Source organism: Pseudomonas sp. LBUM1661, assembly GCF_059695925.1.
Genome location: NZ_CP166794.1, coordinates 1,028,724 through 1,085,265, shown reverse-complemented (window position 1 = coordinate 1,085,265; position 56,542 = coordinate 1,028,724). Strand labels below are relative to the sequence as shown.

At 60.0% G+C, this 56,542-nt stretch carries 54 protein-coding genes and 1 pseudogene (2 of these 55 only partly in view); 18 read left to right on the top strand and 37 right to left on the bottom strand.

Annotated elements, in window-relative coordinates:
• The 3 genes in view from msrA to msrB are tightly spaced (at most 32 nt apart) and all read right to left on the bottom strand, a layout consistent with a single transcriptional unit that may run on beyond the window.
• Positions 1–110: the 5' portion of a peptide-methionine (S)-S-oxide reductase MsrA gene (gene msrA, locus ACA057_RS04920; protein ID WP_497346385.1), read on the bottom strand. The gene continues 595 nt to the left of window position 1, outside the view; only the first 110 of its 705 coding nucleotides appear in the window; the start codon lies at positions 108–110; the stop codon falls past the left edge of the window.
• 31 nt (positions 111–141) lie between these two features.
• Positions 142–1,917 (bottom strand): cytochrome c biogenesis protein DipZ, encoded by a 1,776-nt coding sequence (locus ACA057_RS04915; protein WP_497346383.1) that lies wholly within the window; start codon positions 1,915–1,917, stop codon positions 142–144.
• A gap of 32 nt (positions 1,918–1,949) precedes the next feature.
• Entirely contained in the window at positions 1,950–2,468 is a 519-nt protein-coding gene (gene msrB, locus ACA057_RS04910; RefSeq protein WP_497346381.1) for a peptide-methionine (R)-S-oxide reductase MsrB, read from the bottom strand.
• A gap of 151 nt (positions 2,469–2,619) precedes the next feature.
• Here msrB and ACA057_RS04905 point away from each other — a divergent pair, with 151 nt between their 5' ends.
• From ACA057_RS04905 to ACA057_RS04890, 4 genes are all read left to right on the top strand, one after another.
• Entirely contained in the window at positions 2,620–3,336 is a 717-nt protein-coding gene (locus ACA057_RS04905; RefSeq protein ID WP_497346379.1) for a response regulator transcription factor, read from the top strand.
• Positions 3,333–4,865: a sensor histidine kinase gene (locus ACA057_RS04900; protein WP_497346377.1), complete on the top strand. Its 1,533-nt coding sequence runs from the start codon at positions 3,333–3,335 to the stop codon at positions 4,863–4,865. The genes ACA057_RS04905 and ACA057_RS04900 overlap by 4 nt, the downstream gene beginning before the upstream one ends.
• A gap of 133 nt (positions 4,866–4,998) precedes the next feature.
• A complete protein-coding gene (locus ACA057_RS04895) occupies positions 4,999–5,703 on the top strand; it encodes a hypothetical protein (protein ID WP_497346375.1) in 705 nt (234 codons plus the stop codon).
• A gap of 220 nt (positions 5,704–5,923) precedes the next feature.
• A complete protein-coding gene (locus tag ACA057_RS04890; RefSeq protein WP_497346373.1) occupies positions 5,924–7,354 on the top strand; it encodes an aminotransferase-like domain-containing protein in 1,431 nt (476 codons plus the stop codon).
• A 114-nt stretch (positions 7,355–7,468) separates the two neighbouring features.
• On the opposite strand, the gene ACA057_RS04885 is transcribed toward ACA057_RS04890, so the two are convergent.
• The 10 genes from ACA057_RS04885 to ACA057_RS04840 form a co-directional block, all read right to left on the bottom strand.
• Positions 7,469–8,269, bottom strand: coding sequence for an N-acyl homoserine lactonase family protein (locus ACA057_RS04885; RefSeq protein ID WP_497346371.1), 801 nt, complete (start codon positions 8,267–8,269; stop codon positions 7,469–7,471).
• A gap of 14 nt (positions 8,270–8,283) precedes the next feature.
• On the bottom strand, positions 8,284–9,243 hold the full coding sequence (locus ACA057_RS04880; protein ID WP_497346369.1) for a diiron oxygenase: 960 nt from the start codon (positions 9,241–9,243) through the stop codon (positions 8,284–8,286).
• A 66-nt stretch (positions 9,244–9,309) separates the two neighbouring features.
• Positions 9,310–10,068 carry a TauD/TfdA family dioxygenase gene (locus ACA057_RS04875; protein ID WP_497346367.1) on the bottom strand — a complete coding sequence of 253 codons (759 nt, stop codon included), beginning with the start codon at positions 10,066–10,068 and terminating at the stop codon, positions 9,310–9,312.
• A gap of 21 nt (positions 10,069–10,089) precedes the next feature.
• Positions 10,090–10,962 (bottom strand): branched-chain amino acid aminotransferase, encoded by an 873-nt coding sequence (locus tag ACA057_RS04870; RefSeq protein ID WP_497346365.1) that lies wholly within the window; start codon positions 10,960–10,962, stop codon positions 10,090–10,092.
• Between the two features lie 24 nt (positions 10,963–10,986).
• Complete coding sequence (locus ACA057_RS04865) at positions 10,987–12,327, bottom strand: KamA family radical SAM protein (protein ID WP_497346363.1); 1,341 nt, start codon at positions 12,325–12,327, stop codon at positions 10,987–10,989.
• A gap of 30 nt (positions 12,328–12,357) precedes the next feature.
• Entirely contained in the window at positions 12,358–13,002 is a 645-nt protein-coding gene (gene yfcF / locus ACA057_RS04860; protein ID WP_497346361.1) for a glutathione transferase, read from the bottom strand.
• 216 nt (positions 13,003–13,218) lie between these two features.
• Positions 13,219–13,671 (bottom strand): cupin domain-containing protein, encoded by a 453-nt coding sequence (locus tag ACA057_RS04855; protein ID WP_497346359.1) that lies wholly within the window; start codon positions 13,669–13,671, stop codon positions 13,219–13,221.
• 84 nt (positions 13,672–13,755) lie between these two features.
• Entirely contained in the window at positions 13,756–14,250 is a 495-nt protein-coding gene (locus ACA057_RS04850; protein ID WP_059403340.1) for a RidA family protein, read from the bottom strand.
• A 50-nt stretch (positions 14,251–14,300) separates the two neighbouring features.
• Entirely contained in the window at positions 14,301–15,581 is a 1,281-nt protein-coding gene (locus ACA057_RS04845; RefSeq protein ID WP_497346356.1) for an ATP-grasp domain-containing protein, read from the bottom strand.
• A gap of 40 nt (positions 15,582–15,621) precedes the next feature.
• Positions 15,622–16,722 (bottom strand): MFS transporter, encoded by a 1,101-nt coding sequence (locus ACA057_RS04840; protein ID WP_497346354.1) that lies wholly within the window; start codon positions 16,720–16,722, stop codon positions 15,622–15,624.
• 148 nt (positions 16,723–16,870) lie between these two features.
• Here ACA057_RS04840 and ACA057_RS04835 point away from each other — a divergent pair, with 148 nt between their 5' ends.
• Complete coding sequence (locus ACA057_RS04835) at positions 16,871–18,280, top strand: aminotransferase-like domain-containing protein (RefSeq protein WP_497346352.1); 1,410 nt, start codon at positions 16,871–16,873, stop codon at positions 18,278–18,280.
• Between the two features lie 340 nt (positions 18,281–18,620).
• On the opposite strand, the gene cyoE is transcribed toward ACA057_RS04835, so the two are convergent.
• From cyoE to hmpA, 7 genes are all read right to left on the bottom strand, one after another.
• Positions 18,621–19,508, bottom strand: a complete 888-nt coding sequence (gene cyoE, locus ACA057_RS04830; RefSeq protein ID WP_123435052.1) for a heme o synthase — start codon at positions 19,506–19,508, stop codon at positions 18,621–18,623.
• A gap of 11 nt (positions 19,509–19,519) precedes the next feature.
• The gene (gene cyoD / locus ACA057_RS04825) at positions 19,520–19,867 is read right to left on the bottom strand and encodes a cytochrome o ubiquinol oxidase subunit IV (protein WP_497346350.1); all 348 of its coding nucleotides are present in this window, start codon (positions 19,865–19,867) and stop codon (positions 19,520–19,522) included.
• The gene (locus ACA057_RS04820; RefSeq protein ID WP_497346348.1) at positions 19,868–20,494 is read right to left on the bottom strand and encodes a cytochrome o ubiquinol oxidase subunit III; all 627 of its coding nucleotides are present in this window, start codon (positions 20,492–20,494) and stop codon (positions 19,868–19,870) included. It lies immediately after the preceding gene.
• 3 nt (positions 20,495–20,497) lie between these two features.
• Positions 20,498–22,528 carry a cytochrome o ubiquinol oxidase subunit I gene (gene cyoB / locus ACA057_RS04815; RefSeq protein ID WP_497346346.1) on the bottom strand — a complete coding sequence of 677 codons (2,031 nt, stop codon included), beginning with the start codon at positions 22,526–22,528 and terminating at the stop codon, positions 20,498–20,500.
• Between the two features lie 3 nt (positions 22,529–22,531).
• Positions 22,532–23,476, bottom strand: a complete 945-nt coding sequence (gene cyoA / locus ACA057_RS04810) for a ubiquinol oxidase subunit II (RefSeq protein WP_401356369.1) — start codon at positions 23,474–23,476, stop codon at positions 22,532–22,534.
• A gap of 829 nt (positions 23,477–24,305) precedes the next feature.
• The gene (locus ACA057_RS04805; protein ID WP_497346343.1) at positions 24,306–24,815 is read right to left on the bottom strand and encodes a disulfide bond formation protein B; all 510 of its coding nucleotides are present in this window, start codon (positions 24,813–24,815) and stop codon (positions 24,306–24,308) included.
• A gap of 289 nt (positions 24,816–25,104) precedes the next feature.
• Positions 25,105–26,286, bottom strand: a complete 1,182-nt coding sequence (gene hmpA / locus ACA057_RS04800; RefSeq protein ID WP_497346341.1) for an NO-inducible flavohemoprotein — start codon at positions 26,284–26,286, stop codon at positions 25,105–25,107.
• 156 nt (positions 26,287–26,442) lie between these two features.
• Here hmpA and norR point away from each other — a divergent pair, with 156 nt between their 5' ends.
• The 5 genes from norR (at position 26,443) to ACA057_RS04775 (ending at position 30,883) form a co-directional block, all read left to right on the top strand.
• Positions 26,443–27,993 carry a nitric oxide reductase transcriptional regulator NorR gene (gene norR / locus ACA057_RS04795; RefSeq protein WP_497346339.1) on the top strand — a complete coding sequence of 517 codons (1,551 nt, stop codon included), beginning with the start codon at positions 26,443–26,445 and terminating at the stop codon, positions 27,991–27,993.
• 189 nt (positions 27,994–28,182) lie between these two features.
• Entirely contained in the window at positions 28,183–29,085 is a 903-nt protein-coding gene (locus ACA057_RS04790; protein WP_401356360.1) for a chemotaxis protein CheV, read from the top strand.
• Between the two features lie 24 nt (positions 29,086–29,109).
• Positions 29,110–29,568 (top strand): GNAT family N-acetyltransferase, encoded by a 459-nt coding sequence (locus ACA057_RS04785; protein WP_497346336.1) that lies wholly within the window; start codon positions 29,110–29,112, stop codon positions 29,566–29,568.
• Positions 29,569–29,711: 143 nt separating this feature from the next.
• Positions 29,712–30,038, top strand: a complete 327-nt coding sequence (locus ACA057_RS04780; protein WP_497346334.1) for a hypothetical protein — start codon at positions 29,712–29,714, stop codon at positions 30,036–30,038.
• 95 nt (positions 30,039–30,133) lie between these two features.
• The gene (locus ACA057_RS04775; protein WP_497346332.1) at positions 30,134–30,883 is read left to right on the top strand and encodes a YkgJ family cysteine cluster protein; all 750 of its coding nucleotides are present in this window, start codon (positions 30,134–30,136) and stop codon (positions 30,881–30,883) included.
• A gap of 143 nt (positions 30,884–31,026) precedes the next feature.
• Here the strand turns inward: ACA057_RS04775 and ACA057_RS04770 are convergent, their stop codons facing one another.
• The gene (locus ACA057_RS04770) at positions 31,027–31,284 is read right to left on the bottom strand and encodes a hypothetical protein (RefSeq protein ID WP_123410172.1); all 258 of its coding nucleotides are present in this window, start codon (positions 31,282–31,284) and stop codon (positions 31,027–31,029) included.
• Positions 31,285–31,474: 190 nt separating this feature from the next.
• Between ACA057_RS04770 and ACA057_RS04765 the strand changes: the two genes are divergently transcribed.
• Positions 31,475–32,449, top strand: a complete 975-nt coding sequence (locus ACA057_RS04765) for a 2-hydroxyacid dehydrogenase (RefSeq protein ID WP_497346330.1) — start codon at positions 31,475–31,477, stop codon at positions 32,447–32,449.
• A gap of 46 nt (positions 32,450–32,495) precedes the next feature.
• On the opposite strand, the gene ACA057_RS04760 is transcribed toward ACA057_RS04765, so the two are convergent.
• Complete coding sequence (locus ACA057_RS04760; RefSeq protein ID WP_497346328.1) at positions 32,496–33,398, bottom strand: DMT family transporter; 903 nt, start codon at positions 33,396–33,398, stop codon at positions 32,496–32,498.
• 138 nt (positions 33,399–33,536) lie between these two features.
• Between ACA057_RS04760 and ACA057_RS04755 the strand changes: the two genes are divergently transcribed.
• Positions 33,537–34,412, top strand: a complete 876-nt coding sequence (locus tag ACA057_RS04755) for a helix-turn-helix domain-containing protein (RefSeq protein WP_497346325.1) — start codon at positions 33,537–33,539, stop codon at positions 34,410–34,412.
• 99 nt (positions 34,413–34,511) lie between these two features.
• Here ACA057_RS04755 and ACA057_RS04750 read toward each other — a convergent pair whose 3' ends face one another.
• The 8 genes from ACA057_RS04750 to ACA057_RS04715 form a co-directional block, all read right to left on the bottom strand.
• A complete protein-coding gene (locus ACA057_RS04750) occupies positions 34,512–36,941 on the bottom strand; it encodes a TonB-dependent siderophore receptor (RefSeq protein ID WP_497346323.1) in 2,430 nt (809 codons plus the stop codon).
• Positions 36,942–37,158: 217 nt separating this feature from the next.
• Positions 37,159–38,148, bottom strand: coding sequence for a FecR family protein (locus tag ACA057_RS04745; protein WP_497346321.1), 990 nt, complete (start codon positions 38,146–38,148; stop codon positions 37,159–37,161).
• A complete protein-coding gene (locus ACA057_RS04740; protein WP_497346319.1) occupies positions 38,145–38,708 on the bottom strand; it encodes an RNA polymerase sigma factor in 564 nt (187 codons plus the stop codon). Before ACA057_RS04740 ends, ACA057_RS04745 begins: the two co-directional genes overlap by 4 nt.
• A 4-nt stretch (positions 38,709–38,712) precedes the next feature.
• A complete protein-coding gene (locus ACA057_RS04735; protein WP_497346317.1) occupies positions 38,713–39,039 on the bottom strand; it encodes a DUF3325 domain-containing protein in 327 nt (108 codons plus the stop codon).
• A complete protein-coding gene (locus ACA057_RS04730) occupies positions 39,040–40,620 on the bottom strand; it encodes a PepSY-associated TM helix domain-containing protein (protein ID WP_497346315.1) in 1,581 nt (526 codons plus the stop codon).
• The gene (locus tag ACA057_RS04725) at positions 40,617–40,922 is read right to left on the bottom strand and encodes a DUF3649 domain-containing protein (protein WP_497346313.1); all 306 of its coding nucleotides are present in this window, start codon (positions 40,920–40,922) and stop codon (positions 40,617–40,619) included. Before ACA057_RS04725 ends, ACA057_RS04730 begins: the two co-directional genes overlap by 4 nt.
• Positions 40,923–41,286: 364 nt before the next feature.
• Positions 41,287–41,697, bottom strand: coding sequence for an HPF/RaiA family ribosome-associated protein (locus ACA057_RS04720; RefSeq protein WP_059403312.1), 411 nt, complete (start codon positions 41,695–41,697; stop codon positions 41,287–41,289).
• Positions 41,698–41,910: 213 nt separating this feature from the next.
• Positions 41,911–42,858, bottom strand: coding sequence for a LysR substrate-binding domain-containing protein (locus ACA057_RS04715; RefSeq protein ID WP_054049783.1), 948 nt, complete (start codon positions 42,856–42,858; stop codon positions 41,911–41,913).
• A gap of 136 nt (positions 42,859–42,994) precedes the next feature.
• Between ACA057_RS04715 and ACA057_RS04710 the strand changes: the two genes are divergently transcribed.
• From ACA057_RS04710 to ACA057_RS04700, 3 genes are all read left to right on the top strand, one after another.
• Positions 42,995–44,371, top strand: coding sequence for an L-serine ammonia-lyase (locus tag ACA057_RS04710; RefSeq protein ID WP_497346311.1), 1,377 nt, complete (start codon positions 42,995–42,997; stop codon positions 44,369–44,371).
• 65 nt (positions 44,372–44,436) lie between these two features.
• Positions 44,437–45,738, top strand: a complete 1,302-nt coding sequence (locus tag ACA057_RS04705; protein ID WP_497346309.1) for a serine/threonine transporter — start codon at positions 44,437–44,439, stop codon at positions 45,736–45,738.
• Positions 45,739–46,016: 278 nt separating this feature from the next.
• Positions 46,017–46,334 carry a DUF3509 domain-containing protein gene (locus ACA057_RS04700; protein ID WP_497346307.1) on the top strand — a complete coding sequence of 106 codons (318 nt, stop codon included), beginning with the start codon at positions 46,017–46,019 and terminating at the stop codon, positions 46,332–46,334.
• Here ACA057_RS04700 and ACA057_RS04695 read toward each other — a convergent pair.
• Complete coding sequence (locus ACA057_RS04695) at positions 46,331–46,831, bottom strand: phosphate-starvation-inducible protein PsiE (protein ID WP_497346305.1); 501 nt, start codon at positions 46,829–46,831, stop codon at positions 46,331–46,333. The genes ACA057_RS04700 and ACA057_RS04695 overlap by 4 nt on opposite strands.
• 358 nt (positions 46,832–47,189) lie before the next feature.
• Here ACA057_RS04695 and ACA057_RS04690 point away from each other — a divergent pair.
• Positions 47,190–47,444: pseudogene (locus ACA057_RS04690) on the top strand (YebG family protein); the annotation flags it as partial.
• Between the two features lie 216 nt (positions 47,445–47,660).
• On the opposite strand, the gene ACA057_RS04685 reads toward ACA057_RS04690, so the two are convergent.
• Positions 47,661–48,680 carry a Glu/Leu/Phe/Val dehydrogenase family protein gene (locus ACA057_RS04685; RefSeq protein ID WP_497346303.1) on the bottom strand — a complete coding sequence of 340 codons (1,020 nt, stop codon included), beginning with the start codon at positions 48,678–48,680 and terminating at the stop codon, positions 47,661–47,663.
• Positions 48,681–48,863: 183 nt separating this feature from the next.
• Here ACA057_RS04685 and ACA057_RS04680 point away from each other — a divergent pair, with 183 nt between their 5' ends.
• Positions 48,864–49,667 (top strand): SirB1 family protein, encoded by an 804-nt coding sequence (locus ACA057_RS04680; RefSeq protein ID WP_497346301.1) that lies wholly within the window; start codon positions 48,864–48,866, stop codon positions 49,665–49,667.
• 255 nt (positions 49,668–49,922) lie between these two features.
• Here the strand turns inward: ACA057_RS04680 and maiA are convergent, their stop codons facing one another.
• From maiA to hmgA, 3 genes are read right to left on the bottom strand one after another with little or no spacing between them, the layout of a single operon-like run.
• Positions 49,923–50,558, bottom strand: coding sequence for a maleylacetoacetate isomerase (gene maiA / locus ACA057_RS04675; protein ID WP_497346299.1), 636 nt, complete (start codon positions 50,556–50,558; stop codon positions 49,923–49,925).
• Between the two features lie 12 nt (positions 50,559–50,570).
• Positions 50,571–51,875 carry a fumarylacetoacetase gene (gene fahA, locus ACA057_RS04670; RefSeq protein ID WP_497346297.1) on the bottom strand — a complete coding sequence of 435 codons (1,305 nt, stop codon included), beginning with the start codon at positions 51,873–51,875 and terminating at the stop codon, positions 50,571–50,573.
• 3 nt (positions 51,876–51,878) lie between these two features.
• A complete protein-coding gene (gene hmgA, locus ACA057_RS04665; RefSeq protein WP_497346295.1) occupies positions 51,879–53,183 on the bottom strand; it encodes a homogentisate 1,2-dioxygenase in 1,305 nt (434 codons plus the stop codon).
• A 165-nt stretch (positions 53,184–53,348) separates the two neighbouring features.
• Between hmgA and ACA057_RS04660 the strand changes: the two genes are divergently transcribed.
• The gene (locus ACA057_RS04660) at positions 53,349–54,143 is read left to right on the top strand and encodes an IclR family transcriptional regulator (protein ID WP_497346293.1); all 795 of its coding nucleotides are present in this window, start codon (positions 53,349–53,351) and stop codon (positions 54,141–54,143) included.
• Positions 54,144–54,169: 26 nt separating this feature from the next.
• On the opposite strand, the gene ACA057_RS04655 is transcribed toward ACA057_RS04660, so the two are convergent.
• Together ACA057_RS04655 and ACA057_RS04650 are read right to left on the bottom strand one after the other, a co-directional pair.
• Complete coding sequence (locus ACA057_RS04655) at positions 54,170–54,496, bottom strand: hypothetical protein (protein WP_497346291.1); 327 nt, start codon at positions 54,494–54,496, stop codon at positions 54,170–54,172.
• Between the two features lie 152 nt (positions 54,497–54,648).
• Positions 54,649–56,542, bottom strand: the 3' portion of a protein-coding gene (locus tag ACA057_RS04650) for a LuxR C-terminal-related transcriptional regulator (protein ID WP_497346289.1). The gene runs 662 nt beyond the window's last position; 1,894 of the gene's 2,556 nt are visible here — the last part of the coding sequence; its start codon lies off the right edge, out of view; the stop codon is at positions 54,649–54,651.

Genomic DNA, 56,542 nt, shown 5'->3' with positions numbered 1-56,542 from the left:
GGGATGACGACCGCGTCTGCGGCACCGAAAGAGAACGCCGAGCATTGGCCGATGATCCCGGCAGCGGCCACGCCCAACAGGGTGCGGCGCCAGGTGAATAGGGATTTCATGGTGCTGACTCCTGAGTAGATGAAAGAGTGATCAACCGAACGTAAACGCATACGCCGACACACCTGGATCGAGAAACTCGATGCTGAAGGTCCGGTCCGTTACACCGCCGGTTTGGCGCACCAGTTGATACAGGCGTTGCTCGGTCACGCTGCCGCTGCCATCGGCCTTCACGTCCGTGCCGTGGGCATCGCCGGGGGCTTTGCCGTCAATCAGCACTTTGAAGCGCACGGGTTTACCGTCAGGTCCGGGGCCAAGCACCAGATGCAGGTCTCGAGCGTGAAAGCGGTAGACGATACGGCTGGCTGGCGCGCTTGAAATCGCCCGCTCCGAACCGACATTCCACTGACCGCCCAGGCTCCAGTCGTTGAGTGCCAAATCGGACGGTGGGGTGTAAGCCGACACCTTGTCCGGCACCAGGCTGGTTTCAGGCACGAAATGCTCCGCACGCTGGTAGCCGACATAGGTTTCTGGCGATAGCACTTCGCTCATGTCCGGTGCGAGTTGAACACCCTCGGCGCTGGCAGTGATCAGGCCGTCTGCAACCTTCGCCGAGCCTGCTTCACGCAGCAGTTGCTGGATTACCCGCTCCGATTCGGCGTAATCGCCCTCACCAAAGTGGTGATAACGAATGCGCCCCTGAGCGTCGGCAAAATAGTGGGCCGGCCAGTATTCGTTATTGAAAGCTCGCCAGATCTTGTAGTCGTTATCGATGGCCACCGGGTAGTTGATGCCCAGGTCCTTCATGGCTTTGGTGACGTTGCCTACATTGCGTTCGAAGGCAAATTCGGGCGCATGGACGCCGATCACCACCAGGCCCTGATCGCGGTATTTCTCGGCCCAGGCCTTCACATACGGCAATGTGCGCAGGCAGTTGATGCAGGAGTAAGTCCAGAAATCCACCAGCACGACTTTGCCTTTCAACGCCTGCGCGGTTAGCGGTGGCGAGTTGAGCCATTGCACTGCACCGTCCAGCGCTGGAAGGTTGCCTTCAATCGGCAGTGTGCCCGGTGTTTTGTCCGCCGCTTTCATCGCATTACCGGGGGCCGCGTTCTGCGCCATCATCGCCCCGCCACCGCTCGGTGACTTACCGGACAACCGGTTGACCAAGGCCTGTTCGATACCGCCCGTGGACGCCGTCGACACCTGCGCCAGAATGCCGGTATCCAGCCCAAGGACGATCGCGGCCACACCGGCCAGCATCGCCGCGCCCAAACCTCGACGCACCCACTCGCCAGCGCCGATGGACCGCTTCATTGCCGCGAAAACCTTACCGCCCAGCAGTAGCGCCACGGCGAGGGACGTGGCGGCACCGGCTGCGTAAGCCAACAACAGCAAGGTGGTTGCGATGCTTGCGCCTTGCAGCGCCGCGCCCGTCAGCAACAGGCCCAGTATCGGCCCGGCACAAGGCGCCCAGAGCAAGCCCGTGGCGACGCCGATCAGGAACGAAGCGCCGGGACGCGGCCGGGCATCGGCGCCCGCCGCTTCCGACAATCGACTGCCGGCCGCCACCAGTGGTCGGGTCAGTCGCTCGGCCAGTCGAGGTAACAACAGCGTCAGCCCGAACAAGGCCACAAACACCAGCGCCAGCCAGCGGCCGTACTGATTGACCTGCACCACCCAACCGCCACCCACCGCGGCCAGCGTGGCAACCAGCGCGAAGGTGAGCGCCATCCCCGCCAGCAACGGCAAGCCACTCTTCATGAACGGTTGCCCGGTGCGGGCGAAGACAAACGGCAGCACCGGCAATATGCACGGGCTGACAATCGTCAGTACACCACCGAGATAAGCGAGGACCAGAAGCCACATAAACGTCGACCTGCATGAGTGAGTGAAAGGAATCAGGCCGCCAGAGGCTCGAATTTCAGCGCCAGGCCGTTCATGCAGTAGCGCAGACCCGTAGGTTTGGGACCGTCATCAAAGACATGCCCCAAATGACCGCCACACCGACGGCAGTGAACTTCTTCACGGACCACGCCGAATGACCGGTCCTGACGGGTCGCCACCGCCTTGTCCAGGGGCGCCCAGAAGCTCGGCCAACCGGTGCGGCTGTCGAATTTGGTCGCAGAGGAAAACAGCGGCAGGTCACAACCGGCACAGGCGAATGTGCCGTCACGGTGTTCATTGTTCAGCGCGCTGCTGTAGGCCCGCTCAGTGCCCTCTTCACGGAGGATTTCGTACTGTTCGTCGCTGAGCAGGGCGTGCCATTCGCTGTCGCTGTGCGTCACCTCGAACACCTGCGCCGCACTCGCCTCGCTGATCAGCGCAGAACTCGCGGCAAATTTTGGCAATACACCGATTGCCAGGGCTGCAACCCCCAGCCCGCCGCTCGCTAAAAGAAACTGCCGTCGTGAAAACATGGTCTGCTCCGAAAATCCAGGGTGCCTTTCATGGAACACAGCCTAGGCTTGGGTTGATCGCCAAATCCTCACGAAGAGTTAAATAATTCGTGATAACTCAGGCGCTGGAAAACCCGCACAATGCGCTCATTGCGCTGAAGGATTGAGCTTGATGGAACAGACCAAACGCGTCCTCGTGGTCGAGGACGACCTGCATATCGCCGACCTTATCTGCCTGCATCTGCGCGATGAGCAGTTCGAGGTGGTGCACTGCGCCGATGGCGATGAGGGCATGCGATTGCTGCAGCAAGGAAGCTGGGACGCGCTGATCCTCGACTTGATGCTGCCCGGCGTCGACGGCCTGGAAATCTGCCGCCGCGCCAGGGCGATGGCGCGCTACACACCGATCATCATCACCAGTGCGCGCTCCAGCGAAGTGCACCGGATTCTCGGCCTTGAACTGGGTGCCGACGACTACCTGGCCAAACCCTTTTCCATGCTCGAACTGGTGGCTCGGGTCAAAGCACTGCTGCGCCGGGTCGACGCCATGGCCCGCAACCTGAAAATGGACGCCGGCAGCCTGATCACCGATGGCCTGTCCATCGACCCGATCACCCGCGACGTATCCCTCGACGGTCGCCGCCTCGACCTCACGCCACGGGAGTTCGACCTGCTGTATTTCTTCGTCCGCCAGCCCGGCAAAGTGTTCTCGCGCATGGACCTGCTCAACGCCGTGTGGGGTTACAGCCATGAAGGCTACGAACACACGGTCAATACCCACATCAATCGCCTGCGAGCGAAAATCGAGGCCGATCCGGCACAGCCGGCACGCATCCTCACCGTGTGGGGGCGTGGCTACAAATTCGCGGCCAAGGAGGAGCAGCCATGAGGCTGACCCTGACTCAACGCCTGTCGCTGGTGTTTGCCGTGTTGCTGCTGGTGTGCTGCGGCACATCGGCGTGGATGCAGGTGCGTTCCAACCAGATGCATGAACTGGAAGTGGTGCAAGGGCTGTCGCGCGATCTCGCTCAACACATCGCCCGTGACACCGTGCTGATGGACACCCAAGGCTTGATGCCCGGTGCCGTGCGCAACCTGTTCAGTCAACTGATGCTGGTCAACCCGAGTGTCGAGGTCTACCTGCTGGACACCGAGGGCAAAATTGTCGGCAGCGCGGCGCCCGAAGGTCGGATACGTCGGGAGCGCGTCGACCTGGCACCGGTCCAGCGCCTGCTCAACGGCGATACCCTGCCGATTCTTGGCGACGATCCGCGCAGCGTCGAGGGTCGCAAGGTGTTCAGCGCCGCGCCGCTGAAGGTCAACGTTAAACCGGCGGGTTATCTCTATGTGGTACTGCTCAGTGAAGAACACGACCGCTTCGCCGAGCGCGGCGCCACCAGCGCGGCCCTCAATACCGCCCTGTGGTCCATCGGGCTGGTGGCGCTGTTATGCCTGATCGCCGGCCTCACGGCGTTTGCCCTGATCACCCGTCCTCTACGCCGCTTGACCGAAAACGTCAGTCAGTTCGATATCGACGGCGTTCCGCAAGCGCCACCGGCATCCGTTCCGATGGAAAAAGCCGCCAGCCAGGATGAAATCGCCGTATTGGATGCCGCCTTTCGGCAGATGCAAGCGCGCCTCAGTGAACAATGGCGATCGTTGACCCGTCAGGATCAGGAGCGCCGCGAACTGGTGGCGAACATCTCCCATGACCTGCGTACGCCGTTGGCCTCGCTGCACGGTTATCTGGAAACCCTGTCGCTGAAGGACGCGACGTTGTCCCCCGCTGACCGTCGCCGCTACCTCGGCATTGCCCTGGACCAAAGCCGCAAGGTCGGTGGCCTGGCGCAATCGCTGCTGGAACTGGTGCGACTGGAGCACGGCTTTGTGCAACCGGTGCTGGAGCGCTTCTCGCTGACCGACCTGGTGCAGGACATCTTTCAGAAATTCGAACTGACGGCCGAGGCACGCCAGGTCGAACTGAAAGCCACCTTCGCACCCAATGTTGCGGCGGCCTGCGCCGACCTCGGGTTGATCGAGCGGGTGCTGACCAACCTGTTCGACAACGCCCTGCGCCATACGCCTCAAGGCGGGGAGATCGAGCTCAGCCTGCGCCCTCAAGGCGCTTTTATCGAAGTCACCGTCAGCGACACCGGCCCTGGCATCGCGGTCGAACTGCGCGAAGGCTTGTTCCTGCGCCCGTTCAACATTGGCGGTGCCCGGCGCGATGGCGGACTGGGGCTGCGCATCGTGCATCGCATCCTGCAATTGCACGGTCGCGATATCCAGTTGATCGATGTTCCAGGACACGGCGCGACCTTCCGTTTCTCGTTACCGGTGGATCAGCAAACAGCAGAGCAATGGGCGGTACGCTCGATGAACGTGAATTCGCTGGGGAATGGTCATGCCCCTCTGTAGGAGCGAGGTCGATCTTTTGCCCGTTGGCCTGTTGGGCCGTGACAACGCCGCCGCGGTCCAATAGATTAGGCGGCCTGAAAAGGCCCTGTGCTTTCTCGCCTCAATCCAAGTTAAAAGAAGTAGTGAAATTTCAATGTCCGATTCCAATACCGCTGAATCCGTAGTCACCTTGTCGTCCAAAGCGGAATACGAAAACTCCATCAATCTTTCACAGCACGTGCCCCAGGCCAAGACCATCGCCGAGATGGTTCTGGACGCTTTCCAGTCCACCCGGGAAAGCGACCAGATTCGCGAGCTGCGCACCGCGATTCGCCAGGCTCACGACAGCTTCGACGACGATAAAGCCTACGAACTGATGGGCGAACTCAAGCAACTCAAGGACGCCGAGGCTGCCGACATTGCGGCCCTGGAAGACCTGAGCAGCAAATTCCCGATCAGCCGGATTCTCTCCAGTTTCAAGGACGACCCGGCGTTTCAGGAAATCGTCTACGGTCTGGCGCTGAAAGTGCTGAACCAGACCCACCAGGCCCTCAGCAGCCCGAGCAGCGGCAAAAGCAAGGCGGCTCGCGCCAAGAAAGATGTCGAAGTGTTCACCATCAGCAAAGACGGCATCAGCGTCACACTGCCGCTGCGCACCCCGCGTTCGCGACTGAACGTAGACCGTGAAGCACTGGAATTCCTGGGTTTCGCCTTCGTCGGCGAAGGCGAAGAAGCAGAACTGGAAAGTGAAACGTTCCTGGACAATGCCGGGACCGAACAAGCGGTTAACCGCAAGAACATCATCACCGCACTTCAGCAGCAAACTGCATTTGACGGCTACAGCATCGCCGCGCAGTAACCCGCCCTCCCAGCGGCGCGTCCAGCGCCACTGACCCAAGAGCCCCGCCGTAGAGCGGGGCTTTTTATTGCCTGCGTTTCCACAAAAACCACGATTACTCTTCCAGTATCAACAGCAGAAAAACACTTTCCCTAACCCTTCAGCATCACGGGTCCGCTTGCAGGGATCGTCAACTCACTTTCCAGCCCAAGACCTCGGTGGTGCGATTGCTGAGGTCACCATGCACACACCTCCTCTCTACCGTCAGTTAGCCAATCATTACCTTGATGCCATCCGCAGCGGCACCTTGAAAACCGGTGAACGGTTTCCTTCCATTCGACTGATGATGGAAAAACATGCGGTCAGCCTGTCGACCGCGGTGCAGGTTTGCCGGGAGCTTGAAGACTGTGGCGTGCTGGAAGCCCGACCGCGCTCCGGCAACTACATTCGCCAGCCCGACACAGTGGCCAAACCCATCACATTCGCACCTCCCCCGCCACTGGACATGGGCGTGTACGCCGGCATTCACCCACAAGTGTCATCGGTACTCAAGACCAGTCAGCGCGCGACGATCAGGGTCAATTTAGCCAGCGCTTACTGCGCGCCGGAACTCTACCCACTGAAAACCCTTCAGGACCACATGATCAAGGCGCTGCGCCACGACACGCATTTGCTCGGCGCGGCCGGTTCGACCTGCGGCAACAGCGCGTTGCGCCACATCCTTGCCCGCCGGGCGCTGACCGCCAAAGCCAACCTGACAGCGGAGCGGATTGTGATCACCAATGGCGCAACCGAAGCGATCAACCTGGCCTTGCGTGCGGTCACACAACCGGGCGACACCGTGGCGGTGGAGTCACCGACCTTTTTTGGCCTGCTGCAAATTCTCGAGAGTCTTAACCTGCGGGTGCTGGAAGTCCCGGCGACGGCGCACGCGGGAATCAATCTGTTTGCCCTCGAACAACTGCTGCAAAGTCCCGAACGGGTTCACGCGCTGATCGTCATCCCCAACCTGCAAAATCCGCTGGGCAGCATCATGCCCGACGCCAACAAAGCACGATTGGTGCAACTGTGCGCCGAGCACAACACCGTGCTGATCGAAGACGATTCCTACGGTGACCTGGTGGATACCGAGCAACCGTTGTCCACGCTCAAACACTGGGACCGTACCGACAACGTGATTTATTGCGCATCGCTGAACAAAACCCTGGCGCCCGGCATGCGTCTGGGCTGGATCAGCGCAGGAAAATGGCACGACCGCGTGGAAATGCTCAAACACACTCAGTCCCGGGGATGCGAAGCCTTGTCGCAACTGGCGGTCAGTGCGTTTATGAGGACGCCGTCCTACGAACGTTACCTACGCCGACTGAGGAAAATCCTGACGCAACAACGCGAGCAGATGAGTGCCTCAATCAGTCGATATTTTCCCGAAGGCACCCGGCTGACCCAACCTCAAGGCGGAACGTTGCTGTGGGTGGAACTGCCGCGGCACCATTCGTCCATGGCGCTGTTTCATGAGGCGTTGAAAGTCGGCATCCAGATTTCACCTGGGGATATCTTTTCCAACACCAAGCGCTTCAGCCACTGCGTGCGCATCGGCTGCGGCGCGCCGTACTCACCGCGAATCGATGAAGCCCTGGCGACCGTTGGCCAACTGCTGAAAAACCAGGGTTAAGCAATTCCTGTGGGAGCGTGGCTTGCCCGCGATGACGGTGTGTCAGACACATGAGTATTGGATGTGCTGCCGTCATCGCGGGCAAGCCACGCTCCCACAGGTTGAAGGTGATTTTCAGATCGGGTTTTGGTGCAGGCAAATGATGTGTGGGTCGTCGTTCCAATGCGGGAAGCGTTCGGCAATCAGCGGGTCGTGTCCGGGGATCACATGGTCTTCACTGTCGGCCAAACTGTCGATCAGGCTGAACGCCTCCAGTGTCTGCGCCAGATCATCCAGGATTGGAAACGGACTGCGCTGACGGATGTTCGCCCACAAATGCGCAGCATCCGACGCCAGAACAATCCATCCGCGCTCGGTGTTGACTCGCACCACCTGGCTGCCGGGTGTATGCCCGCCCACCGGGTGCAGCGTCACGCCGGGCATCACCTCGACAGTACCGGTGTGCAAACGCATGCGCCCTTCGAACAACGGCGGCAACGCCGACATCACGTCGTCGACTTCGTAGGTTTTGTTCACCGTGCGATGGGCCATTTTCGGTCCAGTGCAGAATCGTAATTCCGCCTCCTGCAAATGCACCGTCGCCTTCGGAAACAGCCCGAGGTTGCCCGCGTGATCCCAGTGCAAATGGGTCAGGATCAAGGTCTCGACCTGCGCCGGATCGATGTCCAGTTGACGTAGGGATTGTTCCGGCAGGCGATACATCTGACGGTTGCGCCGATCGGCCGTGGCCGGTTGAAAACAGGTGTCGACCACCACCACATGCTGATCGTTACGGATGACCCAGAAGTAGTAATCCAGCGGCATCGACGCATTCGGATCACCACAGCAGGCGTCGTAGAGAAAATTCTCCCTGGCGGTGCGCTGGGCGTTGGCGCCGACACGGATGGCGAACACTTCGTACACAGGAACGGACATATTCACCTCCTGACTCAGGCTGCGGCGGTGGCTTTGAGGGTCGGACGGAAGTCGAAATCAATCTGGTCGCTGATACCCAGGTCCTGCGCCAGACGATGCAGGCCGCTGTAGTCACGCATGATCGTCGCGTTCTTGTTGCTCTCCCGGGTGTCGGCGATGATCAGCGCGGCGTCCTCGACTCCCAGCTGCGTCAGAATCGCCTCCCACATTGAGTAGTCCTGAGCGACAAAAGCACTCAGCGCCACCGACAACGTGCGTGCGAAAAATGCCCGCTGGGTCGGCTGCATGTTCGCGTACATGACCTTCGCCACCTCGGCGAGAATCTTGCTGTGGGCATACTCGTCACGGTTGTGCAGCTCGGCCACGCGGCGGTTTTGCGGTTGAATGCTCTGGTCGTCGGCTAGCAGGTCCAGATAGGCGTTGACGCTGATCTCGGCGACCACCGCAAAGGTGATTGCCGCCAGGTCACGCTGCCATTGTTCCGGCAATTCTTCGCGCAGTGCGACCAGGCGCAGGTAAGTCACCGATGGCGGCAGGTCCAGATCCTGATCGAGCGCCCGCTCCACTTTGGTCCGTTCGACGGCCCGCAAGTGCATGAGCGTGTGGTAGTGCTCGTCGATCAAGGTCTGCTGCATCGCCTCGCGAAAATGCCAGTCGTCCTTGCCCAGGTATTGATTGGCAATGACGCTGAGCGCCGGGTTCACCACGTGTTCTTCGGCGGTCACCGTGCGCAGGTTGTAGCCGATCCAGCCCCAGGTCACCACGGTGCTCTTGAGCTCATCGCTCAGCGCCTGGAATTTCGGGTGATGGAAAAACGGCACCATGCACTCCGGATAATCCGGGCGTGTCGGGTCGAACGCTTCACTGACGCTGGCCCGGTCCGGTGAACAGACCGTGGCCCGTTTGGTCCACGCCTGATTCAGACGTATCACCAGTTGATGATCGACTGTGGCGATCTCGATTGCAGTTTGCATGACGCGATACCTGTAAGACGCGTACCCCCGAGGGGTACGCCGATGGAATGTTGGGCGACGGATGATTCAGGCCAGCCAGTAGCGGGTCAGGTTTCGCGCCGGGTCAGTGTAACGACTGCGCGCATGAATCATTCGCCAGTTGTCCCAAATCAGCATGCACCCGTCGGGAATCAGCACCGGGGTGTTGTGCTCGACGAAATAGGCTTCGCCCAGCACCGCGAACCTGGCCAGGGGCGACGAGTTATTGGCGACCTGCGAGTGAAGCAGGTCCTCCTTGGAAGGATTCACGTCGCCGTAGTGAAACTGGTTGTAGCTGAAACGGAAAATATCCCCGGCCTCTGTAGGCGTCAGGATGTACTCCTTGACCCGACGCTGCGCAGCTTCGCCCGGCTTGGCGGTGGCGACGAACTCGACAGGCGTGTCGTTGATCCACTCCCGCAACTCGGGATCGGTGCGTTCGAGAAAACTCAGAAACTCAAGGCCGTCGACCAGTCCCGTATGCCCGCCACCACACGTCGCCTGTTGGTGACAATGCAACGCCAGATAACGCGGCGGCGGCCCATACACCGGCGCTTCGGTGTGCGGGCCGATGCCATTCATGCTCTGGGAGTACGGCAAATCTTCGTACCCCGGTTTACGGGTGATGGCGAACGCCATTTGCCCATTGAATTGCGGAATGATCGGGCCGAACTCCTGCAGCGTGCCTACAACATCATCGGCGAATTCGTCGGGCGTCAGCACCGTCCAGCCTTGCGCCGACAGTTCTTCATGGCGGTGGCCCAGTGAAACGTAAGGTACAGACGCAGCAATCCCTTGATCGGTCATGGTGGTATTCCTGGCGGTTGATCAGGCGTTTACGGTTGAGGTGTACGCGGCAATGAATTCGCTGCAGGCAGTGCCCGGTCGATAGTGCTGTTCATCGATGCTTTGCACGGGTGTGATTTCGGCGGCGGTGCCCGTCAGAAAACACTCGTCGAAGTCGCCAAGCTCTGTAGGAAGAATGGTTCTTTCGATCACTTGATAATCCAGTGCCTTGGCCAGGTCGATGACGGTCTGACGGGTAATGCCGTTGAGGAAACACTCCGGCAGTGGCGTGTGCAGCGTCCGGTCTTTGGCGAAGAACACATTGGCGCTGGTGGCTTCGGCCACATGGCCGCGCCAGTCGAGCATCAAGGCATCGTGGTAGCCGTGGTTTTCCGCGTCGTGCTTGCTCAGCGTCGCTATCTGGTAATGCCCGGACGCCTTGGCCTCGAAGGGGCTGCAACTCGGTGGCGGACGACGCCAGGCGGCGGTCTTCAAACGGATGCCGGCCATGCGCGCCGCCGGGTCGAAGTAACTCGGCCATTGCCAGCAGGCAATCGCTACGTGAATGCTGTTGAAGCGTGCCGAGGTGGAAATCATTTCACTGCCGCGCCAAGCCACCGGCCGCAGATAACCGTCGACCACGTTGTTGCGCATGAGCAGTTCATGGCTCGCCGCTTCCAGTTCGGCGAGCGCATAGGGAATGGCAAAGTCCATCAACTGCGCCGAGCGATACAGCCGCTCGCTGTGTTCACGCAATTTGAAGATCTTGCCGTTGTAGACGCGCTCCCCCTCATACACCGTGCTTGCGTAATGCAGGCCGTGGGTCAGCACGTGCAGCCGCGCCTGGGACCACTCGACAAACTCGCCGTCGAGCCAGATCAATCCTTCGCGTTGATCAAACGGGATGCCACTCATATCCCTATCTCCTGATGAATCGTCCTACGCCGTTTCGAGCAGGACCGGTATCAATTCGGGTGCGGCCACAGCTTCGGCCTGAAAGAAGAACGAGCGCTCGCCGAACGCCGGTCGCAACTCATCAAACCAGGTCGCCTGTGGATCGAAGCGCGCACAAAACGTGCGCAGCACCCACTGCGGATTGCGCGCCTGAAGGAACTGCAGCACGAAGACTTTTTCCCCGGCCACGGTTTCGATCCCGTTGATCAGCACCTTGCCGTAGAAGGTGCTCATGGACGGCCCGCGAACCGTGCGCGCCAGCCCGGACACCGTGCGATACGCCGCCTGGAAAATTTCGAACGCCCGGGCCAACGGCATTGCGAAATAGTGGCTGGGGCCGGTGTCGCGCTCGACAAACATGTAATAAGGGATCGCCCCGAGCCGCACGCCTTCGGTCCAGAGTGCAGCCCAATCGGCAGGATTTTCGTTGATGTGCCGAATCACCGGCGCCTGCATGCGCAAGGTCGCCCCGGTCGAACGAATGCGTTCGACGGCCTGGCGGGCAATGTCCTGGTGGAGCTCTACCGGGTGGTTGTAGTGGCCCATGATCGAGAGATTTTTCCCTGCCGCGACGATCCGTTTAAACAGTTCGAGCAGCTCGGGCGCATCCTTGTCGCTGACAAACCGCTGCGGCCAATACGCCACGGATTTAGTGCCGATGCGGATGCTTTTCAGGTGGCTCAGTTCCAGCAACGGCTCGATGTACCCCGCCAGCGAACGGGTGTTCATGATCAGCGGATCACCCCCGGTAACCAGCACGTCGGTGACTTCGGTGTGCTCACGCAAGTAACTCACCAGTTCCTGGGATTCACGGGCGTTGAACTTGAGTTCTTCCTCGCCGATGAACTGCGCCCAGCGAAAACAGAAAGTGCAGTAGGCGTGACACGTCTGACCGGCACCGGGGAAAAACAGCACGGTTTCGCGGTATTTGTGCTGAATGCCCGACAGGACTTTGCCGTTGTGCATCACGCTGTTGTGCGTCAGTTGCCCGGCCGGATGCGGATTCATGCGCAGCCAGATCGCCTCGATCCGACGTTTGATGGCGACCGCATCATCCTGCTCGATCAGCTGCTTGAGCGACGTGTACTCGTCCGGCAGCAACATGTCCTTATGGGGAAAGGTCATGCGAAAAATCGGATCGTCAGGGATGTTGTTCCAGTCGATCAGCGAGCCCAGGACGTATTCATTGGTGCGAAACGGCATGACCCGGGCCACCACCGTCATGGCTTCCTGCAACGCTGGCGTCAGTTTCTGCCAGTACGGCGTGTCGCGAATGGTGCGTGAGTTATAGGGTTTGTATCTTTCCTGCTCCGACATTCCCTGCATGGCAGCGCTCCTGATAATGGCTGGCCGTTCTTACTGGATGGCGGGCGTTACTCGCTCTATATCCATCCATGCCCGAACGCTGTCGCGATCCCACTGCCGCTGGACATAAGCGGCGAGTCGGGCGGGAACGTGATCGCCATTGGCGACCAGCCGGTTGAGCATGATTGCCAGGTCGGTGTCGGCAATGCTCCAGTCACCAAACAGGTGTTCAGCGCCCCCTTCCAGCAATCGATCGGCGACGAAGAACAAGCGGTCGACGGCGGCCAAAGCCTCGTCGGACAGCGGGTTGTCTTTCTTGCCGAAGTAGATGAGGTCCGCCGGGCGCTCTTTGCGAATGACCAGCAGATCACTGCGCAGCCAGGCCTGGAGTTGACGGGCACGGGCGCGCTGTTTGATGTCCAGCGGGTATAGTTTTTTATGGCCGGGAGAGAGTTCATCCAGATATTCGGCGATGGCCGAAGATTCCGACACTGCAAAACTCCCATGAACTAAAGTCGGGATTTTGCAAGTTAACGATAAATGCTGATAAGGCCTCAGATAGTTCTCACGACTCTTTAAATCGACAGTCGCCAAGTCAAACGGAAGTTGCTTTTCCTTGAGCGCCACAAATGCCGACATCGCAAATGCACTGACAAAATCCACACCCACATAGAGTTTAAGCTTCGTACTTTCCATAGATCGGTTCCTTGCTTTAACCACATTAATCCGTTGCATGGAATCGATCGTAGTAAGTTGCTCAAGCGCTGAACAGATACAGAAATTATCTGTTTCTATCGATACAGACATTCGAAAAAGGCGGGTTCTGGAGGGGCAACAAAAAAACAAAAAGGGAGTCAGCGAACGCGGACTCCCTGGTGTGCAACGGAAGGGAAATGAGAGTGGTCAGGCGGTTCAGGAATTGGAGAGCTGTGCCATTTGCGGCATGTTGCTCATGTTCAGCATGGCCAGCGGTTCAGTGGCGCTGGTGTTGACGAAGCCGTGCTGGGTCCAGGCCGGCACCAGCAACACATCGCCGGAGCTGACGCTCACTTCATCGGCATCGCCCAGGCTTAACGCGCCGCTGCCGGACTGGATGATGAACAGGTGCCACCACGCATGAGCGTGCCCATTGAGCACCGCGCCCGGTTTCAACCATTGCATCGACACCGCCATCCCGGGCGTCAACTTGCACCCTTCGATACTGTTGTCGTGGGCCAGCGCGACTATATCGATCTCACTGGCCTCAAGGCGCTGACGCATGTCTGTCAGTTCAGCGCCCTTCCACACCCGTGCACTGACCGCTGGCTGCTGCAAACTCTGGCGAAAGTCGTTATATGAAAAAAACCCACCTTGAACGTTATTCATCCGCGCGCACCAACTTATCTTGTCGACTTTAGTGACCGAACCTTAGGCCAACCCCTAAACACTGTAAAGTCGAACACCTTAAACTCATAACGCCGATGGCCGCAGTGCCGCAATCATGTCCACTTCAACAGCCGCATTTTTCGGAAGTTGATACACCCCGATGGTTGTCCGGGTATGTTTGCCGGCATCTCCCAGTACATGGCTGAATACATCCGATGCGCCGTTGGCCACTTCGCTGAGATCAACAAAGTCCGCCGTGGACTTCACATACACTGTTACCCGGATCAATGACTTGATTTTATCCAGCGAACCGATGGCATCGACAATCAGCGCCAGCGCACGCATCGCGCTGATACTGGCGGCCGCCTGGGCATCCGCCAGGCTGAGCTCCAGCCCCACTCGGCCGGGGTACTGAATTTTGCCGTTCATGCGCGGCACCATTCCGCTGATGTACAGCTCATCGTGATGCCGGACCAGCGGAGCATAATGCCCGCCGGCGGTGTTCTCGCCGTAGATGTCGTAGTCGAGTTCTTTGGCCAGGGTGATGAAACGTTCATCACAGCTCATGCGCTCAATCATTTACCAAACCCTCTCAATCAATACTGCAAAAAATCATTGATCCCGCAGGCTCAGCCCACGGCTCTTGAGGCCGATGCCAGGCAGGTGACCTCGACGCGTGATTCGATCGCCTCGGCCAGACGCAGTAAGTCGTTACTGAGCTGTCCGTAGTCCTCGCGGAACAACACGATGTGGCCGATGAACGAGGTGTTGTCTTGCACCAGCGCCGTGACCGAGTCACTGAGGCGCTTGGCGTATACCGCTTCCACCAGTTCGATGTTCAGTTCTTGGGCCAGGGACTCGATGTCCGGCACGTAGCGCAACAGACCGCCGGCCGGTGCCCGGAGCAGGCGAATGCCGCAGTAGCCGCGAGCGACGGGATCGTGAGGATCGGTCGTGCCTTCCACCGCCCATCTGACCCAGCGTTCCCACGGATCGAAGTCGACGAACGCCAGGCGCGCGAGGTCCCAGATGTGCATGCCACCGGGACGCATGTTGGTTTCTACCGCCGAGGTCAGGCCGTCGCGGCGCAGGAAAATCTCGTTGTGATAGGCGCCGTTATCCAGCGAAACCAGGCCCGACATGTGTCGACCAGCCGCCGCCAGTCGAACCTGTCCGTCGGCGGCCAGCGGTGCCGGCACGATTTGCTGGATCTCCGCGCGATAGGCGCCTTCGGTGGTGGTTTTCTCGGTGACCCAGGTGCTGCCGGCTACGTAATCCCAGCTGTATTCCCGGGCGTTCTGGATCAACTCTTCGAGGACGATGCCGCCTTCGCGATACGGCTTGAGCGCCTGCCAGACCTCGTCGCATTCGGACGGATGATGGATGACCCGGCAGCCTCGGCTCGCCCCTTCGCAGGCTGGCTTGATAAACGCTTTGCCGCCCAGTTCGACGACCCTTTTGCGCAGCTCGGCCACGCTCTCGATACGCGCGGAAAACACCGGGCGGTAATCGTCTGGCGACGTCTCGGCGGCCGCTTCCAGCTTGCGGAAAATCTGCTTGTCCAGCCCCGCTCGCGCTTCACTTGGGGTGATGCCGGGCAAACCGTAATGGGTGGCCAGCGCCGCGCCGAGCAGCACACCGCGGTCGGAGAACGGCAGCACGCCGATCAGCTTCCAGCGGTCGGCATTCAGGCAACCCGCCACCAGTTCGAGGGAGCTGGCTACGTCTTCCGGCGCCAGTGAGGTGCTGCAAACGTGGTCGGCCACCTGATCGTCATCGTGTTGGATTTTCTCGACCAGCAGGATCAGTCGGGCGTTATAGAGTTTTCTGCAGAGGTCGCGCAACTTCTGGATATCGTGAACCCGATTGCCGTTGTACCCGACCACCACTACGCAAGATGTCGTATTCATGAAGCACCCGACCTGTGAAGAAAATAACGGAAACACTGACTTAGTCGTGCAGTGACGCGTTGGATTTTCGGTTGAGCCAGTACCAGGCCAGAATCCCGCCCGCGCCGATGGCGGCCAGCACCAGCGCGTTGTACGGCGGCGGCACCACGCGCATGAGCAGCACCGTCAGCCCGGCACCCACGCCGAGGGAGACTTCCTTGACGAACATGTTGTTTTGTTTGACGGAGAAGTAATCGAGGTAGCTGAACGCGCATTCGGCGATGGACAGCAGCGCCACCCAGATCAGCGCACCGGCGAGGGTTTCAACGTGGAACGCGGCCGGCGACGAGAGCACCGCAAAACCGCCGATGATAATCCCGATCACCGCGACCACCTTGAAGCGCCCGGTGCGCTCGATGAGCTTCATCACCGGCACCTGCGCGAATACCACCACGGCGCTGTTGAGGATCAGCATCAAGCCGTACCAGGCCGGCAACTCACCGGTTTCGAGGAGGATGGCTTGCGGCAGGATCGAGAACACGCCGAACAGCTTGATGCCCATGATGATGCCGGCGATCACCCACGGCAGTTTGTTGCGCCAGCCGCTGCCGTCCTGGCTCGCCGGGCGGGCAACCACCGGATCAGTGGTAAACGTTGCCCCCATGGCAATGGGCAGGCACAGCAGAACGAAACTCGCGGCGCCGAGGAAAAACATCGTGGGGGTCAACAGCGGCGAAAGCAGGATCAACCCCGCCAGCAGGCTGCCCATGTTCATCGCGACACGGTTGTAGGCGGCGCCCTCTTTGGTTTGGGCGGCTTCGCTTTTGATCAGGTAACCGGCGATGGCGATGCCATAAGCGAACAACGCGGCAGCAAACATCACCATGCCTTGATTGCGGGTGACCGCCAGCAGTACCAGCCCGAGGGCAGCGCACAGCAGTGTGACGCTCAGGGAACGGCGGCCCAGCACCAGCAATGTCAGCGGCAGCAGCAACAGCAAGGCCCGATAACCGAGGGCGAGAATGCTGTTGGTGGCCGTGTCGAGCCAGACGTTGGCCTTGCCCAACACCGCGAACAGCGACACGGCCGTGATGATCCGGATCGTGAACAGACGGATGTTGATCACCGGTTTGGCGATGGCGACCGTTGTTTCGACACTCATGCAACACCTCTGAAACCAAGCGATTGCAGGGCTACGTGCGCCGACAATCAAGAAAGTCTGTAAGGTGATAGTAGAGAGCGACACTTGTTCTGATCAGAGCAAGTTCGTATAGAATCGAACGAACTTTACTGCCGGAGAGACCAGTAAAATGCAGGTTCAGCGTGCAGTGATCGCCGCCATCGAATTTCAGCCCGGCGTACCGCTGGTCCAGCAGATCGTCGATCAGCTGACCGTGGCGATCAACCAGGGCGGCCTGCCCCACGGCTCCCGGCTGCCGCCGATTCGCGAACTCTCCGACTTGATGAACGTGGGCAAATCCACGGTGGTCGATGCCCTGGACCGCTTGCGGGCCAAGGGCCTGGTGGTTTCACGCCAGGGCTCGGGGCATTTCGTGCACCGCTCCAGCCTCACGACCCAGACCGATGCCGGCCCCGACCTGCAACCCCAAGACACCCTGAGCGTGGTCCGCCGCGCGGTGCTGCAAGACAATGGTTCGTTGCGCCCGGGTGCCGGTTTTCTGCCGTCCTCGTGGCTGCCGGCGGACGAATTGCTCAAAGCCGTGCGCGGCACCTTGCGCGCCACTTCCCTGCGCATGGGCGAATACGGCGTTGCCGGTGGTTACCTGCCGCTGCGCGAGGCGTTGCGGGTCAAGCTGTCGACCTTGGGCATCGAAGTGCCGGTGGACCAGATCATCACCACAGCCAACACCGTGCAAGCCATCGACATGCTGATGCGCCTGCTGGTCAAACCCGGCGACACGGTGCTGCTCGACGATCCGTGCTACTTCACCATGCACGCCAACCTGGCGTTGCACGGTGCCAAGGTCATCACTATCGCGCGCGATTGTGACGGCATGGACCTGGAGGCTTTCGAGCAATTGCTGATCGCCCATCGTCCCGTTCTCTACATGACCAACAACGCGCTGCATAACCCGACCGGGCACTCGTTCTCCCCGGCGCAGGTCTATCGCTTGCTGGAATTGAGTCACCGTTATGGTTTCCACATCCTTGAAGACGATTTGTACTGCGACCTGCAGCAACGAAGGACGCCGCGCCTGGCCGCGGGCGGGCTGGACAATGTCACTTACGTCTCCGGTTTTTCCAAAACCCTGACCGCCAACAGCCGCGTCAGCTACGCGGTATTGTCACCGCAACTTGCGGCGCGGATGGTGGTGCTGAAAATGACCTGTGGCGGCATGACCTCGGAACTGGCGGAGCAGATTATCTGCACGATGCTCAGCGACGGCAGCTACGCCAAACATACCCGGCGTACAGTCGATCGGCTTTATGAGTCGAGCAGTCGGGTAACAAGCTGGTTGTTGGAAGCAGGTTGTTCGGTGTCCTCGCTGCCGCATGAGGGCTTGTTCCTCTGGACGCGTTTGCCCGAAGGATTTCATGCCGAAACGCTGGCGAGAAAAGGCCTGGACATCGACCTCGTACTGGCGCCGGGCACCCTGCTAAGCAAAGCGCCGAACGCGAGCCACTTCCTGCGTTTTAACGTTGCCCATAGCGATAACCTGCAAGTGCGCGAGCGGTTTTTCCGGTTGCTCGATAGCTGAGTTTTCCTGATACACCGCGGTGCGGCCTTCGCGAGCAAGCCCGCTCTCACAGGGGCTCAGCGTTGTACTCAAAATTACTGGCAACGCCAATCCAATGTGGGAGCGAGCCTGCTCCCGAAGAGGCCGCTACATCCGGCATCGATGTCGCCTGACACTACGCCATCGCGAGCAGGCTCGCTCCCACAGGGGTTCAGCGTTCTACTGAAAACTGGGGACGCCGCCGATCAAATGTGGGAGCGGGCTTGCTCGCGAAGGCGGCCACTCGGTCCACCAGAAACGCCCTAATAAAAAACCCCGCACATCTCTCGATGGCGGGGTTTTTCTTTACAGCGTCCGACGCTTAAGGCGCGTAAGTCAGCAACAACTCACTCGGTACCTTGAAGTCCAGCGACATCATCACGCTCAACGCGGTAATGGTGAAGATCGAGAACACGAACAGCTTGCGTGCCCAGACTGTGTCATCCACTGCCTTGTAGCCGGTCCAGGCCATGTACAACCAGTACATGCCCATGGCCGCGGCGACGGCAAGGTAGCTCATGCCGGCGTAGCCGCTGAAGGTCAGCATCAAGGTCGCCACAAGGAAGGCCAGGATGTAGATCAGGATGTGCTTCTTCGCCACTTGAATCCCGCGCTTCACCGGCAGCACCGGAATCGAGGCGGCCAGGTAATCGTTGAAGCGGAAGATCGCGATGGCGTAGGAATGCGGCATCTGCCACAGGCTGAACATCACCAGCAACGTCAGTGCGGCCATGTCGAAGCTGTTGGTGACGGCAACGTAGCCGATCACCGGCGGCATCGCCCCCGACAGACTGCCCACCAGCGTGCCGTGAACCGACTTGCGCTTGAGGTACAGGCTGTAGAAACCGACGTAGATGACGAAGCCAATCACCGCAAACAGCGCGGCCAACGGGTTCGCCACCTTGTACAACAACGCCACGCCGGCAACACCCAGGACGGTCGCAAAGGCCAGGGCCAGTTTCAGGGAGATCAAGCCCTGGACCAGCACCCGGTTCTTGGTGCGTTCCATCTTCAGGTCGATGTCGCGGTCGATGCAGTTGTTGAACACGCAACCGGAGGCCACGACCAGGGAGGTGCCGATCATCGCCGCCAGGAAGATGGCCAGATCGACATGCCCTTTCGAGGCCAGGAAAAATCCGCCCGCCACAGAAAGCACGTTACCGAAAATGATCCCCGGTTTGGTGATTTGGATAAAGTGCTTAAAGGACATCCGGAGTTTCCTCAGTGCGCCATCATGTTGGTGTGGATGCTGAACATGATCCACAGCGACAGGCCTACCAACAGAACGATCACCAATGCGGCGAAGACAAACGCGATCACGTTGTTACGCTGGGCAGCGGAGCGGTCCAGGTGGAGGAAGTACACCAAGTGAACGAGCACCTGGATTACTGCGAAGGCCAGTACGATCCACAGGGTCATGGCTTTCGGCAGCGATGGGTACATCACCAGCCCGAAAGGAATGACGGTCAGGATCACCGACAGGATGAAGCCGATGGCGTAGGACTTGACGCTGCCGTGGTTGGCGTCGTGGTCATCGTGGCCAGCGTGGGAATGAGCTGAGTTAGCCATTTACATAGTCCCCATCAGATAAACAACGGTGAATACGCAGATCCACACGACGTCCAGGAAGTGCCAGAACAGGCTCAGGCAGCTCAGACGGGTCTTGTTGGTCGCCGTCAGGCCGTTTTTCTGCACCTGGTACATCATGATCGCCATCCAGATCAGACCGCTGGTCACGTGCAGACCGTGGGTGCCGACCAGGGTGAAGAACCCGGACAGGAAGCCGCTGCGGCTAGGGCCGTAGCCCTCGGAAATCAGTACGTGAAACTCGTTGATTTCCATGCCGATGAAGCCGGCACCGAACAGGAAGGTCATCGCCAGCCAGCCCAGCACTTGAGTCTTTTTGCCTTTGAACAACGCCAGCATGGCGAAGCCGTAGGTGATCGAGCTGAACAACAGCAGGGCGGTTTCGCCCAGCACGTATGGCAGCTCGAAGATGTCGTGGCCCGACGGGCCACCCGCTACGTTGTTAACCAGTACCGCGTACACCGCGAAGATCGACGCAAACAAAATGCAGTCGGTCATCAGGTAGAGCCAGAAACCGAATACGGTCATCTCGCCCGAGTCGTGGTGATGGTCATCGTGCCCATGTCCATCGACATGGGTGTGTCCAGCATTGGTCACTAAGTTCGACATGGTTTAAGCCTGTTCCAACGAGGTTTCAACACGGGTGGCGGTGGCTGGAATTTTCCCGGCCGCTACCAGACGCTTGTGCTGCTCGGCTTCGATGCGTTCGATTGTCTCGACCGGCACCATGTAGCCTTGGTCATCACGTGCAGCGTGGATCGCGAAATAGATCACGGTGCCGGCCAGACCGACGATGGCCAACCACCAAATGTGCCAGATCATCGCGAAACCGAACACGGTCAGCAGAGCGCCCATGACCACACCGGTGGCGGTGTTGTTTGGCATGTGGATCGGCTCGTAGCGAGTCGGAGCCTGGTACGCAGTACCGTTTTCCTTGGCCTCGGTGAACGGGTCGATGCTTTCTGCTTTTGGCAGCACGGCAAAGTTGTAGAACGGCGGTGGCGAAGAGGTCGACCATTCCAGCGTGTGGGCATTCCACGGGTCGCCGTGTTCGCACATGTTTTCTGGCTTGTTGCGATCACGCACGCTGACGTAGAGCTGGATCAGCTGGCAAGCAATACCGCAGGCGATCAGTACCGCACCGAACAGTGCCACGTACAGGTACGGCACCCACTCAGGGTTGGTGGAGCTGTTCAGACGACGGGTCATGCCCATGAAGCCCAGTACATAGAGCGGCATGAACGCGACGAAGAAGCCGGTGATCCAGAACCAGAACGCTGCTTTACCCCAACCTTCGTGCAGCTTGAAGCCGAACGCTTTCGGGAAGTAGAAGGCGAAGCCTGCGATGTAGCCGAATACCGCGCCGCCGATGATCACGTTGTGGAAGTGAGCGATCACGAACAGGCTGTTGTGCAGGACGAAGTCAGCACCCGGGATGGCCAGCAGTACGCCGGTCATGCCGCCGATGGCGAAGGTCACCATGAAGCCCAGGGTCCAAAGAACCTGGCTGGTGAAACGCAGACGGCCCTGGTAGATGGTGAACAGCCAGTTGAATAGCTTCACCCCCGTCGGGATCGAAATCAGCATCGTCGCCAGGCCGAAGAAGGCGTTGACGTTGGCACCCGAACCCATGGTGAAGAAGTGGTGTAGCCAAACCATGAAGCCCAGGATCGAGATGGCGCCCGATGCGTAGATCATCGAGTGGTGGCCGAACAGTTTCTTGCCCGAGAACGTCGAGATGACTTCGGAGAAGATACCGAACGCCGGCAGAATCAGGATGTAAACCTCGGGGTGACCCCAAGCCCAGAACAGGTTGACGTACATCATTGGATTGCCACCAAGTTCATTGGTGAAAATGTGGAAATCCATGTAACGGTCAAGCGTCAGCAGTGCCAGGGTAGCGGTCAGGATCGGGAACGAAGCCACGATCAGGACGTTGGCCCAGGTGCAGGTCCAGGTGAAGATCGGCATGTCCATCAGCTTCATGCCAGGGGTACGCATTTTCAGCACGGTGGCCAGGAAGTTGACCCCCGTCAGCGTCGTACCCAGCCCGGATAGCTGTAGCGCCCAGATGTAGTAATCCATCCCCACGCCAGGGCTGTATTGCAGGCCCGACAGCGGCGGATAGGCAACCCAACCGGTCTTGGCGAACTCGCCAACGCCCAGGGACAGGTTGATCAGCACCACACCGGAAACCAGCAGCCAGAAGCTCAGGGAGTTCAGGAACGGGTAGGCAACGTCACGCGCGCCGATCTGCAGCGGCACCGCAAGGTTCATCAGGCCGGTGAAGAATGGCATCGCCATGAAGATGATCATGATCACACCGTGAGCGGTGAAGATCTGGTCATAGTGTTCAGGCGGCAGGTAGCCAGGCGAACCCTCGGTGGCCATGGCCAACTGGGTACGCATCATGATGGCGTCGGCAAAACCGCGCAGCAGCATGACCATGGCGACGATGATGTACATCACGCCGATTTTCTTGTGGTCGACGGAGGTCAGCCACTCGGTCCACAGGTAGGTCCACTTCTTGAAGTAGGTGATTCCTGCGAACAGCGCCAGACCACCGAGCGCGATCATGGCGATGGTTATCATCACGATCGGTTCGTGGAACGGGACCGCTTCCCAACTTAATTTACCAAACATCGTTTACTCCTCTGCCCCGGCAGCTGAATGCGCGTTCATGTCCATCCCTTGCGTGGCGGCCACTTCCTTCTCTTTCTTCTCGTGGTTCACTTTCGGACCCGGTTTCATGCCTTCGTACTTGTCGACGATGATCTGGAACAGGTTTGGCGTGACCGAGGAGTAGAGCTCGACTGGGTTGTTCTGGCTTGGCTTGGAAAGGGCTGCGTATTCAGCTTGTTCAAGCTGTTTAGGTGCCTTTTTGACTTCACTGACCCAGGCGTCAAAATTTTCCTGAGACGTTGAGATCGCTTTGAATTTCATGCCGGTGAAACCTGCGCCGCTGTAGTTGGCGGAGATGCCTTCCATTTCAGCGTCACGGTTGGCAATCAGGTGCAGCTTGGTCTGCATGCCGGCCATCGCGTAGATCTGGCCGCCCAGGCCCGGGATGAAGAACGAGTTCATCACCGAGTCCGACGTCACCTTGAAGTTGACCGGCGTATTCGTCGGGAACACGATCTTGTTGACGGTGGCGATGCCCTGCTCCGGATAGATGAACACCCATTTCCAGTCCAGCGCGACCACTTCGATGGTGATCGGCTTGACGTCGGACTCCAGTGGACGGTACGGGTCCAGTTCGTGGGTCGACTTGTAGGTGATGTAACCCAGGGCAATGATGATCAGGATCGGAACGGTCCACACCGCGATTTCAATCTTGGTGGAGTGGTTCCATTTCGGGGTGTAGGTCGCGCTGGTGTTGGACGCGCGGTATTTCCAGGCGAACAGGAAGGTCATGACGATGACCGGGACCACGACCAACAGCATCAGCAACGTTGCGGTGATGATCAGGTTTCGCTGCTCCAGGCCAACCTGGCCCGTGGGATTGAGCAAGGTCATGTTGCAGCCTGACAGCAACAGCGTGCCGAGCAGCGGCAATAAGCCTAGTAGTCTGGGGTACCTGTTTTTACTCATCTCACGACCTCTAAAGCAGCTTGCGCAATGCAGTTGGGTTTTGATCGCCAACACTTCACCCTGCCAAGGGTTGGCATTTTTCTTGGATTGAATAAGTGGCTGCCCGTCGCGCGTCAGACGCTGTTCGACAAATCCTGGGCTAGCGTTGAGTTCTTATTCGAATTCGTGGTCAAAGGCCTTGTTACAGACCAATTCCATTTGGTGCGGATAGTTGGAAGGCACCGACACCTGGGAGTCGCATGAAGCCATCCGGCCTCTCGACGCCCTATTACTGCTCAAGCACCTGAGTAAAGGTGAGCAGCGCCGGGAATTCAGTGGTGGCGATTGTAGATACGTAGCGATTCATAAACCATGTCTCATCCCGAAATAATTTTTATCCATTCCAGCAACAATCATTAACGGTTTCTGCAAAAGTCCGGCATGTTATCGAAATTAATTCTCAACAAAAACACCAAAAATAGTAGGTCTACCACACGCAGTTCAGACAGTATCGAAGGCTCTGCACCGTCCTCCGACCTCGCTCAAGCCCCTATATGACAAGGGCTCCGGCAATTCGCCGAGGCCTGTTAAAACTGCCTGTTACGGCTTTTCCGCACTGACATCGCCCGCTGTTAAAAAACACCCGTTCTGTTGCAAAGCCGTACACCAATCAGGCACATTGAAACGCCTTGCGACACTCGCGCTGTGACAACATGTCGCACATGTGCCGCACCTGAACTTGTCGCGCATCAAGGTCATTTTGCCGACCACCGAAATGCAAAACGCCCCGGCCCTCTGAATGAGGACCGGGGCGTTTTTTTTGCGTGACGTAACGAGGGGGCGGATGACCTCAGCGCAGCGCTTTTCGATTACGCGAAATGAGCAGCGGCACCAGCACCACGATCAGCACGAAAGCAACCAGCGCCCATTGAGCGAGCGACAAGCCGAGGATCGGCGGATACGGCGTGGAGCAGAAACCGTCGACCTGGAAGCCCAGCGGGAAGATCTTCGCCAGCGGCAGACCATCGACAATCGGCTGCAGCACATCGATGCCGCAGCTGACCGCCGGATAGAACTGGGTAAAGACGTGATGCCCCGCCACCCCGACGCCCGCCAGGGCGCAGATCACCACCAGGGTTTCAAACACCGTGATGCTGCGACGCGTGCGCATCGCTGCGCCGATGAAGGCGAAGATCGCGATCAGCAGCAATGCGTAGCGCTGCAGGATGCACAGCGGGCATGGCGCCTCGCCCAAGACAATTTGCATGTACAGCGCGCCGCCGATCAGCCCCAGGCAGATGATGCCCAGCAGCACCAGATAGCGCCGCTCACGTCCCAACCGCATCGTTTCCTCGCTCATCGCGTTTCCCTTCTGAATATCGATTGCCCGCAAGTCTACACGCAGGCTCGGACCTTGGAGAGCCCGGTGCGTGTTGGGGGATGTCGGGGGGAATAGACGACAGGCCGGTTAAGGAGGGATTAACTTTTGCGGGTTTTCATAATTTAGACCGAGGTGCGGCCATTCGCGAGCAAGCCCGCTCCCACATTTGACCGCGTCGTATATAAGTCATGCATACGACGCAGATCCAATGTGGGAGCGGGCTTGCTCGCGATGAAGGCGACTCGGTCTCCCGAGTCGCCGCAAACCGTTATTCCAGCGCCGAAGCCGGCCCGAAGAACTCGTAGCGGCTTTGCTTCTCCGGCACACCCAACGCCTTCAGGTGACGCTTGATCGCCGCCATGAAACCTTTAGGCCCGAGGAAGTAGGCATCCAGGTCACGCTGCTGCGGCAACCATTCGCCGAGCTGCTCCTGGCTCAACAGGCCAACTTTGTCTGCCGCCGGGCTCACACCATCATCTTCGGCGTAGCAATAGAAGCGCTTGAGTTGCGGGTGACGCTCGGCCAACGCATCGATCCAGTCGCGGAAGGCGTGGACGCTGCCGTTACGCGCGCAGTGAATAAAGTGCACCGGCCGCTCGGTGGCCAGCGCCGCTTCGAGCATGGCCAGGGTCGGGGTGATGCCGACGCCGCCGCTGATCAGCACCAACGGCTTGTCGCTGGCGGTCAGGATGAACTCGCCCGAGGGCGGGAACAGCTGGATGCTCGAACCGACGTGCAGTTGATCGTGCAGGTGGTTGGAGGCGCGGCCACCGGCTTCACGTTTGACGCTGATGCGGTACTGGCCCTTGTTCGCCAACGCCGACAACGAGTAGTTACGACGAATCTCTTCGCCATCGAGGATCAGTTTCATGCCGATGTACTGGCCTGGCTCTGCCGCCAGAATCGGGCCTTTGTCAGCCGGTTCGAAGTAGAACGAGGTGATTTCCGCGCTTTCTTCCACCTTGGCCGCGACGATGAAGTCCCGCGCGCCGCGCCAGCCGCCCGGTGCCTGTTCCTTCTGGTCGTAGATGCTGGTTTCAGCACCGATCAGGATCTCGGCCAGTTGACCGTAGGCCGCGCCCCAGGCGCTCATCACTTCAGGGGTAGCGATCTCGTCGCCCAGCACTTCGGAAATCGCTCGCAGCAAGCAGGTGCCGACAATCGGGTAGTGTTCCGGCAGGATTTGCAAAGCCACGTGCTTGTTGATGATCTTCGCCACAAGGTCGCCCAACTGGTCGAGCTGGTCGATGTGCCGCGCGTACATCAATACGCCGTTGGCCAACGCACGCGGCTGATCACCGCTGGCCTGGTGGGCCTGGTTGAACAGCGGGCGGACTTCCGGGTACTCGGAGAGCATCATGCGGTAGAAGTGAGTGATCAACGCTTCGCCACCGCTTTCCAGCAACGGCACGGTGGATTTGACGATTGCACGGTCTTGAACGCTAAGCATAGAGTGACTCCTGAGCTTCTTGGATTACCAAATGACTGCCCCATACTTATCAGTTTTCGTGCCAACAATTAAAGCCATATAAATCAATAACTTAATATCTTTATAGTCATATCGACCAAGACTGTTTTATAGTCATACCGACTACATGGAGTCACTATGACTGCAAAATCCTTGCTGACCGCCCTGCTGCCCCTGGTCTCCGACCTGTCCCGCGAACTGCCCGAAGGCGAGCGCTATCGGCGCCTGCTCGAAGCCATGCGCGCCCTGCTCCCGTGCGATGCGGCTGCCCTGCTGCGCCTCGATGGCGAATGGCTGGTGCCGCTGGCCGTCGACGGGTTGAGCACCGACACCCTGGGCCGACGTTTCAAGGTCAGCGAACACCCACGCTTTGAAGCCTTGCTCAGCAGTCCCGGCCCGACTCGTTTCGCCGCCGACAGCGACTTGCCCGACCCTTACGACGGGTTGATCGATGGCCTCGACGATCATCTGGAAGTCCACGACTGCATGGGTTGCCCGTTGTTTATCGATGAGCGTCCGTGGGGTTTGGTGACGCTCGACGCACTCGATCCGGAACGCTTCGAGCCGATTGAACTGGACGCCCTGCAAGCCTTCGCCAGCCTCGCCGCAGCCACGGTCAACGCCGCCGAGCGCATCGAACGCCTGGCCAACCGCGCCGAAGACGAGCACCAACGCGCCGAGGTTTACCGTCAGGCCAGCGGCCAGCAAAACCGCGAGATGATCGGCCAGAGCAAGGCCCACAAACGGCTGGTCGAAGAGATCAATCTGGTCGGCGGCAGTGACCTGACCGTGCTGATCACCGGCGAAACCGGCGTCGGCAAGGAACTGGTGGCGCAGGCCATCCACGCCGCCTCGCCCCGGGCCGACAAACCGATCATCAGCCTCAACTGCGCCGCGCTGCCCGACACGCTGGTGGAAAGCGAATTGTTCGGCCATGTTCGCGGCGCCTTCACCGGGGCGATGAATGATCGGCGTGGCAAGTTCGAACTGGCGAATGGCGGCACCCTGTTTCTCGATGAAGTTGGTGAACTGTCGCTGACGGTGCAGGCCAAATTGCTGCGCGTGCTGCAAAGCGGTCAGTTGCAGCGATTGGGTTCGGATAAGGAACATCAGGTCGACGTGCGCCTGATCGCCGCGACCAACCGCGACCTGGCCGAAGAAGTGCGCAGCGGTCGCTACCGCGCCGACTTCTATCACCGCCTGAGCGTGTACCCGTTGCTGGTGCCGGCATTGCGTGATCGTGGGCGCGATGTGCTGCTGCTCAGCGGCTATTTCCTGGAGCAGAACCGCTCACGCATGAGCCTCAACAGCCTGCGCCTGAACAGCGATGCCCAAGCGGCATTGCTGGCGTATGACTGGCCGGGCAATGTGCGCGAACTGGAACATTTGATTGGCCGCAGCGCCCTGAAAGCGTTGGGCAACTGCAAGGAACGACCGAAAATTCTTAGCTTGAGTGCGGCGGATCTGGACTTGCCCAATGGCAGCCTTGAAGTCGCCGCCGAACAATCAAGCGCTGCGCCGATACCGTTGGTGGCGGGAGATTTGCGTGAAGCCACCGAGAATTATCAGCGGCAACTGATCAGCGCTTGCCTGGAACGGCACCACGATAACTGGGCGAGTGCCGCCCGTGAACTGGGCCTGGATCGGGCGAACCTTGGCCGGATGGCGAAGAGATTGGGGATGAAGTGACGGCCCCTTCGCGAGCAGGCTCGCTCCCACATTGGGATGCATTCCCCTGTGGGAGCGAGCCTGCTCGCGAAGGCGTCCTACCGTTCACCCGAATTACTAAAGCCTGCCCCCAACAAGTCGATAACCCGGCATCGATAGCTGTTGGCGATCCTCGCGGTCGCCCATCACCTTTTTCCACAGAAGGTTTTTATGTCCTCCAACAAAGCCCGCGCAGACTCACTTTCGCTTCTGCTGTTTACCTTGCGCAGCGGCAAGCTGATGGCGATCAACCTGCTGAAAGTCAGTGAAATCATCCCCTGCCCGCCGCTGACCAAACTGCCGGAGTCGCACCCGCACGTCAAAGGCATCGCCACCTTGCGCGGCGCGTCGTTGTCGGTGATCGACCTGAGCCGCGCCATTGGCGAGCGGCCGCTGGAAGACCCGAATGGCGGTTGCCTGATCGTCACCGACGTCAGCCGTTCCAAGCAGGGCCTGCATGTTCAGGCCGTGAGCAAGATCGTCCATTGCCTGACCACTGACATCCGTCCGCCACCCTTTGGCTCTGGCGGTGTGCGTTCGTACATCACCGGGGTGACGTCGGTCGACGGCACGCTGGTGCAGGTGCTGGACATCGAAAAAGTCATCCACGGCATCGCCCCGGCCCAGATCGAAATGGCCCCGACCGAACTGAGCATGGAAGACGCCGAAGTCCTCGGCAGCGCGCGGATTCTGGTAGTCGATGACAGCCAGGTGGCCCTGCAACAATCGGTGCACACCCTGCGCAATCTCGGTCTGCAATGCCACACCGCCCGCAGCGCCAAGGAAGCGATTGACTGCCTGCTGGACCTGCAAGGCACTGCCCAGCAGATCAACCTGATAGTCTCGGACATCGAAATGTCCGAGATGGACGGCTACGCCTTCACCCGCACCCTGCGCGAAACCCCGGACTTCTCGCACCTCTACGTGTTGCTGCACACCTCGCTGGACAGCGCGATGAACAGCGAAAAGGCGCGTCTTGCCGGGGCGAATGCGGTGCTGACCAAATTCTCCTCGCCGGAGCTGACCAAGTGTTTGATCGAAGCGGCCAGGGCGGTCGCTGAACAGGGTCATTGAGTGGCCAGGGACTTCTGCTTTCTGATGCGGCGCAACCTCGCTGAGGCTGTGCCTGCGATCACCTGGCCGCAGGGCATTGTCCTCAGCGACTACCGTCCCGACCTGGCAACCGAGGTTCATCGATTGATGGAACTGGGCTTTCAGGAAGGTGGCGGTCGCGTGCCGGCGTTGGAGGTTTGGCAACGGCGTTTTGAAACCGACCCCGAATACGATCCGAGCCTGTGCTTCATTGTCCTGGATGCAGACGGCATCGTCGGCGTGTGCCAGTGCTGGACCAGCGCCTACATTAAAAGCCTGGTGGTGCATCCGCGGGCTCAGCGTCTGGGTTTAGGCCGTGCGTTGCTGTTGCATGCTTTCAACGTGTTTGCCCGGCGGCGTGAAGGATTTGTCGACTTGAAGGTGCTGGAAGACAACCTTCGGGCGCAGCGGCTGTATGAAAGTGCCGGGATGTACGTGGTCCGTCGGGAGCCGGTTCCAGTCTGATACACCGTCATCGCGAGCAGGCTCGCTCCCACATTTGGAATGCATTCCCCCTGTGGGAGCGAGCCTGCTCGCGAAGAGGCCCGCACTTGCTCCATCAAACCATCAGGCATACTCCCTCCAATAACCCCAAGGATGCCTACCCCATGAAAGCTGTCACCCTGACCTTCCTCTGCCTCACCGCCCTCGCCACCCAGGCCCACGCCTCCAGCACCGATGCCTGGGCCGCCTACGATAAAGCCGTGCTCGCCAGTTGCACCAAGGCCAGCGGTCTGAAGAACGCCAAACCCGTCGGCAACGCCGCGCAGTTCGATGACCGGGTGGGCTACACCGCATTGCTGCTGCAAGGCCAGTACCCGCAAAAACACATGAAAGGCCAGCAAGGCACTGAGCTGTGCCTCTATAACAAGAAGGACAAAACCGCCTACATCACCGAATGGGACTCCATCCGCCCGACCGCCAAGGCCCAATGACCCGCAAAGGGTCTGGCGCATAATTTGCTTCGACAGCGGTCTTTGCGGCGGCATTCTGTCGCCGTTGCAGGCCCTGATAGGCGACTGACCGCTCAATGAATACGACGTTTTCCTGCGTAGGTTGCGGCAAATGCTGCAATGACCATCATGTCCCCCTGACCCTGCCTGAAGCCCGCTCATGGGCCGCCGACGGAGGCCAGGTGATCGTGTTGGTGGAAGGTTTCCTGGGCAATGGCCTGGGCCTGCCGGTGCAACAACGCGAACATGCCGAACGCCGCTCGGCGCGGGTTCAAAGCGGCGCCGCCGAGGCCTATGTCGCCATCACCTTTGCGGCCTACAACGTCGGTCCCTGCCGGAATCTTGACGAAGACAACCTCTGCCGCATCTATGAGCGCCGGCCGCTGGTGTGCCGCATCTATCCGATGGAAATCAATCCGCACATTCCACTGAACACCGCCGTGAAGGAATGTCCGCCGGAGTCGTGGGAAAAAGGACCGGAGCTGATTGTGGGCGGCAAGCTGGTGGATCAGGAACTGGCCGGTTTGATCGAACGCTCGCGCCAGGCCGATCGCGATGACATCCCGTACAAGGATGCGATTTGCGCGCTAATGGGGTTCAGGACGACCGCGTTGAAGGGCGATGGCTTTACCGCTTATCTACCGGATATGACCGAGTTCGCGACGATCATTGATGAGTTGAGCGGGCAGACGTTGCCGGAGTGGTCCAGCGAATGGCTGTTTCATGTGTCGGGGGATGACATTGCCGGGCAGGTGTTGGCGGCGGGCGCGCAAGTGGTGGCGGATGAGCCTGCGAACTATGCGTTTATATCGTTGCGGGCGGCTTGAGCTGAAAGGCGTGCTGATGGTGATGGCCCCATCGCGAGCAGGCTCGCTCCCACAGTTGACCGCGTTGCCCAGACGGACGCGATCTAATGTGGGAGCGAGCCTGCTCGCGATGACGGCAGCCCAGCCACCGCAACGCTGAAACCCTAGCGCTTACCCATCGAACGACGAGTACCCGGAGGCGCAGCCCCTGGGGTCTTGGTGTGGCCGTTCTTCGCGCCATTTTTGTACCAAGGCTGGCTGGCGTTCTTCGCCGCCGCCAGTTCGCCCGGTTTGAACGGGAACTTGAACGCCGGGATCGCGGCTTTGGTTTCGCTGTCTGCGCTGGAGTCGACGCTGTCTGGCAGGTCTGCCGGGTCGTCGCTCAAGGCGTCGGCGACCGGCGGTTGTGTCGGGGAAGTCATGAAAGCTCCGGGTGATACACATAAAGTCGGGCCCGGTGAGCGAGCCGCGAAAGGCGGCAGTATAACTGGATGGCGCGCCGCAAGCTTCAAGCTTGCAACAGCCGTTGAGCGGTTGACGTTCGGCTCGCACAAATCCCGCGAAGAATGTAGCGTGCTTACCATTCACCTCCGCCCGACGAGCCCTCCTCCGATGAAAAAGACCGTCCTCGCCTTCAGCCGCATCACCCCCGAAATGATCGAACGCCTCAAACAGGACTTCGACGTCATCGTGCCGAATCCGAAAAACGGTGACATCAACGCGCAATTCAATGAAGCCCTGCCCCACGCCCACGGACTGATCGGGGTGGGCCGCAAACTGGGCCGCGCGCAACTGGAAAACGCCGCCAAACTGGAAGTCGTCTCCAGCGTCTCGGTCGGCTACGACAACTACGACGTCGCCTACTTCAACGAACGCGGGATCATGCTGACCAACACGCCGGATGTGCTCACCGAAAGCACCGCTGACCTCGCCTTCGCCTTGCTGATGAGCAGCGCCCGCCGTGTAGCCGAACTGGACGCCTGGACCAAGGCCGGCCAATGGCAAGCGACTGTCGGTGCGCCGTTGTTCGGTTGCGATGTGCATGGCAAGACCCTGGGCATCGTCGGCATGGGCAATATCGGCGCGGCCATTGCCCGTCGCGGTCGGCTCGGCTTCAACATGCCGATCATCTACAGCGGCAACAGCCGCAAGACCGAACTGGAACAAGAACTCGGCGCGCAGTTGCGCACGCTTGATCAACTGCTGGCCGAAGCCGATTTCGTCTGCCTGGTGGTGCCGCTCAGCGAAAAAACCAGACACCTGATCAGCCATCGCGAACTGGCGCTGATGAAGCCGAACGCGATTCTGGTGAACATCAGCCGTGGTCCGGTGGTGGATGAACCGGCACTGATCGAAGCGCTGCAAAACAACCGGATTCGTGGCGCCGGCCTGGATGTCTACGAGAAAGAACCGCTGGCCGAGTCGCCGCTGTTCCAGCTGAAAAACGCCGTGACCTTGCCGCACATCGGCTCAGCGACGAATGAAACCCGCGAAGCCATGGCCAACCGCGCCTTGAGCAACTTGCGCAGCGCCTTGCTGGGTGATCGACCGCAGGATCTGGTCAACCCGCAAGTCTGGAAAGGCTAAGCGAAACGGGCAGGCGTTTCGGCGCCTGCCCGTGCGTTACACACGATCACGCCAACTTGCCATTGCCCTGCACCATCGCCGCCTTGGGTTTGCGAAACACCAGCACATTCCCCAGCATCACCAGCACCAACCCGACCAGCGCCGGCGCGGTCCATTGGTAGCCTTCGACAAACGCCGAGACATTCAGCGCCACCACCGGAAACAGCACGGTGCAATAGGCGGCACGCTCAGGTCCCATGCGCCCGACCAGCGTCAGGTACGCGGTGAAGCCGATCACCGAGCCCGGAATCACCAGGTACAGCAGCGACCCGATGTAGCGGGCATTCCACTCCATATCGAACGGAATGCCTTTGACCAGGCACCACACCGAGAGCATCGCCGCGCCATACGCCATGCCCCAGGCGTTGGTGGTCAGCGGCTTGAGCCCGGCCTTCTGCTGCAAACTGGACAACATGTTGCCCGCCGAAAAACACAGGGTTCCGAGCAGTGCCAGGGCCAAACCGAGCAAGGTTTCCGGACTCGCGGTATGGCCGGCCAGTTCAGGCCAGAACAACAGCCCCAGTCCGAACAAGCCCAGCGCGCCGCCCATCAGCACATTGCGGGCGATTTTCTGGCCGAAGAACACCCGCGCATTGAGGGCATTCCACAGGGTGGCGGTGGAAAACACCACGGCGACCAGGCCGCTGGGGATCCACTGACTGGCGGTCAGGAAGCACATAAAGTTGATGCAGAACAGGCACAGCCCTTGCGCCAGACAGATCAGGTGCCCGCGCCGGTTCATCACTTGCAGGCGCCGACTCAGCAGCAACATCACGAACAGCACCAGTGCGGCGAGGCCGAATCGATAGACGATCGACACCGGAATGGCCACCACGCCCAGCTGCCATTTCAGGGCAATCCAGGTGGTGCCCCAGATCAGCACGGTCAACAGATACAACGTAAGGTTCATGGCACAGACTCCTGAATAGGCGTTCAGTGTCCTGCGCCACGCCTTGGCGCACTTGCATAAACTTGCGCTTTTGTCGGGCCACGGGCTGGCAGCCGTATGCCTACGGAGTAGGATGCAAGGCGTTGGAGAGAACCGATCATGCCCGCACTGGAAACCCTGCAAGTCTTTCAAGCCCTCAACCGCTCGCCCAATGCTCGCCTCGAGCTCAGCGCCGAGCTCGGTGACGGCATGGCTGCAGCCTTGTGGAGCAACCATCACGACGCCCAGGATTACGAAGCGCCGAGCCACCACACCTTGTCCTGCTACATCGCCGGTGGCACCGGCACTTTCCGCCGCGGTCAGCCCGGCACCAAGGGCGGCCCGGACAAACTGTGCATCCTGCCGGCTGACCATCAGTCTGGTTGGGTGATCAATGGCGACATTCGCCTGGCCCACCTTTATTTCAGCCCCGAACAATTCGCCCTCGGCTGCGTGACCTTGCTGGACCGCGAGCCGCGCGAATTGCAGTTGCGCGAAAGCACGTTCCTCGACGACCCACAGCAGGCCCGACGCTTTCGGCAGATGATCACGCTCAATTGGGAGGAGCCGGGCGAACGCGTGCTCACCAGCAGCCTGGCCCATGAAATGCTCAGCCACGCCCTGCTCAGCCAGGTCGGCATGCGCGAAGGGTTGCGGCTCAAGGGCGGGTTGGCGGCGCATCAGCGGCGGCAGTTGGTGGAGTTCATCGACAGCCAGTTGGCCGAAGCCATCAGCCTGGGGCAGTTGGCGGGGTTGTGTGCGCTGTCGGAATACCACTTTGCGCGGATGTTCAGGGAGAGCTTTGGCTTGCCGCCGCATCAGTATGTGTTGGCGCGGCGACTGAACCGGGCGCGGGAGTTGCTGCGCTCGACGTCGCAACCGTTGGGGGAGATTGCACTGGCGTGCGGGTTTGCCAGTGCCAGTCACTTTACCCATCGGTTTCGCCAGGCGTTGGGTGGGACACCTAGGGAGTATCGGCAGGCGTTTTTGCGCTAAATGTCAGGCCGCCATCGCGAGCAGGCTCGCTCCCACATTTGGAATGCATTCCCCTGTGGGAGCGAGCCTGCTCGCGATGAACGATGACGCAGTCTGCCCTTAGAATTCCAAGGTGCTGGACAACATCACCTGTCGCGAATCCCCCATCGACACAAAGAACCGGCTCGCCGCCGAGGTGTAGTAGGTGCGGTCGAACAGGTTCTTCACGTTGAGCTGAAACTTGACCTTCTGCCCTTCGACCTTGGTGTCATACGTCGCGAACGCATCAGCCACGGTATAGCTCGGCAGATCGAAATCGTTCACGGCATTACCCGCCCGCTCGCCGACATAACGCGCGCCCGCGCCAACCCGCAACTGGTCGCCGCCAACGACAGTGCCGAAGTCATACACCGCCGACAGCGAGCCGCTGTTCTTCGCCACGTTTTGCAGTTTTTTACCTTTGTAGACCGGGTCTTCGGTGACTTCGGCATCGGTGTAGGCATAGCTGCCGATCATGCTCCAGCGATCGCTGAGTTGGCCGCTCAGGTCCACTTCCAGGCCACGGGAACGCACTTCACCGGCGGCGCTGTAGATCGTCGTCGGGCCTTCAGAGTTGGCGATCAGCACGTTACGTTTCTTGATATCGAACAGCGCGACATTACCGGTGATGCGCCCCGGCATGTCGAGCTTGGCGCCGACCTCCCAGGACTTGGCTTCCTCCGGCGCAACGCTGCCGTCGAGCACGACGCTGCTGCCGCTCAATGGCGCGATGGTCGAGTTGGGTTTGAACGATTCGGTGTAGCTGCCATAGAACGACAATGCGTCGGTGTAGCGGTACACCAGGCCGGCGCGCGGTACCCATTTCTGGCCATTGCTATCGGTGTTGGCATGGAACGGTACGCCTTTACCGGCGTACTGGTCGTACGCCTGGTACCGTGCGCCGCCGACCAGAATCCATTGCTCGGTGAGGTGGATCGAATCCTGCAAAAACACCGAATCGCTGCGCAGTAAATCAGTCTGCGCGCTGTCCGCCGGGCTGACCGTGGTGCCGGCGACTTCGCGGCCGTAGACCGGGCTGACGTAGCTGAAGTTGCTCAGGCTTTTCTGGCGGATCAGGTCTTCGCGGTAGATCTTGCGGTACTCGTCATCGATGCCGAATACCAGGTCATGTTGCAGGCCCAGCACATTGACGTTGCCTTCGAGGCTGGCGGTGGTGAAACGGTCGGTGCTGATTGCGTTTTGCGTGCCGTCCATGCTCCGCGTCAGCGTGCCTTTGGCGGTGTCGATGGCGGTCACGCGGACCTGGCTGGCGTCGTAGGTTTCGCGATTCCAGCTGTAGCCGAAGTGGGCGTTCCAGTTGTCGTTGAGTTCGTGGTCAGCCTCGAAGTGGTAAAGGTCCGAGCGACCTTCCATGTTGTTGAACGGCTCGTCGAGGCGACGATCACGGGAGATGTCCAGCGGGTGGTTATCACGCGGGTCAATCACCGTGCCGCGGTCGAACGGGGTCAGAAACTCGCGGTGTTCATAGGCGAACAACAGCTTGGTGCTTTCGCCAAACCAGGCCAGCGATGGCGCCACCAGGGTTTCGCGATGGGTGCCGAAGTTGCGCCAGTAATCTTCGTCTTCGTGGTCCAGCACCATGCGGTAAGCGAGGCCGGAAGTGCCGAGTGCGCCGGTGCTGTCGAGGCCGCCGCCGCTGCCGTTTTTGCCGTCGCCGTAAGTCGAGCCGCGCACGGTCAAGGCGTTGTACTGCTCAAGCTCGGGCTTTTTGCTGACCATGTTGACCACGCCGCCCGGGTCCTGGATGCCGTAGAGTAACGAAGCCGGGCCCTTGAGCACCTCGACCCGGTCGACACTGGCGTTGAGGCCACGGCCCTGCACGATGGGCATGCCGTCGCGCATGATCGAGCCGTTGCGGTTGTCGCCGAAGCCGCGAGTCATCACCGAATCCTGGGTGCTCGCCAGCGTATTGCCCTGGGTGATGCCGCTGACGTTGGCCAGTGCGTCATCGAGGTTACGCGGCGCCTGATCGCGAATGACTTGGGCGGAGACGACGTTAACGGTTTGCGGGATTTCCTGGAGCAAGGCTGAAGAGCGCATCACCGAACTGGTGGGCGGCGGCTGATAGCTCATGGATTGATCCATCACCGAGGTGATGGTGGTCGCGCCCAGGTTCAGCGCGCCTTCGGTCGGCAACGGCTCCAGGACCAACGTGTGGCCATCGGTACGACGGAAGGTGAAGCCCGAACCGCCGAGCAAACGTTGCATCGCCTGCTCGGCGCTCATCTGTCCGCTGACGGCCGGCGCATTGAGGCCGTAAGGCGCTTCATCGGTGTAGACCACGCTGATGCCGGTGATCCGGCTGAAATCGCTCAAGGCCTGGGGCAGCGGTTTGGCGGCCAACGCGAAGCTGAACTGCGTGCGCGGCTGTGCAGTGCCGGCCTCAGCCGCCAGTGCCACGCTCAGCGGCAGCAAGGCCAGCGCCGAAAAGCTCAATGCAGAAACACCCAACCATTGTTTGACCGAACCCGATTTTGCCCTGGACTTCATTGCTCATGACCTGTGTAGAACCGCTACGGAATGCGAATGACTCGCAGTTTCAGTCACTACACGGATGGGGTCGGGGTTTACCTCATCAAAAATCTGAAAATATTTTTATTCGGGTTCGGTGTGGTTTGATCGGACGCCTTCGCGGGCAAGCCTCGCTCCTACAGTGGATTGCGTGATCCTGTAGGAGCGAGGCTTGCCCGCGAAGAGGCCGGTGGCCTCAACGCAAAATAATCAAATGCCCCAAAACGCTGTGCTGCTCAAACCCCAGCACGCCTTGCAGCGAACTCAACACCGCCTGCGGATCCTTGCTCGGAAAACTGCCACTGACCCGCCGCGCCGCCAATTCATCGTTGAGCAGCACAATCCGCCCAGGGTAATAACGCCCAAGATCCTGCACCACCTCGGCGAGTGTCGCCTTGTAGTAATTGAGCCAACCCTGACGCCACGCCAACTGCGCTTCGCTGTCGACTGCATGGAGCTTTTCTGCCGAGCCATCGCCATACGCCACTTGCTGGCCAGCCGTGAGGATTTGCTGCTCAGCGTTTTTGCTCGCCGTCACGCCCACCCGCCCGGACAACACCGTGACCTGCGCGCCGTGAGGTTGCAGGCGCACTTCAAACTGCGTGCCCAGCACCCGCGCCTGACCCTGTTCAGCGTCGACCACAAACGGCTCGCCAGTGTGGGTCACGCTGAAAAATCCGGCACCCCGACGCACCTGGACATGCCGCTCGCCACCGCTGAAATCCACCGCAATCGCACTGTCGGCATCCAGGGTCACTTGCGACTGATCGGCCAACGTGACGGTACGAATTTCCCCCGGCGCCGACACATAATCCGCACCCAGGTCATCGATCCAGCGCGTCGGCTGCCAGCCCGCACCGAGGCTGACCATCAACAGCAGACACGCAGCCATCGCCAGCGCGCCGGACCATCGCCGCACGCTGCTGCGGCGCGAACGATTCATCGCATTCAGATAACCCTGCAAGGCCAACGCCTCTTCATCGGCGAGGGTCCGTGCCGGCCCTTCGCTCAATTCCCACACCACTTGCGCCTGGGCGTAAGCCTCGGCGTGGGCCGGATCGGCCTGCAGCCATTGGCTGAACGTGGATTGATCGCCGCTGCTGGGCTGGTCATGCAACAGACTCAGCCAGGCAAAAGCCGCCTGTTCCTGAGCCGGCGTCGGTGTGACGCGTTCGATGGTGTTCACGGTGCTTTCCCTGGCGTGCGCGGTTCGGGTTCTCGAAGGCTGGCCTTGCAGGCTTCGAGGGCGCGCATCATATGTTTTTCGACGGCGCTTTGGGACAGGCCCATGGCCTTGGCGATTTCGGCGTACTTGCGACCATGGATGCGGTTGAGCAAAAAAATCTGCCGCGTGCGCTCAGGCAACGCGCGCAACGCCGCTTCGACATGCCGCAAATCGTTGCCCGCCTCCAGCGCCGCTTGCGGTTCACTGCCCTGGCTGTCCGGCGCCTCCGGCATCCAGCCTTCATTGACCCGCACCCGCGTGCCTTCACTGCGCAAGTGATCGATGGCGATATTGCCGGCACAGCGCAACAGGTAGGTGCTGAGTTCCTCGACCTGCACCAGCGGCCGACGCCAGAAACGCAGGAACAAGTCCTGCACCAGGTCCGCCGCCGTCGCCCGGCAACCGACACGACGGTTCACCAGCGCTTCCATCTGCGAACGCTGGGACAGGAACACCTGCAGGAAATGCGCACGCGCACCGCGGTGTTCATCGTCATGGGATTCCGGGGGGCTGGCGATCATCCGGTCAGCCCTGCACTAACAGGGCAACCGGGCTGGCGAGCAGGCTCACACCGGCCAACCCCAACGCCAGACGCGGGCGATACGGCATCAACAGCACCAGCAACAAAGCACTGAGCATCAACACCGCGAACCATTCCACCAGTCCCAATCCCCAACCGGTCGCCGACACCGCCGCCCACAGCGACAGGCTCAGCAACAGCCAGCCACCGAGTTTCATCGATTGCCGGCGCCGGGCCGACGGCTTGCGGCCCAGCAGGTCGCTGTGATGCCGATCCATCGATAAACACAACGCGGTGAAACCGCCATAGCAGAGCATCAGTGCCAGCAACATTCAGTTGATTCCTCGCTCAAGCGTGATCGGTTGAGCACGCTTGCGAACAACGGTATCGGCCTTCGCCGAGCGCTGCATTTTCCACGCAGCCCAGGCGAGAAACAGCCCACTGCCCAGACACGCCAGATCAAAACCGGCCAAGGCGTAATCGCCCTGCGTCAACGTAACGCCCAAGTGATACGGCGTGGTCAGGGCATTCAACAACGGCACCGCGCAAAACAACAGTGCCGCCAGCGCCAACTGCTCGACCCACGCCGTGCGGCCACGGCGGATCAGGGCATGCAACACGCTCAAGCCCCAGACCATGAAGAAGCTGTTTACCTCCCACTCCGCCCGCCCGGCCATCTCGACCGGCAGCAAGCGATTGGCCCAGAAGAACGCCGCTACCGCGATCACCAGCCCGGACATGCTGGCGATGTTCAGCACTTCCACCAGGCGCAACTCGAACGGCATCACAGCGCTTTTTGCATGTTTGAGCTGACGCTTGCCGAGCCAGATCACCAACCCGGTGCCAATCATCACCGTGCTCGCCAGACCGCAAATAAAGTACAACCAGCGCAACACCGGCCCGGCGAAATGGCCCATGTGCAAACCGTAGAAACTCCCGGCAATCGCCACTGGCAGTGCTTGCTTCGGGGTGGTGCCGAGCAGTTGGCCGGTCACGCCGTTGAACGTCACCGCGCTGCCAAAGTCGTGGACCACCCGGTCGCTGCCGTCACGTGCAAGCACGACGGAGGCATTCGCGTCGCCCGGATTGTTCACCGTCAGCCGCCCTACTCGCCCGCCCGCCCACTGTTCGCGCGCTTTTTCCAGCAGCGGTGCCAATGGCGCCAACTGCGCGGGTTGGCCAGCGGCTTGCGGTGTATTGGAAGCCGGAAACACCTCAGCGTAAAACTGGCTGGCATCACCCTTGTACGAAGCCAGAATGCTCGCCGGCATGACCATCGCCATAAAAATCACCAGGCTGCTGTAGGTGATCATCAGGTGAAACGGCAACACCAGAACACCCACCGCATTGTGCCCATCCAGCCACGAACGCTGGCCCTTGCGCGGGCGGAAGGTGAAGAAGTCCTTGAAGATTTTCTTGTGCGTGATGATCCCGGTGATCAGGCCGATGAACATCACCATCGCGGCGATCGTCGACAACCAGCGGCCCCACGGATAGGGCATCTGCAGCTGGAAATGGAAGCGATAAAAGAAGTCGCCGCCCATCGTGTCGCGGCCCTGCAGTTCAGCGCCGGTTTGCGGGTCGAGCAGTTTTTCAGTGAAGCGGCCGCGTTCACCGCGCTTGGCTGGCGACTGTTGCCAGCGCACTGACAGGCCAGGTTGCCGAGCGCTCGGCAACTCGATGAGCCAACGCGAAGCACCGGTGGCATGCTGCTGAAGATAGCCCTGTGCCAGAATCAGACTGGCTTCGGAGGACACCGACCGGGCGGGAATTTCCGGCTGCATCCAATGGCTGATCTCGTCCTTGAAGTAGGCCAGTGTGCCGGTCAGGAAAATCGCAAACAGCAGCCAGCCGAAGATCAAACCGGCCCAGGTGTGCAGCCAGGCCATGGCCTGACGAAAGCCCTCTTTCATGCGTGGCCCACCCAGTACGCCAGCCCCGACGCGACCGCCAGCACCAGGCTCGGCACCATCAAACCGATCCAGGCCTGCCACGCCGTGCGGCAGGCAAAGCACCAGAGCACCGCGACCAGATAGACCAGAAACGAGCTCATCATCCCGGTCACGACGGCTTCGGCGCGGGCCATGGGCAACCACATTGTCAGGCTGACGCTGGCCAGCGCCGAAACGAGATAACCGCCCAGCACGGCGGCGAGCACCCGCGCGGTGACCGCCAGTCGGTGGGAAACGGGGAGCGTGGTGGATTTGCCTTTCATGTTTCGACCTTGAAACCGGGTGAGGCCACGCGAAAGTCACGGGGCCAACAAGGCCGCAATATTAATGATAAATATTCTCATACGCAAAAGACTCCGACGATATCGCCACTCAGGCAGCCGTAACGCCCCTTTGTAGCAGCTGCCGAAGGCTGCATTCGGCTACGAAGCAGCCGCAAAACCTGGGTGCACGATTTCCCTGAATCACCGCGGCGTCTGACTTAACGACCGCTTCGCAGCCGAACGCAGCCTTCGGCACCTGCTACAGAGAGGTGCGTTTGGGCGGAGATGACTGAACGCGCAAACAAAAACGGGCCTGCATAAGCAGACCCGTTTGTCGGTGGAAAGGTAAAAATTAAATCAGGCTTCAGCCGTTTTGCGCAGCCTGTTCGTTCTCGAGAAATTCTTCTTCCAGCAGCACATCTGCGTGTGCCCCCCTCTCGAATGGCACTACCGCGGCACGTGGTTTGCCCCGCAGTTTGCCGAACAGGTGATCCAGAGCATGTTCAAGTTTGGTGGCCGCCCCGTCGATCGCCAGTTCCAGGGAGTCAGCTTTATGGGTGACAGAAATCGGTTGGTGGCCTTTTGGCCGTGCTTCCAGCTGGCAGCGCATGTCGTGCGGTCCGGGCTTGTCGCCGTTTTCGTCCCGCAGATGGACCTCGACGCGGGTCAGGTCCTCTTCGTATCGTTCGAGCGTGCTCTCAATGGTAGTACGTACCCACTCCTCCAGTCGGATGCTGCTTTGAATATGGTTATCACTGTTGACTTGGATTTGCATAGTTCATCCCTTATTTCAGCTAGCTCGCTAGAGGCCCTTCGGCTAGCCCTTGGGCGTCATCACCGTGACCTCTTACTTACACAATCGGTCTGTGCGCCGAACAATTCAACCCCTAAAAAAAGATAAATATGGATTCGCAAAAAAAGCCGGACAACCGGTAAAAGCGCTGTTAAGGTCGGGAGTTGGGTCGCATCGGTTCTTTGTCACAAATACTCACATCTGCTGCTCCGCCAGCGGGTGCAAACTGCGAAAAATCCCCGCCTCCTCTACCAGCCAATCATGCACCGCGCGCACGCCCGGATGGCTCAGCGCACCTGGGGCATACAGCAATACGTAGCGCTTGTGATTGGGCACCGCCAGGCCAAACGGCACGATCAACGTCCCTCGCTCCAGCTCATCGTTGAGCAACGTCCGCCGCGCAATCGCCACGCCCATCCCGGCAATCGCCGCTTCAATGGTCAGGTGGTTGCGGTTGAAGGTGTGCCCGCGCCGCACGTCCGCGCCTTCGAAGCCGATGGCATTCAGGTAAAACTCCCATTCCGCATACTCATAACTGCCGCGCCAGGCGGTGATGTCGTGCAGTAACGGAAAATGCACCAGGTCCGCCGGGCCGTGCAGCGGTGGCCGCCCGCGCAACAGGCTCGGGGCACACACCGGAAAGATCTGCTCATCGAGCAAGGCTGTGGATAACAAACCGGGATAACTGCCGTCGTTCAGGTCGATGGCCAGGTCGAAGTCGCCCTCATGCAACGGCACGCTGCTGTCCTCGGCCACCAGGCGCAACTGAATGTCCGGAAAACGCTGCTGCAAGCGCGGCAGGCGCGGGGTCAGCCACTTGCTCAGGAACGAAGGAATCGAGCGCAGCCGCAAAATCCCGCTGATCATTCCCGCGTCCAGTCGTCGCAATTCTGCGTCGATGCTGCCGTAAGCCTCGTTGACGGTGATGGCCAGTCGCTGGCCCTCGGCGCTCAATTCCACGCCGCGAGCACGACGATGGAACAGGCGAAAACCCAAGCGTTCTTCCAGCTGGCGGATTTGCTGACTGACCGCGCCCGGCGTGATGTGCAGCTCTTCGGCACATCGGGTGAACGACAAGTGCCGCGCGGCGCAGGAAAACACGTGCAGCCAGACATAGGTCTGGGCGTGCAATTGACGACTCATCGTTTAGTCCTGCTAAAGGCTTTCTTAGGAAGTTTCGTTGGTCACGTAGGACCTAGGTGGGCAGTATCGCCCACATTGCGCTTGTCCTACAAAACATGGCAGCGATTCCTCTTCCATTGCTTGTATAGGCTTTAGCATGGCTATCAGTGTTTTCGATCTCTTCAAAGTCGGCATCGGTCCGTCCAGTTCCCACACCGTCGGCCCAATGCGCGCCGCCGCGACATTCGCCCAGGCGCTCATCGATCAAGGTTTACTGGATGACGTACGGCGGGTAGAAATCCGCCTCTACGGCTCCCTTTCCGCCACCGGCGTCGGCCACGCCACCGACCGCGCCTGCGTCATGGGCCTGATGGGCGAATGGCCGGACAGCATTGATCCGACCTGTATCGAAAGCCGAATTCAAACCCTGCGCGAAACCGGCCAACTGAACCTGGCCGGTAAAGCGACCATTGCCTTCAACTGGCAACGCGATCTCCTGCTGCTCGACGAGAGTTTGCCCTACCACCCCAACGCCATGTCCCTGACAGCCTTTGGCGAAACCGGTGAACTGTCGGAGCAAACGTACTACTCGATCGGTGGCGGATTCATCATCGAAGCAGCGGAAGCCGAGTCCGGCATTGCGCCTTCCAGCGACGTGGTGCTGCCGTACGATTTCTCTAGCGCCGCCGAATTGCTCAAGCTCTGCAACCAACACGGTCTGCGGGTTTCCGAGTTGATGATGGCGAATGAACTGGCCTGGCGCAGCGAAGCCGATATCCGTCAGGGCTTGCTGCACATCTGGTCGGTGATGCGCGAGTGCGTCGAGCAAGGCTTGCGTCACGAAGGCATCCTGCCCGGCGGTCTGAATGTTCCGCGCCGCGCCGCGAAATTGCACCGCAGCCTGTTGGAAATCGGCAAGCCGAATGTCATCACCTCCACGCTGTCGGCCATGGAATGGGTGAACCTGTTCGCCCTCGCCGTGAACGAAGAAAACGCAGCGGGCGGACGCATGGTTACCGCGCCCACCAACGGCGCGGCCGGGATCATTCCAGCGGTGCTGCACTACTACATGAAATTCAATCCCGATGCGTCGGACGATGACGTGGTGAATTTCTTTCTGGGCGCTGCGGCCGTCGGCATTCTCTGCAAGAAAAACGCCTCGATCTCCGGCGCCGAAGTCGGCTGCCAGGGCGAAGTCGGGTCAGCCTGCGCGATGGCCGCCGCCGGTCTGGCGGACATACTCGGCGCCACCCCGGAGCAACTGGAAAACGCCGCCGAAATCGGCCTGGAACACAACCTCGGCCTGACCTGCGATCCGGTCGGCGGCCTGGTGCAAGTGCCGTGCATCGAACGCAACGCGATTGCCGCCGTGAAGGCAATCAACGCCACGCAAATGGCCCTGCGTGGCGATGGCAAACACTTCATTTCCCTGGACCGGGTGATCCGCACCATGCGCGATACCGGCGCCGACATGCACGACAAATACAAAGAGACTTCACGGGGCGGCCTGGCGGTGAGCTGGGTGGAGTGCTGAGGCGCATTCCCTGACCGTCCGCAACACGTGAGCCCGAGCAAGAACAATAACGAGGCCAAAAAACGATGACCGATGTACGCACACCTGCTGCCGATAATCCTGCTGTAGAACTCAAACGCGATGCCGCGACAGTCACCCAGGGCTGGAGCAAACACGACACCACCTGGATGCTCGGGCTCTACGGCACGGCGATTGGCGCCGGCACGCTGTTCCTGCCGATCAACGCCGGGGTCGGTGGTTTCTGGCCACTGTTGATTCTGGCGGTGCTGGCGTTCCCGATGACCTTTTTCGCCCACCGCGGCCTGACCCGCTTCGTGCTGTCCGGCCGTTCCGGGGACATCACCGAAGTGGTGGAAGAACACTTCGGCGTCGGCGCCGGCAAGCTGATCACGCTGCTGTATTTTTTCGCGATCTTCCCGATTCTGCTGGTGTACAGCGTGGCGCTGACCAACACCCTGAGCAGCCTCATGGAACACCAACTGCACATGACGCCGCCACCGCGAGCCATCCTGTCGCTGGGCTTGATTCTCGGCCTGATGGCGATCGTGCGTTGCGGCCAGGACGTCATCGTCAAATGCATGAGCGTGCTGGTTTACCCGTTCGTCGCTGCGTTACTGCTGCTGGGCGTCAGCCTGGTGCCGAACTGGAACGGCGCTTTCTTCGCCACTGCCAGTGAAGGCATGCCGCTGCCGCTGTTCTTCAAGACCTTGTGGCTGGCAATCCCGGTGATGGTGTTCTCGTTCAACCATTCGCCGATCATCTCCGCCTTCGCCGTCGATCAGAAACAACGCTACGGCGAGCAAGCCGAGCGCAAGAGCGGCGGCATCCTCGCCATCGCTCACGCCATGATGGTGGTGACGGTGATGTTCTTCTGCTTCAGCTGCGTGCTGGCGCTGTCTCCGGCGGATTTGGCCGCGGCGAAGGCGCAGAACATCTCGATCCTGTCGTACCTGGCCAACCACTTCCAGACGCCAGTGATTGCGTACGCCGCGCCGTTGATTGCGCTGGTGGCGATCACCAAATCCTTCCTCGGCCATTACATCGGCGCCAGCGAAGGTTTCCAGGGCCTGATCGTGAAAAGCCTGCGCGGCCGTGGCCGGGTGATGTCGGCAAGCTGGCTGAACCGTGTGACCGCGTTGTTCATGATCCTCAGTTGCTGGGCCGTGGCGACCTTCAACCCGAGCATTCTGGGCATGATCGAAACCCTTGGCGGGCCGATCATTGCGTGCCTGTTGTTCCTGATGCCGATGTACGCCATCCGCCGCGTGCCGGCCTTGCGCCAGTACTCCGGGCAGGCCTCGAACGTGTTCGTGGTGTTGATCGGTTTGATTGCACTGTCTGCGATCATCTATTCATTCATGCCCTGAAACGGGCAAGAAACCTGTAGGAGCGAGCTGGCTCGCGATGAACCTGAGGGCGACGCGTTTATCCAGTGAACACGGGTTATCGTTGACGTCCATCGCGAGCGAGCTCGCTCCTACAGGGTTAGCGTTTATTCCGGCATGCCCCTTGCTACATCCCCTGTGTACAAAAACCAAAGCGATGATGGCGATATGGCTACGGAATGGCCGATGGTCTGGTGTTGCGAACTAATCCCGATCATGGCCAGTCAATTACTGCACGTTCAATCAGGCGGTGACGCATCATGGACAACCCCTTTCAGCTCATTACCGATGCCTTTGCACCGGATTACCAGATCAACCTGAGCATTCAGGGCCTGGATGGCAGCATCATGCTGACCTTGTCCAACAGCGGCCATGTGGTCGCCAAACGGATGATCAGCGCCGAACAACGCAATGATCCCCAGCGCCTCAAACGCCTGGTGCAAAGCATTCAATTCGGCATTGCGATCGAACAGGGCCATAGCGCCGTGGCCATTCTCGAAGCCATGACCGATGGTGACAATCGCAACCTGCCGCCACCACCGGCCAAACGCCACAGCCGTCCGGCGATGCGGTTTTAAATCTCGCCCTTCTCTACTTCGGGATGTTCACCGGAACCCGCACCGATCTTGCGTTGCGGGTGTTCGATCTTCACCGAAGGGAATTGCGACGAGGCGTAACGCACCACCAGAATTGCAAACGCCAGCAGCAAAATCCCGCCGCACAAGTAGATGATTCCCAGATCTGGCGGGTTGTGGTGCGAGACGTTGGAGATCAGCAGCCGCGTCAGTGCGGTGATCGCCACGTAGATCAGGAAACGCACCGGCATGTGATTGGTCTTGAAATAAATCCCGACCATCGCCCCCAGTTCCAGGTAGATGAACAGCAGCAAGATGTCATCGATCTTGATGTGCCCTTCCTCGATCATCCCCAGAAATTCCATCACCGCCGCCCACGCGGTCACCGCGCCGATGGCGAACAGCGCCAGGTAGTGGAAGGTCTCGACGAACAGGTTGCCCAGGGACTCGGCCAGTTGGTGCACGTTCTGCCGCAGTTTCTCGGCCCAATTGATTTTCACGATGATTCTTCCTTAGGTCGGTTCGACCGGATGATGCGGGTTGGACGTGACGGTTGTTCTGCATGCAGAAAAAAGGCCAGAGGCTGTTGGGTGAGATGTTGGTTGGGTGAAAGGAGGCACGTCGGCGGTGTTTGGGCCGACGCCTTCGCGGGCAAGCCCGCTCCCACAGGATTAACGCTGTTCCCTGTGGGAGCGGGCTTGCCCGCGATTGGAGCGACACGGTTTGCATGACAAACCCTGAATTCGGTCTACATTGAAAAGCCACTACCCAAACCGAAGGGATTCGCTTATCCTTTTCGCTGTATATAAATACAGTAGTCGAACAGACAACTTAATGTGAAGGCATGTGAGGTGGTGAATGGCCGTCGAAGTGGTATACCGCAGCAGCCGAGATCTGGAGCGCTTGTTCATGGATAAAGCCGAAGCTGACCGTCATGACAAAATGCTCGAACTGGCCGAATTGCTGGCTGAAGTGTTGCAAAAAGCCGTTCCGTCCCTGACCGAGCAGCAAGTGGAAGAAGCCGGGATCTACATGGCGAAGAATCGCGATGTGTTCGCCAAGGCGTTCAAGAGCCAGCCGGACGCCCTGTCCGAACTGCTCAATGCGCCGGCTGAAGTCGTTGAGAAAGCGGCCCCCGTAGAAGTGGCGGCACCTGTTGAAGAAGAGACGAGCGCTGCGCCGACAAAGCCAGCCAAGGCTGCCAAAACAGCAAAGTAAGCAACGCCCGAATTGAATAGGCCCTGAGTCGAATGGCTCAGGGCCTTTTTCATGCCCGCAAGAAACCAGGCGTCGGGTTGCTCCTGCGCCTCGACCAGTGCCCCCACTCCTTCATCGGTACAGCACTTTCTCCGCCAACTCATCCGCCACCCGCGCCGGCGAACGTTTTTCCGCTTGGGCATGAGCGAAGACTTCGGTCAGCCGTGAGCTGATTTTCGACAGGTGCGCGGTGATGGTCGTCAGCGCTTCGCCACGGTGTTTGAGCGAGACGTAGATCAGTCCGCCCGCGTTGATCACGTAATCCGGTGCATACAGGATGCCCCGACGTTCCAGTTGATCGGCGACTTCCAGATGGGTCAGTTGGTTGTTTGCCGAGCCGGCCACCGCCGCGCAGCGCAGTTGCGTCACGCTGTGGCTGTTGAGTACGCCGCCCAGACCGCAGGGCGCGAGGATGTCGCAAGGTGTGCTGAGCAGCGCATCGTTGGCGATCGGATGCGCGCCGAGTTGCTCCATCGCCAGTTGCACTTTGCCGTGGTCGATGTCACTGACCAGCAGCTCGGCACCGGCGGCGTGCAGTTGTTCTGCGAGGGCAAAACCGACGTTGCCCAACCCTTGAATGGCCACGCGCAAGCCTTCGAGGTTGTCGCTGCCCAGACGCGCCATGGCGGTGGCACGAATGCCGGTGAACACGCCCATCGCCGCGTGGGGCGCCGGGTCGCCAGCGGACGTGGTGCTGGTGACGTGTTGAGTCTGCTGGGCGATGCAATCCATGTCGGCCACGGAAGTGCCGCTGTCGATGGCGGTGATGTAGCGCCCGTCGAGCTGATTGATACAGCGCCCGAAAGCTTCGAACAGCGCCGCTCGGTTTTCCACATGGACGGGACGCACAATCACGGCCACGCCGCCACCCTGGGCCAACCCGGCCAGCGCTGCCTTGTAACTCATGCCTTGGGCAAGGCGCACAGCGTCCTCGACGGCGGATTCGTCGCTGGGGTAGGCCAGGTAACGACAACCGCCCAGGGCAGGCCCCAGGCGGCTGTTATGGATGGCAATGACCGCCTTCAACCCGGTGACCGGATCGACGCTCAGATGCAGCGATTCAAGGCGAGTGCTTTGCATGAGAGCGAACATCGTGGGGCTCCCGAATCACTTCTTGTAGTCGCCAGTATAGGCTTGCGCCCAAAATTTGCTGAAGCGCACCGGAATAAGCGACGCCGCCATGCAGGCTTTCGGAAATAACCCGCGCGGGCCAGTGTGCGGCACTGGACGAATTTCGGAGACGGGGCTAAAACGAGGCATTGCCCGGAGATTTTGATGACCCCCCGTCAGCGTTTTTTCGACTGTCTGCAACGTACACCGCCCGCGCTGTTCGAAGCCGCGCTGTGGATGGCTGCCGAACACGACAAAGAGGTGAATCCCGAGGCGGTGCTCAACGACTTCAAGGACCTGCAACTGCGGGTCAGCTATGGCTTGCCGATGTTGCCGGTGAGCGAATTGGCCCAGCCGCTGTTACGGCGCATGAATGACCTGGGGTTCGCCCAGGACGACTTCACGCCGTTGCGCCCGCAGGCGGCGTTGGTCAACAAAGTGCTGGAACGCCGGCGTGGCCAACCGCTGGCTCTGGGGCTGATTGCGCTGGAGCTGGCCAAAGGTCTGGAGATCCCCCTGGTCGGGGTCAATTTCCCGGGGCATTTCCTGCTGCGGGTTCCGGGCGCCGATCACTTGCTTGACCCTTGCGGCGGCCGTCGCCTGTACCCCAACGATTGCCGGGAATTGCTGCAACGCCAATACGGCCCGAACATGAAGCTCAGCGCCGAACACTTGCTCACCGCCGAACCGGTGCAGATGCTGCAACGGCTGTCGCGTAACCTGCGGCAGTTGCACCTGTCCCACGACGATTACATCGGCGCCTTGATCGACGCCGAACGCGTGCTGGAACTGGGCAACGCCAGTGCGGCCGACTACCTGGCCCGGGCCAGTCTGTATCAACGGCTGGACTGCCCGAACGCCGAGCGCTTCGACCTGGAGCATGCCCTGCTGCTCAGCGACGACCCGATCCAGCGGATTCGCCTGACTGAACGGCTGGGGCACCTGCCGCCCAACTCAATCGTCCATTGATCGCAGGTCCAATGTGGGAGCGGGCTTGCCCGCGATGGCGGCGTGTCAGCTAAATGAATATCGACTGATACCCCCTCTTCGCGGGCAAGCCCGCTCCTACAGGGATTATGTGTTGACTGTGAATCTTGTGTAGGGCATCGGCCAAATGTGGGAGCGGGCTTGCTCGCGAAAGCGGTGTGTCAGTCAGCAGTGATGTTGACTGGCAGATTGCATTCGCGAGCAAGCCCGCTCCCACAGTTCGTTCGGTGTGAGGCTTTATGGGGTGTCTGGCTGGTTGGCCGGGTGGGCTTTGATGAAGGCAGGATGTGTTGCTGCCAGTGCCGCTACCCTGCGAATTCGTGGGTACGCGTCAAGGGAAATGTTGAATCGCTCTGCCGCGTACAGCTGCGGGATCAGGTACAGGTCCGCGAGACCAGGCTGCGGACCGAAGCAGTAACCCTCATCGCCAATCAACCGTTCCACCGCCGCCAACCCTTGGCTGATCCAGTGGTCGATCCACTCCACCACCTGCGGCTCATCGTGGCCCAACTGGCGCAGTTTGTTCAGCACGCTGACGTTGTGCAGCGGGTGCACATCGCAGCCGATCAGCGCCGCGACGCCGCGCTCGCGCGCGCGCGCAACGAGGTCCCTGGACAGCAGCGGCACCTGTGGATAACGCTCCTCCAGGTACTCGATGATGGCTGGCGACTGGATCAGCAGGTCGCCTTCGTCGGTGCGTAACGCCGGCACCCGACCTTGCGGATTGATGCCCAGATACGCCGGCTGCCGGTGCTGGCCACCGGGCGGCGCGATCAGGTTGACCGGCAGTGCCTGGTAATCCAGGCCCTTGAGCGCCAGCGCGATGCGCACCCGATAGGACGATGTCGAACGGTAGTAGGTATAGAGTTCCATGACCCGATCTCCTTAGCGTGCCGGCAGTACTTTGCCGCGGCATTCACCGAAACCGATAGAGGCAAATCCCTCGCGGCTGCAACGGGCACGCAGGATGATTTCGTCGCCGTCTTCGAGGAACTTGCGCACTTCACCCGACGCCAGTTCGATCGGCTTTTTGCCGCCCTCGGTGATTTCCAGCAGGCTGCCGAACTGACCGTTTTCCGGTCCCGACAACGTACCCGAACCGAACAGGTCGCCGGCCTGCAACTGGCAGCCGTTGACACTGTGGTGCGCGACCATTTGCGCCACGGTCCAGTACATGTGTTTTGTATTGCTGAGGGTCAGGCGATGAGCCGGCAGTTTTTGCTCGCGCAGGCCTTCGGTCAGCAGCAGCACTTCCAGTTCGATGTCGAAGGCACCCGCGGCCTGATCGCGCTTGTCGAACAGGTACGGTAGCGGCTGCGGATCGCCTTCCGGGCGCGCAGGCTGGGCACGACGGAATGGCTCCAGTGCCTCGGCGGTCACGACCCACGGCGAGATGCTGGTGATGAAACTCTTGGACAGGAACGGGCCCAGTGGCTGGTATTCCCAGGCCTGGATATCCCGCGCAGACCAGTCGTTGAGCAGGCAGAAACCGGCAATGTGATCGGCGGCATCGCCAATGGCGATCGAGTCGCCCATGTCGTTGCCCTGGCCGATCCAGATGCCCAGTTCCAGCTCATAGTCCAGACGTGCGCACGGACCAAACGTCGGCTCGGTCTGACCGGCAGGCAAGGTCTGGCCTTTCGGGCGGCGCACGTCGGTGCCGGACGGGCGAATGGTCGAGGCACGACCGTGATAACCGATCGGCACGTACTTGTAGTTCGGCAGCAGCGGGTTGTCCGGGCGGAACAGTTTGCCAACGTTTTGCGCGTGCTCGATGCCGACGTAGAAGTCGGTGTAATCGTTGATTTTCGCCGGCAGGTGCATCTCGCAGTTTGCCGCCAGTGGCAGCAACTTCGAACCTTGTGCTTCGATCTTGCCGTGCAGGGTGCTGCCTTCTTTCAGCAGCTCCAGCAGACGTTCGCGCAACGCCACTCGTGCTTCGCGACCGAGTTCAAAGAATGCGTTCAACTGCCCGCCACGGGTCGCTTCGACGGCCGTTTTCGCAAGGCCGTCGAACAGGCCCGCCTCCAGTGCCGCTTCCAGATCAAAGATGTGTTCGCCGATGGCCACGCCGCTACGAGGCGCGGAACCCTTCACACTGAACACGCCCAAAGGCAGGTTTTGCAGCGGGAAATCAGCGTGGCCGTTGGCGGAGGCAACCCAGCTACGAGTGATGGTTGTCTGAGTCATGGGTTATCTCCGGGTCGGGTCGAAAGTGGCGGGCAGCGTGGCCCAGCAGGCATCGTAGCGGGTTTGCAATTGCGGGCACTCGAGGGCGAATTGGCTCGGGCGCAGCACCTGGCTGGTCTCGAACATGAAGGCCATGGTGTTGTCGATTTTCGCCGGCGCCAGTTCGGCGTTGATCGCCTTGGTGCAGGTCTCGCCGTCCGGGCCATGGGCGCTCATGCAGCTGTGCAGGGACGCACCGCCGGGCACAAAACCTTCGGCCTTGGCGTCGTACTCGCCCTTGATCAGGCCCATGAACTCGTTCATCAGGTTGCGGTGGAACCACGGTGGACGGAAGGTGTTCTCGGCGACCATCCAGCGTGGCGGGAAGATCACGAAGTCGAGATTGGCCAGGCCGTGGACGCTGGTCGGCGACGTCAGGACGGTGAAAATCGACGGATCCGGGTGATCAAAACTCACCGTGCCAATGGTGTTGAAACGCCGCAGGTCATATTTGTACGGCACGTTATTGCCGTGCCAGGCGACCACGTTCAACGGCGAATGATCAAGCTCACAGCCCCACAACTGGCCGAGGAATTTCTGCACCAGCGTGGTCGGTTGCTTGAGGTGTTCGTAATGGGCGACCGGGGTCAGGAAGTCCCGCGCATTAGCCAGGCCGTTGCTGCCGATTGGCCCGAGATCCGGCAGACGCAGCGGCGCGCCATGGTTCTCGGCAAGGTAGCCGCGCGCTTGCGGGTCAAGCAGTTCAACGCGGAACTTCAGACCGCGCGGCAGCACGGCGATTTCCAGCGGTTCCAGTTCCAGCACACCCAATTCGGTGACGATGCGCAGACGCCCCAGTTGCGGCACCACCAGCCATTCACCGTCGGCATTGAAAAACACGCGCTCCATGGAGCGGTTGGCGCGGTAGCTGTAGATGCTGATCCCGGCCGGTTTTTCCGCACCCGAGTTGGCGGCCATGCTCACCAGGCCATCGATGAAATCGGTCGGCTCGCTCGGGATGTCCAACGGGTTCCAGCGCAGTCGATTGGGGGTGACTTCACCCAACGGGCCGCCGGCCAGTTGCCGCTCCAGTTTGACGAACGCCGGGTGATTGGCCGATGGCTGAATGCGGTACATCCAGGTGCGTCGCGCTTCACTGCGAGCCATGGTGAACGCGGTGCCGGAGAACAATTCGGTGTAGAGGCCGTACGGGGCTTTTTGCGGGGAGTTCTGGCCGACTGGCAGTGCGCCGGGCAACGCTTCACTGCTGAATTCATTGCCGAAGCCGGACTGATAAGCCAGCGCGGGCGCCGTTGAATCGAGGTTCATGGAGCCTCCTGAACAGGGAGTAGGCAATGGCCTGTCACTCCGTCGAAGAGCTCTCGGCACGCCCGGGTTATTTTTATCGTAATTCGATTACGCATAACGTAATTTGATTGGTATTGACCGTCAAGCTATAAAGACGCCCATTCGTCCCGGGATCACACCGCCTCCATGGAAAAGCCGCTCAGCAACGGTAAACAGAAAGTCCGCTCGGCCGAGGTCGGCACCGACATCCTCAAGGCATTAGCCGAGTTGTCGCCCTCGACGTCGCTGTCGCGCCTGGCCGAACACGTGCAAATGCCGGCGAGCAAGGTTCACCGCTATTTGCAGGCGTTGATCGCCAGCGGTTTTGCCGAGCAGAACACCGCCACCAACCATTACGGTCTGGGCCGCGAAGCCTTGCGCGTCGGTCTCGCCGCGCTCAACAGTATGGACGTGCTGAAAGTCGCCGCCCTGCCCTTGGCCGAGTTGCGCGATGACTTGAACGAGACCTGCTTTTTGGCGGTATGGGGCAATCAAGGCGCGACCGTGGTGCATATCGAACCGGCCGTGCGTGCGGTGACGGTAGTGACGCAATTGGGCTCGGTGTTGCCGTTGCTCAGTTCGTCCACGGGACTGGTGTTCGGCGCGTACCTGCCCAAGCGCGAAACCATCGACTTGCGCGAGCAGGAACTGCAAGCCGCGAGCGCCCATGCCCTGGTGGACGACGAAACTTATGCGGCATTGTGCGAACAGATCCGCGAGCGCGGTCTGCATCATGTGCATGGTTTGTTGATGCCAGGCGTGGATGCCTTGTCGGCACCGGTCTTCAACGCGGTCGGACATGTTGTGGCGGTCCTGACCATCGTCGGTCCGGCGTCGCTGTTCCATGCCGACGAAAACGGCCCGGCGGCGCACCGATTATTGGCAGCGACCCGGGCCGTAAGTTGGCGGATGGGGTATGAACCACCCACGCCAACTCGTTAAAATAGTTGAGCACCTACCAAAAACAATTATTTGTTTCGGTAGGACTCGACCACGATACTGCCGGCATTATTAATATCAATCATATCCAATTCGGCAATTCGATAAACCGGATCAAAAGTCCAACGCTCAGAAAAGACACCTACAAAATCATCGTAAAACTTCGGCAGTTCATCCGCCTGCACTTTCTCCATGATTGCCCAACTCAAACTTTCGGAGTAATCGACCACTTGCTCGCCCTTATCATTGATCACGATCGATGTCAGATACGTTTCATCAACGTTAATCGTATACCCCATATTCTTGAAAACCAAACCCAACCTTTCACTAACTTCTTCCAGCAAATAATTCTTCATCAATAGAATCCTTTCTATAAACAGGGATCAGCCAAAATACGTTCAACACGTTAAATACCTATTGAAGGGCCGACGCCTACTTTATAAAACACTCAACTACCTAAGTACACCCCGAAACATGTATGCATTCGTAAACGAGCAATCATTAAACTTCAAATCACTATCCCCAACACTTTAGCCTTGGCCACAGCCTGGGTTCGACGCTCCACCCCCAACTTCCCGTTGATCCGCCGCGCATGGGTCTTTACTGTATGTAACGATATGAATAAAAGATCAGCGATTTGTTGATTGGAGTTACCTTGAGCCACCAACTTGAGCACTTCTATTTCACGCTGACTTAACCGATTCTGAGCAAACACCATCTCCTGCGGATCGCCAGACGATTCGACATGCCCGAGGGCGTGCAGCAATCGTGGCTGGCGCAACTGCAATTCGCGCAAGGCCTGCTGCAAGTTGCAACGGTTCACCAATTCCAGGCCTGCCTCCAGTGCCGATCGGGCCAGCGCGGGTTCGCCGGTGAAGTCGGCCACTTCGCTGATCGCCAGGTGCAACTCGGTTTCCAGCGCCAGCAGGGCATGGCGTTGCGCTTGATCGAGCAAGGCTTTGAGCTGATCCAACGGGTTTTTCGCCAGTTGCAGATAGGTCTCTGCCAACACCAACAGGTATTCGATACGCCCGATCAGCTCCAACGTGGCCGGTGGTGCCTGGCGTGCGTCAGGTCCGCGGTAGTGGCGCAGCACACGACTCAGCGCCTCGCGTGCCAATTCCGGGCGCCCTTGCTGCAACCAGAACTGACTGCTGACCTGCAGCAACACCCCGCGATAGACCGTGTCGGGAATCTGCCGCTGTTGCATCAGCCGTTCGGCATCGCGCAAGCGGACAAACGCGTGGGCGTAATCACCTTGATTGGCGGCCATTTGCGCTTGCCCGAGAAAACCATACAACGCGCGCTTGTCCTGACTGAGCAGGCAGTCCTCGAGGCCGGACTCGAAGAACCCGCTGGCCTCCTCGTCTTGTCCCTGACACAGCGCCAAGCGCCCGCGTCGCAGGGCAATTCGTCCCAGCAGCGGCACAGGACGATTGGCTTGTCGGCTCAGTAACTCATGAATATTGGCGAGCAAACTCTCCGCGCTTCGCGGCGCGCCGCGTTGTTCCAGCAACTGGGCGTGATCGAGTTCCAGCAACCCTTCGTACAGCAGCGAGCCTTGCGCCCGCGCCAGGCACAGCGCCTCACGATTGAGCGCCTGGGCGGCGTCGAGGTCAGCGCTGAGCAGGGCTTGCTGGGTCAGCCCGGACAGGCACAGCAGTCGCGCCGGCCAGGCGTCGGTGCCGAGCTCGCTCAGCGCATCGATAAAGTGCGCGCGGGCCGATGCCATGCGTCCCTGTAAATGCAGGAGCCAGCCTTGCAGCGCTTGCCAGCGTGCCAACAATTGCCGCTGCAATGTCGCCGTCGGTTGCGGCGCGAACCGCACCAGTTGTTCGATGCACACCGCGGCCTGATCGAAGCGTCCGGCGAACAGCAGCGTAGCGCTGATCAACCCCACCAGTTGCGGCGAGCCGAGGGTCAATTCTTCACCTTGGCGCTCGTGCAGGCTCAGCAGCAAGGTTACGTTCTGGCCCATGAACAAATGTTCGAAGCTGAAGTGCTGCAACAGACTGACCGCCACCTCGAACTCTTCGGCCAACAGCGCCTGTTCGAACGCCGCCTGCCAATCTTCCTCGGCGGCAAACCATTGGCAGGCGCGTCGATGCCAGGAACGGCCCGCCGAGCGTTGTTCGTCACGCATCGCCTGCGCCAGTGGCACGAAGACCCGCAACCAATTGGCAGCGTCGTCCCAGGGCTCGATGAAACACCCCATCTCCTGCAACGCGTGCAAACCCTTTGCGCCCTCTCCGGCGCCGAACAGATGTTCGCACAGGCTGGCGTTGAATCGCGGCAAATGGGCCAGCACTTGCCAGGCTTCCGCCAGCTCCGGTGGCAGGCCGTTGAACAGTTCATGCTGCAAATAGTTGAGCAAGGTCGCCGAGCGCGCCTGTTTGTCCTGT

What these genes read in the sequence shown, in the direction of transcription:
- ACA057_RS04750 (WP_497346323.1), bottom strand. Translation starts at nt 36,941, where the DNA reads ATGAAGTCCAGGGCAAAATCGGGTTCGGTCAAACAATGGTTGGGTGTT.
- ACA057_RS04710 (WP_497346311.1), top strand. Translation starts at nt 42,995, where the DNA reads ATGGCTATCAGTGTTTTCGATCTCTTCAAAGTCGGCATCGGTCCGTCC.
- ACA057_RS04895 (WP_497346375.1), top strand. Translation starts at nt 4,999, where the DNA reads ATGTCCGATTCCAATACCGCTGAATCCGTAGTCACCTTGTCGTCCAAA.
- cyoE (WP_123435052.1), bottom strand. Translation starts at nt 19,508, where the DNA reads ATGTCCTTTAAGCACTTTATCCAAATCACCAAACCGGGGATCATTTTC.
- ACA057_RS04805 (WP_497346343.1), bottom strand. Translation starts at nt 24,815, where the DNA reads ATGAGCGAGGAAACGATGCGGTTGGGACGTGAGCGGCGCTATCTGGTG.
- ACA057_RS04730 (WP_497346315.1), bottom strand. Translation starts at nt 40,620, where the DNA reads ATGAAAGAGGGCTTTCGTCAGGCCATGGCCTGGCTGCACACCTGGGCC.
- ACA057_RS04880 (WP_497346369.1), bottom strand. Translation starts at nt 9,243, where the DNA reads ATGCAAACTGCAATCGAGATCGCCACAGTCGATCATCAACTGGTGATA.
- ACA057_RS04660 (WP_497346293.1), top strand. Translation starts at nt 53,349, where the DNA reads ATGGAAAAGCCGCTCAGCAACGGTAAACAGAAAGTCCGCTCGGCCGAG.
- msrB (WP_497346381.1), bottom strand. Translation starts at nt 2,468, where the DNA reads ATGTTTTCACGACGGCAGTTTCTTTTAGCGAGCGGCGGGCTGGGGGTT.
- ACA057_RS04770 (WP_123410172.1), bottom strand. Translation starts at nt 31,284, where the DNA reads ATGACTTCCCCGACACAACCGCCGGTCGCCGACGCCTTGAGCGACGAC.
- ACA057_RS04835 (WP_497346352.1), top strand. Translation starts at nt 16,871, where the DNA reads ATGCAGGTTCAGCGTGCAGTGATCGCCGCCATCGAATTTCAGCCCGGC.
- ACA057_RS04845 (WP_497346356.1), bottom strand. Translation starts at nt 15,581, where the DNA reads ATGAATACGACATCTTGCGTAGTGGTGGTCGGGTACAACGGCAATCGG.
- ACA057_RS04725 (WP_497346313.1), bottom strand. Translation starts at nt 40,922, where the DNA reads ATGAAAGGCAAATCCACCACGCTCCCCGTTTCCCACCGACTGGCGGTC.
- ACA057_RS04735 (WP_497346317.1), bottom strand. Translation starts at nt 39,039, where the DNA reads ATGTTGCTGGCACTGATGCTCTGCTATGGCGGTTTCACCGCGTTGTGT.
- ACA057_RS04855 (WP_497346359.1), bottom strand. Translation starts at nt 13,671, where the DNA reads ATGAATAACGTTCAAGGTGGGTTTTTTTCATATAACGACTTTCGCCAG.
- ACA057_RS04840 (WP_497346354.1), bottom strand. Translation starts at nt 16,722, where the DNA reads ATGAGTGTCGAAACAACGGTCGCCATCGCCAAACCGGTGATCAACATC.
- ACA057_RS04765 (WP_497346330.1), top strand. Translation starts at nt 31,475, where the DNA reads ATGAAAAAGACCGTCCTCGCCTTCAGCCGCATCACCCCCGAAATGATC.
- ACA057_RS04905 (WP_497346379.1), top strand. Translation starts at nt 2,620, where the DNA reads ATGGAACAGACCAAACGCGTCCTCGTGGTCGAGGACGACCTGCATATC.
- hmpA (WP_497346341.1), bottom strand. Translation starts at nt 26,286, where the DNA reads ATGCTTAGCGTTCAAGACCGTGCAATCGTCAAATCCACCGTGCCGTTG.
- ACA057_RS04865 (WP_497346363.1), bottom strand. Translation starts at nt 12,327, where the DNA reads ATGCAGGGAATGTCGGAGCAGGAAAGATACAAACCCTATAACTCACGC.
- ACA057_RS04680 (WP_497346301.1), top strand. Translation starts at nt 48,864, where the DNA reads ATGACCCCCCGTCAGCGTTTTTTCGACTGTCTGCAACGTACACCGCCC.
- ACA057_RS04720 (WP_059403312.1), bottom strand. Translation starts at nt 41,697, where the DNA reads ATGCAAATCCAAGTCAACAGTGATAACCATATTCAAAGCAGCATCCGA.
- ACA057_RS04885 (WP_497346371.1), bottom strand. Translation starts at nt 8,269, where the DNA reads ATGTCCGTTCCTGTGTACGAAGTGTTCGCCATCCGTGTCGGCGCCAAC.
- ACA057_RS04820 (WP_497346348.1), bottom strand. Translation starts at nt 20,494, where the DNA reads ATGTCGAACTTAGTGACCAATGCTGGACACACCCATGTCGATGGACAT.
- norR (WP_497346339.1), top strand. Translation starts at nt 26,443, where the DNA reads ATGACTGCAAAATCCTTGCTGACCGCCCTGCTGCCCCTGGTCTCCGAC.
- ACA057_RS04655 (WP_497346291.1), bottom strand. Translation starts at nt 54,496, where the DNA reads ATGAAGAATTATTTGCTGGAAGAAGTTAGTGAAAGGTTGGGTTTGGTT.
- ACA057_RS04715 (WP_054049783.1), bottom strand. Translation starts at nt 42,858, where the DNA reads ATGAGTCGTCAATTGCACGCCCAGACCTATGTCTGGCTGCACGTGTTT.
- ACA057_RS04775 (WP_497346332.1), top strand. Translation starts at nt 30,134, where the DNA reads ATGAATACGACGTTTTCCTGCGTAGGTTGCGGCAAATGCTGCAATGAC.
- ACA057_RS04870 (WP_497346365.1), bottom strand. Translation starts at nt 10,962, where the DNA reads ATGAGTGGCATCCCGTTTGATCAACGCGAAGGATTGATCTGGCTCGAC.
- ACA057_RS04790 (WP_401356360.1), top strand. Translation starts at nt 28,183, where the DNA reads ATGTCCTCCAACAAAGCCCGCGCAGACTCACTTTCGCTTCTGCTGTTT.
- ACA057_RS04785 (WP_497346336.1), top strand. Translation starts at nt 29,110, where the DNA reads ATGCGGCGCAACCTCGCTGAGGCTGTGCCTGCGATCACCTGGCCGCAG.
- maiA (WP_497346299.1), bottom strand. Translation starts at nt 50,558, where the DNA reads ATGGAACTCTATACCTACTACCGTTCGACATCGTCCTATCGGGTGCGC.
- cyoA (WP_401356369.1), bottom strand. Translation starts at nt 23,476, where the DNA reads ATGAGTAAAAACAGGTACCCCAGACTACTAGGCTTATTGCCGCTGCTC.
- ACA057_RS04760 (WP_497346328.1), bottom strand. Translation starts at nt 33,398, where the DNA reads ATGAACCTTACGTTGTATCTGTTGACCGTGCTGATCTGGGGCACCACC.
- fahA (WP_497346297.1), bottom strand. Translation starts at nt 51,875, where the DNA reads ATGACTCAGACAACCATCACTCGTAGCTGGGTTGCCTCCGCCAACGGC.
- cyoD (WP_497346350.1), bottom strand. Translation starts at nt 19,867, where the DNA reads ATGGCTAACTCAGCTCATTCCCACGCTGGCCACGATGACCACGACGCC.
- ACA057_RS04740 (WP_497346319.1), bottom strand. Translation starts at nt 38,708, where the DNA reads ATGATCGCCAGCCCCCCGGAATCCCATGACGATGAACACCGCGGTGCG.
- ACA057_RS04700 (WP_497346307.1), top strand. Translation starts at nt 46,017, where the DNA reads ATGGACAACCCCTTTCAGCTCATTACCGATGCCTTTGCACCGGATTAC.
- ACA057_RS04915 (WP_497346383.1), bottom strand. Translation starts at nt 1,917, where the DNA reads ATGTGGCTTCTGGTCCTCGCTTATCTCGGTGGTGTACTGACGATTGTC.
- ACA057_RS04685 (WP_497346303.1), bottom strand. Translation starts at nt 48,680, where the DNA reads ATGTTCGCTCTCATGCAAAGCACTCGCCTTGAATCGCTGCATCTGAGC.
- ACA057_RS04890 (WP_497346373.1), top strand. Translation starts at nt 5,924, where the DNA reads ATGCACACACCTCCTCTCTACCGTCAGTTAGCCAATCATTACCTTGAT.
- ACA057_RS04875 (WP_497346367.1), bottom strand. Translation starts at nt 10,068, where the DNA reads ATGACCGATCAAGGGATTGCTGCGTCTGTACCTTACGTTTCACTGGGC.
- yfcF (WP_497346361.1), bottom strand. Translation starts at nt 13,002, where the DNA reads ATGGAAAGTACGAAGCTTAAACTCTATGTGGGTGTGGATTTTGTCAGT.
- hmgA (WP_497346295.1), bottom strand. Translation starts at nt 53,183, where the DNA reads ATGAACCTCGATTCAACGGCGCCCGCGCTGGCTTATCAGTCCGGCTTC.
- ACA057_RS04900 (WP_497346377.1), top strand. Translation starts at nt 3,333, where the DNA reads ATGAGGCTGACCCTGACTCAACGCCTGTCGCTGGTGTTTGCCGTGTTG.
- ACA057_RS04780 (WP_497346334.1), top strand. Translation starts at nt 29,712, where the DNA reads ATGAAAGCTGTCACCCTGACCTTCCTCTGCCTCACCGCCCTCGCCACC.
- ACA057_RS04755 (WP_497346325.1), top strand. Translation starts at nt 33,537, where the DNA reads ATGCCCGCACTGGAAACCCTGCAAGTCTTTCAAGCCCTCAACCGCTCG.
- cyoB (WP_497346346.1), bottom strand. Translation starts at nt 22,528, where the DNA reads ATGTTTGGTAAATTAAGTTGGGAAGCGGTCCCGTTCCACGAACCGATC.
- ACA057_RS04705 (WP_497346309.1), top strand. Translation starts at nt 44,437, where the DNA reads ATGACCGATGTACGCACACCTGCTGCCGATAATCCTGCTGTAGAACTC.
- ACA057_RS04850 (WP_059403340.1), bottom strand. Translation starts at nt 14,250, where the DNA reads ATGATTGAGCGCATGAGCTGTGATGAACGTTTCATCACCCTGGCCAAA.